49 protein-coding genes and 1 pseudogene (1 of these 50 running past the window's edge) are annotated in these 57,671 nt (G+C 54.4%); 11 read left to right on the forward strand and 39 right to left on the reverse strand.

The annotated features are described in order from the left end of the window. Window positions 1-231: pseudogene (locus ACE6ED_RS17765) on the reverse strand (hypothetical protein); the annotation flags it as partial. A 226-nt stretch (window positions 232-457) separates the two neighbouring features. On the opposite strand from ACE6ED_RS17765, the gene ACE6ED_RS17770 reads away from it, so the two are divergent. Next, the gene (locus ACE6ED_RS17770) at window positions 458-619 is read left to right on the forward strand and encodes a YqzM family protein (RefSeq protein ID WP_410828557.1); all 162 of its coding nucleotides are present in this window, start codon (window positions 458-460) and stop codon (window positions 617-619) included. A 79-nt stretch (window positions 620-698) separates the two neighbouring features. On the opposite strand, the gene dnaI is transcribed toward ACE6ED_RS17770, so the two are convergent. From dnaI to ACE6ED_RS17785, 3 genes are all read right to left on the reverse strand, one after another. Continuing rightward, window positions 699-1,655: a primosomal protein DnaI gene (gene dnaI / locus ACE6ED_RS17775; protein WP_410828558.1), complete on the reverse strand. Its 957-nt coding sequence runs from the start codon at window positions 1,653-1,655 to the stop codon at window positions 699-701. A gap of 18 nt (window positions 1,656-1,673) precedes the next feature. Then, entirely contained in the window at window positions 1,674-3,194 is a 1,521-nt protein-coding gene (locus ACE6ED_RS17780) for a DnaD domain protein (protein WP_410828559.1), read from the reverse strand. A gap of 359 nt (window positions 3,195-3,553) precedes the next feature. After that, window positions 3,554-3,850 (reverse strand): YuiB family protein, encoded by a 297-nt coding sequence (locus ACE6ED_RS17785; protein ID WP_410828560.1) that lies wholly within the window; start codon window positions 3,848-3,850, stop codon window positions 3,554-3,556. Window positions 3,851-4,027: 177 nt separating this feature from the next. On the opposite strand from ACE6ED_RS17785, the gene hemQ reads away from it, so the two are divergent. After that, window positions 4,028-4,777, forward strand: a complete 750-nt coding sequence (gene hemQ, locus ACE6ED_RS17790; protein ID WP_410828561.1) for a hydrogen peroxide-dependent heme synthase — start codon at window positions 4,028-4,030, stop codon at window positions 4,775-4,777. 170 nt (window positions 4,778-4,947) lie between these two features. On the opposite strand, the gene ACE6ED_RS17795 is transcribed toward hemQ, so the two are convergent. Together ACE6ED_RS17795 and ACE6ED_RS17800 are read right to left on the reverse strand one after the other, a co-directional pair. Further along, window positions 4,948-5,076, reverse strand: a complete 129-nt coding sequence (locus ACE6ED_RS17795) for a hypothetical protein (protein ID WP_410828562.1) — start codon at window positions 5,074-5,076, stop codon at window positions 4,948-4,950. A gap of 248 nt (window positions 5,077-5,324) precedes the next feature. Further along, entirely contained in the window at window positions 5,325-6,431 is a 1,107-nt protein-coding gene (locus ACE6ED_RS17800) for an LCP family protein (RefSeq protein ID WP_410828563.1), read from the reverse strand. Window positions 6,432-6,803: 372 nt separating this feature from the next. Between ACE6ED_RS17800 and ACE6ED_RS17805 the strand changes: the two genes are divergently transcribed. After that, the gene (locus ACE6ED_RS17805) at window positions 6,804-8,057 is read left to right on the forward strand and encodes an MFS transporter (protein WP_410828663.1); all 1,254 of its coding nucleotides are present in this window, start codon (window positions 6,804-6,806) and stop codon (window positions 8,055-8,057) included. A gap of 228 nt (window positions 8,058-8,285) precedes the next feature. On the opposite strand, the gene ACE6ED_RS17810 is transcribed toward ACE6ED_RS17805, so the two are convergent. Beyond that, window positions 8,286-8,540, reverse strand: a complete 255-nt coding sequence (locus ACE6ED_RS17810) for a hypothetical protein (protein ID WP_410828564.1) — start codon at window positions 8,538-8,540, stop codon at window positions 8,286-8,288. Window position 8,541: 1 nt separating this feature from the next. Next, entirely contained in the window at window positions 8,542-9,735 is a 1,194-nt protein-coding gene (locus tag ACE6ED_RS17815) for an NAD(P)/FAD-dependent oxidoreductase (RefSeq protein WP_410828565.1), read from the reverse strand. Between the two features lie 320 nt (window positions 9,736-10,055). Between ACE6ED_RS17815 and ACE6ED_RS17820 the strand changes: the two genes are divergently transcribed. Continuing rightward, window positions 10,056-11,030, forward strand: coding sequence for an NAD(P)/FAD-dependent oxidoreductase (locus ACE6ED_RS17820; RefSeq protein WP_410828664.1), 975 nt, complete (start codon window positions 10,056-10,058; stop codon window positions 11,028-11,030). A gap of 130 nt (window positions 11,031-11,160) precedes the next feature. On the opposite strand, the gene sda is transcribed toward ACE6ED_RS17820, so the two are convergent. Next, a complete protein-coding gene (gene sda, locus ACE6ED_RS17825) occupies window positions 11,161-11,304 on the reverse strand; it encodes a sporulation histidine kinase inhibitor Sda (protein ID WP_410828566.1) in 144 nt (47 codons plus the stop codon). Between the two features lie 382 nt (window positions 11,305-11,686). After that, window positions 11,687-12,349 (reverse strand): YheC/YheD family protein, encoded by a 663-nt coding sequence (locus tag ACE6ED_RS17830; protein ID WP_410828567.1) that lies wholly within the window; start codon window positions 12,347-12,349, stop codon window positions 11,687-11,689. 467 nt (window positions 12,350-12,816) lie between these two features. Here ACE6ED_RS17830 and ACE6ED_RS17835 point away from each other — a divergent pair, with 467 nt between their 5' ends. Next, window positions 12,817-13,026 (forward strand): hypothetical protein, encoded by a 210-nt coding sequence (locus ACE6ED_RS17835; RefSeq protein WP_410828568.1) that lies wholly within the window; start codon window positions 12,817-12,819, stop codon window positions 13,024-13,026. Window positions 13,027-13,198: 172 nt separating this feature from the next. On the opposite strand, the gene ACE6ED_RS17840 is transcribed toward ACE6ED_RS17835, so the two are convergent. The 7 genes from ACE6ED_RS17840 to ACE6ED_RS17870 form a co-directional block, all read right to left on the reverse strand. After that, the gene (locus ACE6ED_RS17840; RefSeq protein WP_410828569.1) at window positions 13,199-14,245 is read right to left on the reverse strand and encodes a hypothetical protein; all 1,047 of its coding nucleotides are present in this window, start codon (window positions 14,243-14,245) and stop codon (window positions 13,199-13,201) included. A gap of 31 nt (window positions 14,246-14,276) precedes the next feature. Further along, window positions 14,277-14,711: a GNAT family N-acetyltransferase gene (locus tag ACE6ED_RS17845; RefSeq protein ID WP_410828570.1), complete on the reverse strand. Its 435-nt coding sequence runs from the start codon at window positions 14,709-14,711 to the stop codon at window positions 14,277-14,279. 106 nt (window positions 14,712-14,817) lie between these two features. Next, window positions 14,818-15,201: a hypothetical protein gene (locus ACE6ED_RS17850; protein ID WP_410828571.1), complete on the reverse strand. Its 384-nt coding sequence runs from the start codon at window positions 15,199-15,201 to the stop codon at window positions 14,818-14,820. Window positions 15,202-15,436: 235 nt separating this feature from the next. After that, window positions 15,437-17,533 carry an alpha-galactosidase gene (locus tag ACE6ED_RS17855; protein WP_410828572.1) on the reverse strand — a complete coding sequence of 699 codons (2,097 nt, stop codon included), beginning with the start codon at window positions 17,531-17,533 and terminating at the stop codon, window positions 15,437-15,439. A gap of 202 nt (window positions 17,534-17,735) precedes the next feature. Further along, a complete protein-coding gene (locus ACE6ED_RS17860) occupies window positions 17,736-19,049 on the reverse strand; it encodes an extracellular solute-binding protein (RefSeq protein WP_410828573.1) in 1,314 nt (437 codons plus the stop codon). Between the two features lie 241 nt (window positions 19,050-19,290). After that, window positions 19,291-20,937 carry a response regulator transcription factor gene (locus ACE6ED_RS17865; RefSeq protein WP_410828574.1) on the reverse strand — a complete coding sequence of 549 codons (1,647 nt, stop codon included), beginning with the start codon at window positions 20,935-20,937 and terminating at the stop codon, window positions 19,291-19,293. Further along, complete coding sequence (locus tag ACE6ED_RS17870; RefSeq protein WP_410828575.1) at window positions 20,930-22,771, reverse strand: cache domain-containing sensor histidine kinase; 1,842 nt, start codon at window positions 22,769-22,771, stop codon at window positions 20,930-20,932. Before ACE6ED_RS17870 ends, ACE6ED_RS17865 begins: the two co-directional genes overlap by 8 nt. 215 nt (window positions 22,772-22,986) lie before the next feature. On the opposite strand from ACE6ED_RS17870, the gene ACE6ED_RS17875 reads away from it, so the two are divergent. Both ACE6ED_RS17875 and ACE6ED_RS17880 read left to right on the forward strand, forming a co-directional pair. Continuing rightward, window positions 22,987-23,874 (forward strand): carbohydrate ABC transporter permease, encoded by an 888-nt coding sequence (locus tag ACE6ED_RS17875; RefSeq protein WP_410828576.1) that lies wholly within the window; start codon window positions 22,987-22,989, stop codon window positions 23,872-23,874. A 41-nt stretch (window positions 23,875-23,915) separates the two neighbouring features. Next, window positions 23,916-24,767 carry a carbohydrate ABC transporter permease gene (locus ACE6ED_RS17880; protein WP_410828665.1) on the forward strand — a complete coding sequence of 284 codons (852 nt, stop codon included), beginning with the start codon at window positions 23,916-23,918 and terminating at the stop codon, window positions 24,765-24,767. Between the two features lie 1,023 nt (window positions 24,768-25,790). Here the strand turns inward: ACE6ED_RS17880 and ACE6ED_RS17885 are convergent. The 16 genes from ACE6ED_RS17885 to ACE6ED_RS17960 all read right to left on the reverse strand — a co-directional run bounded on the left by ACE6ED_RS17885 (window position 25,791) and on the right by ACE6ED_RS17960 (window position 39,017). Continuing rightward, the gene (locus tag ACE6ED_RS17885) at window positions 25,791-26,303 is read right to left on the reverse strand and encodes a hypothetical protein (protein ID WP_410828577.1); all 513 of its coding nucleotides are present in this window, start codon (window positions 26,301-26,303) and stop codon (window positions 25,791-25,793) included. A 35-nt stretch (window positions 26,304-26,338) separates the two neighbouring features. After that, window positions 26,339-26,779, reverse strand: a complete 441-nt coding sequence (locus ACE6ED_RS17890; RefSeq protein WP_410828578.1) for a VOC family protein — start codon at window positions 26,777-26,779, stop codon at window positions 26,339-26,341. A gap of 349 nt (window positions 26,780-27,128) precedes the next feature. After that, entirely contained in the window at window positions 27,129-27,587 is a 459-nt protein-coding gene (locus tag ACE6ED_RS17895; RefSeq protein WP_410828579.1) for a DIP1984 family protein, read from the reverse strand. Window positions 27,588-27,616: 29 nt separating this feature from the next. After that, entirely contained in the window at window positions 27,617-28,057 is a 441-nt protein-coding gene (locus ACE6ED_RS17900) for a GNAT family N-acetyltransferase (RefSeq protein ID WP_410828580.1), read from the reverse strand. A gap of 73 nt (window positions 28,058-28,130) precedes the next feature. Next, window positions 28,131-28,580, reverse strand: a complete 450-nt coding sequence (locus ACE6ED_RS17905) for a hypothetical protein (protein WP_410828581.1) — start codon at window positions 28,578-28,580, stop codon at window positions 28,131-28,133. A 222-nt stretch (window positions 28,581-28,802) separates the two neighbouring features. Next, entirely contained in the window at window positions 28,803-29,414 is a 612-nt protein-coding gene (locus ACE6ED_RS17910) for a hypothetical protein (protein ID WP_410828582.1), read from the reverse strand. Between the two features lie 37 nt (window positions 29,415-29,451). Further along, entirely contained in the window at window positions 29,452-29,988 is a 537-nt protein-coding gene (locus ACE6ED_RS17915) for a DNA topology modulation protein (RefSeq protein WP_410828583.1), read from the reverse strand. 6 nt (window positions 29,989-29,994) lie between these two features. Continuing rightward, complete coding sequence (locus ACE6ED_RS17920) at window positions 29,995-30,567, reverse strand: histidine phosphatase family protein (RefSeq protein ID WP_410828584.1); 573 nt, start codon at window positions 30,565-30,567, stop codon at window positions 29,995-29,997. Window positions 30,568-30,709: 142 nt separating this feature from the next. Continuing rightward, window positions 30,710-31,414, reverse strand: coding sequence for a metallophosphoesterase family protein (locus tag ACE6ED_RS17925; protein ID WP_410828585.1), 705 nt, complete (start codon window positions 31,412-31,414; stop codon window positions 30,710-30,712). A gap of 197 nt (window positions 31,415-31,611) precedes the next feature. Further along, window positions 31,612-32,082, reverse strand: a complete 471-nt coding sequence (locus ACE6ED_RS17930) for a DUF2262 domain-containing protein (RefSeq protein WP_410828586.1) — start codon at window positions 32,080-32,082, stop codon at window positions 31,612-31,614. A 267-nt stretch (window positions 32,083-32,349) separates the two neighbouring features. Then, window positions 32,350-33,309 (reverse strand): acetylxylan esterase, encoded by a 960-nt coding sequence (locus ACE6ED_RS17935; protein ID WP_410828587.1) that lies wholly within the window; start codon window positions 33,307-33,309, stop codon window positions 32,350-32,352. A 21-nt stretch (window positions 33,310-33,330) separates the two neighbouring features. Continuing rightward, window positions 33,331-34,353 (reverse strand): glycoside hydrolase family 130 protein, encoded by a 1,023-nt coding sequence (locus ACE6ED_RS17940; RefSeq protein WP_410828588.1) that lies wholly within the window; start codon window positions 34,351-34,353, stop codon window positions 33,331-33,333. Between the two features lie 62 nt (window positions 34,354-34,415). Beyond that, a complete protein-coding gene (locus ACE6ED_RS17945) occupies window positions 34,416-35,249 on the reverse strand; it encodes a carbohydrate ABC transporter permease (RefSeq protein ID WP_410828589.1) in 834 nt (277 codons plus the stop codon). Window position 35,250: 1 nt separating this feature from the next. Further along, window positions 35,251-36,132: a carbohydrate ABC transporter permease gene (locus ACE6ED_RS17950; protein ID WP_410828590.1), complete on the reverse strand. Its 882-nt coding sequence runs from the start codon at window positions 36,130-36,132 to the stop codon at window positions 35,251-35,253. 109 nt (window positions 36,133-36,241) lie between these two features. After that, the gene (locus ACE6ED_RS17955) at window positions 36,242-37,591 is read right to left on the reverse strand and encodes an ABC transporter substrate-binding protein (protein WP_410828591.1); all 1,350 of its coding nucleotides are present in this window, start codon (window positions 37,589-37,591) and stop codon (window positions 36,242-36,244) included. A gap of 652 nt (window positions 37,592-38,243) precedes the next feature. Further along, window positions 38,244-39,017, reverse strand: coding sequence for a response regulator transcription factor (locus ACE6ED_RS17960; RefSeq protein ID WP_410828592.1), 774 nt, complete (start codon window positions 39,015-39,017; stop codon window positions 38,244-38,246). A gap of 287 nt (window positions 39,018-39,304) precedes the next feature. Here ACE6ED_RS17960 and ACE6ED_RS17965 point away from each other — a divergent pair, with 287 nt between their 5' ends. From ACE6ED_RS17965 to ACE6ED_RS17975, 3 genes are read left to right on the forward strand one after another with little or no spacing between them, the layout of a single operon-like run. Continuing rightward, window positions 39,305-40,267 (forward strand): glycoside hydrolase family 113, encoded by a 963-nt coding sequence (locus ACE6ED_RS17965; RefSeq protein WP_410828593.1) that lies wholly within the window; start codon window positions 39,305-39,307, stop codon window positions 40,265-40,267. 6 nt (window positions 40,268-40,273) lie between these two features. Continuing rightward, window positions 40,274-41,488, forward strand: coding sequence for an AGE family epimerase/isomerase (locus tag ACE6ED_RS17970; protein WP_410828594.1), 1,215 nt, complete (start codon window positions 40,274-40,276; stop codon window positions 41,486-41,488). Between the two features lie 2 nt (window positions 41,489-41,490). Further along, window positions 41,491-42,663 (forward strand): glycoside hydrolase family 130 protein, encoded by a 1,173-nt coding sequence (locus tag ACE6ED_RS17975; RefSeq protein ID WP_410828595.1) that lies wholly within the window; start codon window positions 41,491-41,493, stop codon window positions 42,661-42,663. A 224-nt stretch (window positions 42,664-42,887) separates the two neighbouring features. Here ACE6ED_RS17975 and ACE6ED_RS17980 read toward each other — a convergent pair whose 3' ends face one another. The 6 genes from ACE6ED_RS17980 to ACE6ED_RS18005 all read right to left on the reverse strand — a co-directional run bounded on the left by ACE6ED_RS17980 (window position 42,888) and on the right by ACE6ED_RS18005 (window position 57,234). After that, the gene (locus ACE6ED_RS17980) at window positions 42,888-43,973 is read right to left on the reverse strand and encodes a LacI family DNA-binding transcriptional regulator (RefSeq protein ID WP_410828596.1); all 1,086 of its coding nucleotides are present in this window, start codon (window positions 43,971-43,973) and stop codon (window positions 42,888-42,890) included. A 44-nt stretch (window positions 43,974-44,017) separates the two neighbouring features. Next, on the reverse strand, window positions 44,018-45,325 hold the full coding sequence (locus ACE6ED_RS17985) for an ABC transporter substrate-binding protein (protein WP_410828597.1): 1,308 nt from the start codon (window positions 45,323-45,325) through the stop codon (window positions 44,018-44,020). Beyond that, window positions 45,309-47,219, reverse strand: coding sequence for a cache domain-containing sensor histidine kinase (locus tag ACE6ED_RS17990; RefSeq protein WP_410828598.1), 1,911 nt, complete (start codon window positions 47,217-47,219; stop codon window positions 45,309-45,311). The genes ACE6ED_RS17985 and ACE6ED_RS17990 overlap by 17 nt, the downstream gene beginning before the upstream one ends. A 415-nt stretch (window positions 47,220-47,634) precedes the next feature. Beyond that, window positions 47,635-52,035, reverse strand: coding sequence for a glycosyl hydrolase (locus tag ACE6ED_RS17995; RefSeq protein ID WP_410828599.1), 4,401 nt, complete (start codon window positions 52,033-52,035; stop codon window positions 47,635-47,637). A gap of 446 nt (window positions 52,036-52,481) precedes the next feature. After that, window positions 52,482-54,650, reverse strand: coding sequence for an alpha-galactosidase (locus tag ACE6ED_RS18000; protein ID WP_410828600.1), 2,169 nt, complete (start codon window positions 54,648-54,650; stop codon window positions 52,482-52,484). A gap of 55 nt (window positions 54,651-54,705) precedes the next feature. Then, window positions 54,706-57,234 carry a beta-mannosidase gene (locus ACE6ED_RS18005; protein WP_410828601.1) on the reverse strand — a complete coding sequence of 843 codons (2,529 nt, stop codon included), beginning with the start codon at window positions 57,232-57,234 and terminating at the stop codon, window positions 54,706-54,708. Window positions 57,235-57,502: 268 nt separating this feature from the next. Here ACE6ED_RS18005 and ACE6ED_RS18010 point away from each other — a divergent pair, with 268 nt between their 5' ends. Further along, window positions 57,503-57,671: the beginning of an ABC transporter substrate-binding protein gene (locus ACE6ED_RS18010; protein WP_410828666.1), read on the forward strand. It continues 1,163 nt past the right edge of the window; the window shows 169 of its 1,332 coding nt (coding positions 1-169); the start codon lies at window positions 57,503-57,505; the stop codon falls past the right edge of the window.

Raw genomic sequence — 57,671 nt, forward strand, 5'->3', positions numbered from 1 at the left:
TTCTTGGGCTTCTTGGGCTTCTTGGGCTTCTTGGGCTTCTTGGGCTTCTTGGGCTTCTTGGGCCTCACGGGTCCCTTCTTCCCCTCTTGCCTCTTGAGCTCCCCGAGCTTCCCGGCCCTCTTGCCCCTCCCGGATTTCTCGGGCTTCCCGGGCCTCTTGCCCCTCCCGCCCCTGCTGCCGTTCCCCCCGTTCTTCTTCTCCTCCAGCCTGCCGGCCGTGTTCCTCCGTCATCCTCTATGCGCCTCCCCATGTCCCTTGTTTCCAAGTCTTTCCTACAATTCTAGCGAATCCGGACACCGGGTGCAAAAAGCTCCTTCCCCCTCCCCTTCTCTGCAAAACAGAATGAAGTTGCGGGCTGCCGTATATTCCTTCCTTTACAAGGTGATCTAGGATTCGGTATACTGAAAAGAAAGCGCATCATTTGTCAATGACATTTGTTATACGGGAGGCGGCAGGCATGGATTCCAATGTATCCGCAGCACGCGATCCGCGGGAGCATGTGAACGAGGAGCCCCGCAACGATTTTTTTGATCTGATGAACGGCTTTTTCGGAATGACGACATTTATGGCGGTTGTTTTTTTCGGAATGGTTATCGTCAAGTTTGTGTTTTTGGATTAAGCGTTGCACAGTAAAGCGCCCCGGACCAATAGACGGTCCGGGGCGCTTTACTTGTTAAAAACCGATGATGTAGTGCAGGTTAATAATTCGTCTTACGCTGGTTCTCTCCAAACAGCGGGATCACATCAACATACGGTGTAATGCGGTCCATCAGCCGCTGTCCCTTATAAACTTCTTCGCCGTCTTTGCTGGTGAAGCTTAAGTGCTTCTCCAGTCCTTCAAGCGGATAATTGGACGTGTAGAACGTGGGCTTACGGTTCATCCGATAGTTCAAAATCGCCCCAAGCACATGATCGCGTGCCCAGGGGTTCAGGTTCTCGGCTCCGATATCGTCGAAGATCAGCAGGTCGCAGGTCTTTAGCGTATCTACCATTTCCTTCAGCCGCTGCCCGTCCGTCATCATGGACTTCAAATCCTCCATAAAATCAGGCATATACACGATAACGCCGGTATGACCAGCAATCGCCAATTCGTGAAGCAGGTAGCACATCAAAAAGGTTTTGCCCGTTCCAAACGAACCGTACAAATACAGCCCTTTGGTCGGCAGCCCCTCCCGTTTCACCTGATCTATATAATGAAACAATCGTTTTACCGCGAGCGCCCGTCTCGGGTCCTTGCCCATGATATCGATTTCGTCATATCCTTCATTCAGCAGCCGCTCGTCCACATAAAAACTGCGGATGCGCCGCCGGATCCGCTCTTGATTGTCGCGGGCAATCTGCAGCGGGCAGGCCGTCTTGCGTTCATACAGGTCCGGTTGTCCGCCGGCGGTCTCCACGGTTAGCTTGCTGTAATGGCCCGGAAAATCGTTGGGGCACCGGTCGAGACCGGGACAGTTGTCGCAGTGGCGGCGTTCCTCGACCATCTGATACAGACGCGGCAGATGCAGCCGCAGCCTGCTCTCGCCGAGCTCGGGATGCTCTTCTCTGAGCCGCAGCACCAGCGGATGGTTCAGCAGCTCCTGCTCCAGATCGCGCGAACGGCGGCGCAGTGCCGGACTGCTCATGGACCGCAGCACATCGCTCATCGACTCCATTGCTTCTTCCTCTCTTTCTTATGGCGCCTCGGAAGCGCCCTTTCGTTTGCCGGCTTTGATCTCGGCGGCCAGCTTCATCATCTCGGCGAACTCCTGATCCGACACTGCCGCGCCGTTGCCGTCGTCCACGGCAATCGGGATCTCCGGCTTGCCGGAACGTCCGGCGGCTTTGCGGGTGCGCTGTCCTGCGGCGGGTCCGCCGGCAGCGTTTTTCCCTTTTACCTTGGACTGCTCGCGGATATACCGGACCGCCTTCTCGTAAGTATTAACCTGCTTCATCAGCATGTTGGAGGCAATGGCTTCAACGAAATTGCGGTTCAGCCGCTGCTCTTCCCCGGAAGCAACCATGGTCATCAAATAATGAATCAGCACATTGATGACTTCCTCCGACAGCTTATAATTCAGGTCGATGTTGAGAAACATATCCATAACCGGAGCGGGTACCGTCCCCGGGAAAAATTTTTGCAGCATTTCGCGGTAAGGCTTGTTGCGCAGCATCATATTGTATTGATGAATATCGCATTGGTTAATAAACTGCGGAGGCACTTCCACGTAAAATTCCATTTCTACGGACTGCTCGGGAGGCGCCGTTTCTTCTCCGGCCGACAGGCCGGCCCGCAGCGATACCACCTTGGCAGCCGCGATTTCCCGCTTCTCCTGGCGCTTGATGTCCTGCCGGAAATGCTCGCTGGCTTTCTGCTGCAGCGTATCCAGCACAATTTCTCCGCTTGGAGTGAAGACATCGTCTTCATCCAGCAGCCGGGACAAGTCTTCGGGGCCGAGGTTATATTTGTTGGCCACATAGTTGATGACAGCCATCTGATTATGATCGAACCGCAGCTTCTCTACATGGGACCGGTTCTTCGATTCCCGCGGAAAACGGAGAATAATATCGCTGTAGCCGATTTGCTGCTCCCCGGCCTCCCGCAGTCCGGGCTGGCGTACCGTCGCCACTTCGGCGAGCGCCTGCTCCAGCTCGTAATCGATCACATGCGTATTCAGTTCAAAAATGTCATAGAACGGTACGGAGATATTTTCTTTGACCGGACTGCGTCCCCATTCTCCAGGTTCAGCGCCCCAGAACTGCTCCCGCAGCGCGAGCACGGCGAACTTCCCAAGCTTGTCCCGCAGCAGCAGCGTTAAATGCTGTGTAGCAAAAAATTCCGACGGTCCAAGCGGTGCCAGCAGCTCGTATTCGTACATATAATCATCGGTTTCCGGCACAAAAATCCGGCACGTCGACAGCAGTCCCACCGCTTCCAGCCGTGAGGTTTGGTCGATTAGGTATTTGCGGCCTTTCTCGTTCGGCTCGACGCCAAGCGTCAGGAACAATCTCCGCTGCTGGTCGGGAGCCGAATAACCGATGGCTTCGGACGGCACATGCTCGAACAGCAGGCGGTACAAGCCGATGGCGAACGCTCCCACCATCGGCTGATAGACGGAGGTGAGCATCCGCTGATCCAGCGCGCTGAGACCAAACTCCCGGTACACACAATACCGGTGATGTTCGGTGAAATAATGGATGTTGCTCATGCGCATAGGCGGAGGCCTCCTGTCCCTCGTTTGATGTAGATTTCTATTCTATCACAAAATCGGCAGCCGCAAATGTGGAAAAAAGCTCAATTCTCCCCCTTTTCTGCCTCCGTTCGCGCGCGTGTTGCGACATGCTTCGACTGCCTGCCTATTCGGCCGGTTTCCTTTTGCAGCCGGTCCGCACGGGAGACGCCAAAAAACCCCACAAACGTGGGGCCGGCGCTGTAATGATAACGTTTACGATTTCAAAAACGGGCGGGGGTTTATAGCATTTGGATGGGGCTTTGGAACATTTGGATGGAGCTTCGCAACATTGGATGGGGCTTCGCAACATTGGATGGGGCTTCCGAACATTGATTGAAGCTTTAAAACATCCGGTATCCGCCCAGACGCAGCTTGCGGATCGTCCAGCCGCTGAGCACTGCGCCGGCAAGTCCAGCCACACCGGTCAAATAGTCGACCGGACCGTAAGAAGAAATATGCTCCCACAGCGTGAAGGTGCTGCGGTTCCACATCGAGTATACGACCACCGGCAGAATGACAATGACAAACAAATAAGCCGGAAACCAGGTCGTCTTCATCAGCATATTGAGAATGAAACCGATGCCGAACATCATCACGAAGAACAACACCGTGAGCACAAAAACGGGGATAAACTGCATCGATCCTGCACTCCTCTCTATAAAGAACCGCACAGTCCACGGCTCTACAGGTAAGTTTACTCGAAAAAATGTAACGAAGCAATGAACATTCTCTACAAGAAAGCGCCTTCGTTTGCCCTGTGGAAGGGAATTGCGCTACAATGCTTGTAGATGGAAAACAACCGAGGAGCTGAGATAATGAGCGAAGCCGCTTTGACGCTGGAGGGCTGGTACGCCCTGCACGACTTCCGTTCGCTGAACTGGACGGCCTGGAATCAGGCCGATGACGAAGAACGCGCTGTGGCGCTGGATGAACTGAACGCATTTTTGGCGGAATGGGATGCTGTTGAAGAATCGAAGACGGGCAGCACCGCGCTGTATACGATCGTTGGGCAAAAAGCTGATTTTGTGATCATGTACCTGCGGGAGAGCCTCGAAGCGCTGAATGAGCTGGAGACGGCATTCAACAAGACCGCTTTTGCGCAATATACCACTAAAGCTTATTCCTATGTTAGCATCGTCGAGCTGAGTAATTACAACTCAGGCGAGGGCGGCGGCGATCCGATGCAGAATCCGCATGTTGTCGCACGCCTTAAGCCGGTGCTGCCCAAGGCTAAACATATCTGCTTTTACCCGATGAACAAGAAACGCGAGCTGGCCGACAACTGGTATATGCTTGATATGGAAGAACGCCGCAAGCTGATGTATTCTCACGGCATGATCGGCCGAGGTTATGCCGGCAAAGTTAAACAAGTGATCACCGGATCGGTTGGCCTGGACGATTGGGAGTGGGGTGTCACCCTGTTCTCCGACGACGCGGTTCAGTTTAAAAAACTGGTTTATGAGATGCGTTTTGACGAGGTGAGTGCGCGTTACGGGGAGTTCGGACCGTTTTATGTCGGCAACCTGCTGACAGCCGAAACCTTTGCCGAAATGCTAAAGCTGTAATAAACTTGCCGATTTAAGGCATAAATTTGCTGAAATTGTGTTATAATCAAGGTACATGAACCAAAAAGGCGCGATGCGGGAACATCGCGCCATGACAAAGGCCGGTGGGAGACCACGGCGAGTTCAGCTTACTGACTTAAGCAAGAGAAACCACCGGATTTGGCGCCAACCTAGTCCCGGTGGTTTTTCTTGTGTTGTGCCCGTTTCCAGGTGTTGCGCAAAGTTGTGATCCCCGAAGCGATACTGATCAACTTCACGACGGCATCCAGAATCTTAAGACACATTTCAAGAAGCAACATGGCGTCACCCCCTTTCGGGTTCCCGCCATGTCTCCCCCACCGGTTGACCTTGTCCTTACTATTATACCATGATTTAGGCCTTTTCCATACCTGTTCCACGCAAATTTAGGAACAAATGTTCGTAAATCTGTAAACTGACTGTCCTGGCCGGATCGGCTGAATCAAAACTGACAATGAGCCGAGCTAAAATGGTTATTGGGATACGGCCTCTGTGCTATTCCGGAGCTATTCCGGAGCTATTCCGGGAGCTACTCCTTGCTTGCCCCGATTGCGGCTGCCTTTAACTCTTCCTCCGAAGATCCGGAATCCAGCCACGTTGCAATAATGTCATGAGTATTGCGGACATCCGTTTCATCCAGCATGTAATACCACTGTCCGCGCTTTTTGCCTTCTCCTTTTAGCATGCGGCTGGTAATCTGCGGCGCTTCCCCTTTCAGAATCACTTTCTCCGCCAGTCCAAGAATCAAGTCCGCATTCATGTTGGTTTTGAGATTCGTGCCGGCCAGGTCCATGATGCTGCTGATGTTCTTAATATTATCGAAGGTTTGCATCCGTTTCAGGACTGCTTTCAGAAAAATCCGTTGTCTCTCGGTGCGGTTGAAATCCGAATCCTCACGGTAGCGTACATACATCAGCGCCTCTTCCCCGGAATAGATGGGTTTGTTAGGCTCCACCCGCAGCTTTTCGTGCAGCGGATTTTTGTTTTCAATCAGCTTGGTTACCGGAAGCTCCACGCCGCCGAGCGCATTCACAACCTCCACCAGCCCGTTAAAATTAATTGTTGCATAATAATGGATTGGCGCATCCAGCAGATGTTCGACTGTATCCACAGCCATCTGCGGCCCGCCATATGAATGTGCCGCGTTAATTTTCGTTTCTGTTCTGGCTCCTTTCACCTTCTCCGCTCCGATAATCTCCGTGTAGGAATCGCGGGGAATAGAAATGAACAAGGCTCTGTTTTCCTTTGGCCGGATAACCGTATAAATGATGGAATCGGACAGTCCGTTTTCATTGTTCCGTTGGTCCGTACCGAGCAGCAGCAGAGAAAATGGGGCGTTTAGCCGGTTCTCAACCGTCTGTTCACGTGGCGGGTCTTCCTTCAAAGGAACATAAGAACGCTGGATCGTCTTTTCCGCAGCGGGAGAGACGAAATAATGAAAGCCTAACCAAGCCAGCTGCTTCCAAAAAATGAAGCCTGCCGCTCCGAGACATACCACTGCAATCAGTAAAGGCAGCCAAATATTCTGTCTTCGTTTTTTGTTTTTCGTGCGTTTCTTGTTCTTTCTAGACTGCCCGTTTTTGCGATGCCTTGAGGATCTTTCCAATGTCGTTATGCCGGGAGGATCTTGTTTCATGATTATTGTTTGCCTTTCCGGAGCCTAAAAAATATCAGGCAGCCCTCTGGTGATTATAGGTCTTAATTTCCATTAAAACCCATCTTATCATCTTCCGGGGCATTGGTCGATAGGCATCAGGTACCGGAAAGTATCGTTTACGCTACGCAAAAGTAACAAAAAAAGACGCCTACGCAGGCGCCTTGTATACCATCATCTGGAACAAATGTTCGTTTAATGGGACATTTGAAACAAACGTTCCGCTATTCGATTTTCATATTATTAGTATAATTCAGGCCGCATTATAAGTCTATATTTTGGCGGAAAGTTCCTGTAACATGGGGATACCCAGCTGGGAAACGCTATTTAGTGACTAAGAAAGAGGAGAATAAAGTGCAGATCCGCTTATGGAATGCCAATTTAAAAGTTCGCCTGTTTGGCGAAGGCTTGTTTAATCTGCTGTTCTGGATGTATTTCCCGTTTATCACCGTGTATTTCGGCAATGTCCTTGGCCCGAAGGCCGCCGGTTTGCTTATGACAGTGCCCCCATTGTTTGCGCTTGCCGGAAGTCTGCTCGGCGGAGCACTGGCCGACCGCTTGGGGAGACGTGTTGTAATGCTGCTCGGTACGGCGCTTCAAGCCGTAATGTTCGCCTGCTTCGCGTTATCCCCGTCCCGCTGGCTGGACTATCTCGCCTTTATCGGGATCGGGCTGGGCGGAGCCGTCTACAAACCCGCGAGCTCGGCCATGGTTGCCGATCTTGTCCCCGCAGCGGAGCGCCGCGGAGTGTTCGCCACGTTTATGACTGCACACAATGTGGGGGCTGTGCTGGGACCGGCGCTGGGTGCCGTATTCTTTTTCCAGTACCGGGAGGAGTTGCTCTGGACCTGTGCCGCCGTAATGCTTGCTTATGGCCTCGCCTTGTATTTAATCGTCGAGGAGACGCTTCCCCCGCAGCGGGGTATGGCAGCAAAACCAGCAAAACGCCCCATCCTCCGGTCGTTTAAGGAACAGGTGAACGGCTATGCCGTGATATTCCGCGACCCCGTCTTCCGGATCTATACGCTGGCAGGAATTTGTGCGCTGATCCCGATCATGCAGCTTGACCTGTATGTTGCCGTCTATCTTACGGATGAGGTCCCGGCACAAAGGCTGTTTCACTGGCTGGCGGGCTCCCCTGTGCTGAGCGGAACAAAGCTTTACGGCTGGCTGCTGGGCTGGAACGGCCTGCTGTTTGTCCTGTTCATTCTCCCAATGTCGAAGTGGCTGGGGAAATGGAAGGAACGCGACGTCTTCGTGCTATCCTGCCTGCTGTCAGGGGTAGGAACCTTTGCACTTGGACTCGGCACTAACTTCTGGTTTCTGTTTCTGATGACAACGGTCTTCACCTTCGGCGAAATTGTCCGCTCGCCTGTGACCCAAAGCTTTATCAGCCGCTATGCGCCCGAGCAGTCCAGAGGGCAATATATGGGCGCCGACAGCCTGCAGGCAACCGCGGCCAAATTTGCCGCTCCGCTAACGGTTACCTTGTCCGGATGGCTGGAACCGCTGTGGATTTTTGGAATCATTTTGCTGCTTGCCGCGCTAGGAGCCGTGCTGTACCTCAGGTTGTTTCAGCTGTTTCCCGAGCCGCAGGCGAAGCAGTAGCGGAGCAGTAGCGGAGCAATAGGGTTAACCTGGGCGGCTGTCAGCTACGCCTTTTCACTCTTGACTTCATGTCACGCTAACGCTGCTGCTCTCCTTCTAACCAGATGGTGATGGCGGATAGCAAACCCAATTACACGCACTGTCTTCCGCTATCAACGTCAAAAAGGATTCTTCCGCTGCCTTGATGGCATGGGAAGAATCCTTGTGTTATTGCTTATGAGGTTAACGTTACTGTTCTTCTTCTCCCGCTTCCCGCTTCAGACTCTCCAGATACTCGGCCGTCGCCCGGTCCCGGGCACGGCTCTTGTCTTTCAGCCGTTCGATAGCGGGCTGAATCAAAAAATCAATCTCTTTTTGGACGAAATAAGCAAGGTCGTGGCGTCCCTGATCCTCCAGATAGGTGCCCGCTTCGATCAGTCCGTTGTACCGGTCCAGCTCGTCCCGCGTCAGCAGCCCGCGAACCTGTACGCTGCAGTGCCGCATGTTACAGGAATCTGCCTTTCTTCAATACAAGCGGAATGCCGCCGATAATAAAGAGGTAACGCATGTCGACAACCTTCTTAAGCTGCGCCGCTGTCCAGCCTTTGTATGTTTTGCTTCCGACTACGGCGATCCCTTGGCCTTTGCCGAGCGAAGCAACGGTGCCTTTGTTGCTGAACACGAACTTCTTAGGCTGCTGGTTACGGATCGCCGCCACCAGGTTGTGCGCACAGCATTCACCCTGCTGCATCGCGATTTGCGCCGTAGGCGGGTACGGACGGCCTTCCGGTCCAATCATCAGCGAGCCGTCGCCGATAATATAGATGTTTTCATGTCCCGGGGCGCGGAGGAATTCATCCACTTTGACCCGGCCGCGCATAGCTTCGAAGCCGGCGGCTTCGATCAGACGATTGCCGCGGATACCGCCTGTCCAGACGATAGTCGAAGCTTTGATCTCTTCGCCGTTGGCGAGAATGACCGATCCTGGCAGGCATTCCTTGATGGCAATGCCCATCTTGAAGGTAACGCCTTTCTTCGTCAGCACGTTCATGGCGTGCTCCACCAGCTCGGGCGCAAAACCCGGCAGTGCTGTAGGGGCTGCTTCCACATTATATATGTTCACCATGCTTGGATCGACATCAAATTCCTTGCACAGGGCAGGAATCCGGTCGGCCAGTTCAGCCACGAATTCAATACCGCTGAAGCCCGCTCCACCGACCACAAAATTGATGTGCTCCTGAGCGTTATTGTCATTTTTGTATTTCGCAAATTGATATTCGATATGCTCGCGGATCAGACGCACCGAATTGATGCTGCGGATCGTCAGCGCATATTTGTCGAGCCCCGGGATACCAAACGTCTCCGGCTCGCCGCCAAGCGCGATTACGAGGTAATCGTAGGACAATGTCCCGTCTTCGAGGATAACCTTCTTTTGCTGTGTGCGAATTTCCTGCACCGACGACTTGACAAGATCAATCTTGAATTCGTCGATCAGCTTGGAGATGGACACCCGAGTATGGTCAATGCTGTCCGTCCCTGCTGCAGGCATATGCAGATGGGTCGTGAAATAGTGATACTCATGTCGGTTCACGAGCGTCACGTCGGCCTCATTGTAATTCAAAGCCTTTTGTAAACGTTGGGCGGTCAAAATTCCTCCATATCCCGCTCCAAGAATAACGATTTTAGGTATGCTGCTCATGTTCCGGCTCCTTCCAACAGGTAAATCTGTCTATGTGTTTTTTTAAAAAACGATATTTTTGTGAAAATTACCACATTACACTGTAACAAATTCCAATAAAACTTAAAGGAATTCAAAAATAACCATATACATTGTAAACCTTCGCGTTCTATTAATCAAATGGTAAAGAACTTGAAACTCCGTTAACTTTCCCCATGTCCAAACCGTCTTTGCAGGGGGGCATGTCTGCGTATATAATGGGAAAGTGTGTAAGTATGGCAAAATGAATATATCAACCTGGAGGTGCAATACCAGTGACAGTCGAGCAATCCGGCGCTCCTATGAGCGACCTGTTAATCATAGGCGGAGGCCCAGCCGGCATGTTTGCCGCCTTCTACGGCGGGATGCGCCAGGCATCGGTGACCTTAATTGAAAGTATGCCCCAATTGGGCGGCCAGCTTGCGGCTTTGTATCCAGAGAAATATATCTATGACGTCGCAGGCTTCCCGAAAATTACCGCACAGGAGCTGGTGGACAATCTGTCCCGCCAGATGGATCTGTTCCAGGCCGATATCCGGCTGGAAGAGAAGGTGGCCTCCGTTGTGAAGCAGGATGAACGCCATTTCGTCGTAACAACCGACAAAGCGGAATACCACGCCCGGGCAATCATTATTACGGCTGGCGTCGGGGCTTTTGAACCCCGCCGGCTCGAGCTTCCCGAAGCGGCGCGTTTCGAGCGGGCCAACCTGCACTATTTTGTAAGCGATCTGAATGCATTCCAGGGTAAAAAAGTGCTGATCAGCGGCGGAGGCGACTCCGCGGTAGACTGGGCGCTGATGCTGGAGCCCATCGCCGAGAAGGTTACGCTGGTTCACCGCCGCGATAAATTCCGCGCCCATGAACACAGTGTCGAGAAGCTGATGGCCTCCAAGGTGGAAGTCGTTACGCCTACGGAAATTACGGCGCTTCACGGCGAAGAGTTCATCACCGGCGTTACGCTCTCCCACATCAAAACCAAAGAGACGCGCGAAATCGAAGTCGACAGCGTCATCGTCAACTTTGGCTTTGTCTCTTCGCTGGGGCCAATTTCCGAATGGGGCATTGCGATCGAGAGCAACTCCATTGTCGTCGATTCACGGATGGAGACCAGCATTCCCGGCATTTTTGCCGCCGGCGATATTACTACTTATCCCGGCAAGCTGAAGCTCATTGCTGTCGGATTCGGCGAAGCGCCAACTGCTGTCAACAATGCGAAAGTGTACATTGATCCCGAAGCGAAGCTCTCGCCTGGGCACAGCAGCAATATGAAGCTGTAAGCCGTATAACTCGGCAGTTAGTACCTAAACGTCATCCATGAAAAAGGGTATCCTCTTATTCGGAGGATACCCTATTTAGGTGTAGAGCGGTCTCTGGTAGACTGTGGAACAAATAAGCTGCATCGCGGGTTTAGTGCACTACCGCCTCACATGGAGAGTGTAAGTTCCGTTTGCGAATTTCAACGAGTAACAGAGCGATGAAATCATGCTCCAGCTGCAATTCCAATGCTCTGTAATAAGAGTCAAGCAGCAACTCATCCGATAATTCAACCATAACGTTCACCTACCTTTCCTTTATTTGGTTCCGTTCTCATCATAGCAAACTATCAGAAACAGAACAAGCGTTCTCAATATCCACAGTCCGTTGTGGAAATCCTGTGTATAAAATGTGAGTAAGCCCGATAACACCTGTTATTCTGTAGTGGACTATGGGGATAAAAGTTATACACAGGTCCGCTCGGCGCTGTTACTCTTAAAAAATATTTTTCAAAAAAGGGATGCCGACCCTAATTTGGTAGAAAGGAGCGTCGGCATCCCTATATATTACCTCCATTTATTTCTTTTCAAACGCCAAACATTCGGAGGCAGCCGTTGTCACACAATCTCCTTAAGGGTATGGGCTGCAAAACTAACCTACCAGCCACCTCCCCTCGGCATCATTGGGGCCGCGTGTTCACCTCCAAAATCCAAATTCGGCCTTGACGGTCCACCGCATAATCAAACCCAAGTTGACCGATCCCCGGAAAACGCCGCTCCAGCAGCCCGATGCAGTGAAGGGTGAGACTCCGCATTTCCGAACGTTTAGCTCTCGTCCGTACCTTCGGCAGCGAACGACGCAGCCCCTCGCTGCAGCTCAGCATCGTGCCTCCCTTGCACAAATTCGTAACGAACAGACCTGGACGGGCCAGCCGTCCGACCATGGAGCGAAACTCCCAATGATCTCCGTTTTTAACCACCTTCACGCGGTAATCGATGGGCCGCCCTCCGATCTGAGCCAGCGAAATGCCCTGCTGGATCAAATACTTCCGTTTGACTTTAACGCGGGTAAGTGCCCGGTACATGTCCGAAAATCCGGCATAGCTTCGCGTTGTGCTCATATAAGTAAAAGCGTATCCCTGCCAGTGCCGAAACACCCGGATTACGCCGTAGCCGCCGCCGCCCACAACCGGCTTGATAACCACATTCCCATACAGCCGCAGCATTTGCCGCAGCGCCGGCGCGCTGAATCTCACCGTCTTTGGAATGTATCCGGCAATGCGCGGATCGCTCAGCAGAGCTTCCGTCTTCAGCCATTTGCTTGCCAGCTGTCTTCCCGCCATGTTGCTTCCTCCCCTTTCTGTGCTGTGCCGCTATACCCTATACTTACGCTCGGGCAGCAAATGCCTCCTGTATGTTTGTCCCGTGAATCGGGCGGCCGGCAAAAAAAGGCGACAGGTTGTCACAAAAAGCATGCAGAGAACGTGAAGGGTAAACGCAGAGCATAGGGTTGGGTTGGGTTGGGTTGGGTTGGGTTGGGTTGGGTTGGGTTGGAGCTAGTGTAGAGCTAGAGTAGAGTCAGAGTAGAGCTAGAGTAGAGCTAGAGTAGAGTCAGAGTAGAGTCAGAGTAGAGTCAGAGTAGAGTCGAGTAGCCGGTTAGGCCAGGTCAGATTGCAATGGGCATTGCAAACGGCGAACAAGTACAAGAAAGCGCTTTTCAAACCGGCGGGAGTAACGTATAGTTAGTTCAGAACAAAAATCCAAAATGCAATGATCTATCGCACAAATTCAGACTGTATGGAGGGGAATTATGGCTGAGCTGTTTGAGGTGTTGTACTGGATCGCCATGGTCGGCATGTCCGTCGTCCTCGCCGGCATCACCTTGCTTGTCTGCGCCCTGGGCGTAAAATTCATCCGTGACCGGCGCAGAGCGCTTGGCGCCGGCTGCATTGCCTTCTCGCTGGGCGCAGCCGCGATGATCGCGCTGATGGTGAATCATACGTTTATCGTGCCTGCATAAACCCGTTATAGAGTTGTCCTCATTCAAACGGCCTCTCCTTTCGCAGTTGAATCCGCGAAAGAGGAGGCCGTTTTGTGTTTGTACGAAGGGGAGCGAACACGTTCAGTTGGTCCGATCAGCTTCGCTCCTAGCGGGCAGCAAGCGCCACAGCCTCTGATCTCTGCTGTTTTTTTCAGTCGGCTGTACGCTCTGTTCCCAAACGGCGTTCAATCTCGTGATTCAGCCTCCGGAGGAGCGAAGCCTCTCCACTAACCGCAATGCTCACCGTACCGGGAATCCGGCGGCAGCAGGCGGGGTCAAATTCCTCGAATGTCTGGGAAAGGTTCATGAGATAATAAGCGCCGTCTTGAATCTCTGCCAGACAGCGGACAGGAAGCTGTCCCCTCAAATTGGCAACATAGACCATACCGCCCCCGGTATGAAAATATAGACACTCCTTATGTATTCTCACAGAGCCAGCCCGGGCGCTTCCGCGTAAAATGGAGCGTTTTACCGCTGCTCCCGACAGAGCGATCACCAAAATTTCGCCCGTAGCACCGTTAGCCAGGAGCTGTATCTCCTTAGCAATCCCGGCCAAAAAACGCAACGCGGGCGATAAGCTGAGCGCTTCTTCCAACTGCCAGCCGGACGGCGTCAGCAGGCAGGTCTCTCCCGCATCGAAATACATCTCCTGCAGCAGCGTCCTCAATTCCGCTTGACCTTCCGCGGCGATAGGATCGAACTTTTCCATATCCAAAGTATAAGTTAGCAAAGAAGTGGCGGCAGGCTCCGTTTTGTTCTTGGAAGGCTGACGGTACAAGTCCTTAACTACCTCTAACAATCCGCTGCTCGAGCGTTCCAGCATTCCCGGAATCTCCGGATTTATCTTCTGGAGTAAAATTTGACCGGAACCAGGTCCCCCCAGCCGTCGCACGTTTCGGAAACACGGGGCAGCCTGTTCCATGATTAACCGGACCGCCGATTCGGAACTAGCCGGAAAAGCAAGAGAATCGGCCGCTCCCCACACCACCATTGCAGTAAACCAGATAGCGATTTCTGTCAGGCGCTCCTGAAGCTCAGGCGGCTCCTCAGTTTCCATAGAGTGTATCGTTTGCGGTCTAATTACGCCATTTGGGGCAGGTTTCTCCGTTGGTATGAACCGGTGCATCCGTTCTAATTCCAGCGGATTGGGGTGATCCAGGTATTCCACCTTGTTGTATCTTCTCATCCAATCGAACAAAAAGTACCACCCTCCTCTCCCGTTCCTCTGGCTATAAATACTTCCGGTATCCTTCCACCGGTTCGTCGCGATAACCTAAAGAAGCATACATCCGGTGCGCTTCCTTGCGGCGGGCGCCCGATACCAAAATAATATACGAGCATTCCCGCTCCCGGGCCGCTGCCTCGATGGAACTCATAAGAGTTTTGCCGATCCCCATCCGCTGATGGCGGCTTGAAACGATAACATTTTCAATCACCATGAATGGACGGCACTCCCCGACCAAATCCTGACAGACAATGCCCATGATGGAGCCGGCCAATTCTCCCGCCGCAAACGCTCCCAGCAAAATATACCGCGGATCGCGCTCTATTGCGTCAAACGCAGCCGTCAGCCGGTCCAGACGGGTTGGCTCCTCCATTAGTTCTTCGTACAGCCCGCCCAATGCAGGGAGATGTTCCGCGGCGATCGGCTTCATTTCAATCATATCGTATCCTTCTTTCCTCATCTTTGTCCCGGCTGTGCAAAAAGGCCACACATTGGCTTGGCGTACCGCACCGCATCCGAAAGCGAAAACGCAAGTTGGGAGCCCATCAGCCCAACGCTGTACCAAGCGCGCTCGCCAGCAGCAGCAGGGCCACAGGGGCCCACAGCCTTCGCTCCCCGGCACTTGGCGTCATGCAGTTCATTAAGGCGGAGAGGGCGGAAATTCCAACCGCAATCCAAATTCCGGTTCCGGCAAAAACTTCCCACTCCGGCAGCAGCAGCCCCGCCCGGCTTAGGACGACCAGCGCCAAAACCGTCAGTACGCCGCCCTGAACGAGGGCCGCAAGCCGCATCGCCGGCGGGAACTGCCCTGGGAACCTGCCGCCCATCGCAAGGCTTCCCCACGGCAATCCGGCCGCGAGTCCCAGCTGAAACAGGACGGCAAAGCCGGTTAATACAGCATACAAAATGGCGGAGCCTGTTACGAACATATCCGATTTCCCCCTGCATTTCTGACGTTCCGGTCATCCGGCGGCAGACGATTCCTTCCATAAGCAGCCGCAAGCCTTCCTCTTCAATATAACATGCTTTCTGAAACACATCGCTGTTCATTTTTATAAAAAACAGCCGCCCCGGATAGTATCCGGACCGGCTGTTCCGCTTGCGGACTTTCCAGCTCCGCAGGCGCTCACTTCGCTATAGATTTCTTTGGTCCCGTTAGCCAGCTCACTTCGCTGTAATTTCAAACACCCGCGCCGTGCGCGCCTCCGGCAGCGTCACCCGCAGCACGCCGGCTTCGGCGTCCCAGGCACATCCGCCGGCGGCACCGGCAGGATACGCAAGCCGCGCTTCGGCTGCAGCGCCCGCAAGCTGCGGGATCGGCAGCGTCTGCTCCGCCTCGCTTCCGCCGATCCGCCAGACGGCGACGTACTGCTTGCCGTCCCGGCGCAGCCCCAGGCTGATCCAGCCGGCGCCCTGCTCCGGCAGTCCCAGCGGCCAAAATGGTACGGCTTCCGGAATATCCGCGCGGATCGATTTGTAGTAATCGAGCGCTTCCTTCACCAGCTCGCGCCTCCGGGGCGTCAGCTCGGCGAGATGTCCGCTCTGGTGAACCCGCAGCAGCAGCGCGTTCACCATGTTGAATATCACCTCTTCGTCGTCGCCGTCCCGCAGCGGGTACGACCAAACAGCAGACTGCTCCGGCGTCAAGGCCGCCGGCGAAGCCGCAGCGATGGCGGCATAATTCATGTAATTCTCCTGGTCACTGGTCGACTGGATGCTGTGCCGGCTGAGCATCGCATAATCCATCCGCATGCCGCCGCTGGAGCAATTTTCGATAACAAGATCGGGATACTTCGCAAACACGCGGTCCAGCCACGCCAGATAAGCGCGGTTATGCTGCAGCAGCCCGTCGCCGACGCTGTCCGCGTCCTGTTCGGTGCCAACACCCGCATTGATGTTGTAGTCCATCTTGATGTAGCCGACCCCATAATCCTCAACCAGCCGCCGGATGACTTCATCCGCATGCTTGATGACGGCCGGGTTCCGGTAATCGAGCTGATACCGGCTGCGGTCTTTAACCCGCTTGCCGTGACGCATAAAGAACCAGGAGTCGTCCGTTTCCGCCAGTTTCGGACTGCGGATACCCATGACCTCCAGCTCCAGCCACAGACCCGGGATCATGCCTTTGCCGCGGATATAATCCAGCACCTCCTTGATTCCGCCGGGGAACCGCTCCGCCGAAGGCAGCCATTCACCGACCCCGTCCCACCATTCGCCGGGCGCATACCAGCCCGCATCTATACAGAAATATTCGCAGCCAACCTCGGCGGCCGCATCGATAAGCGGCAGCAGCTTTTCTGTTGTCGGACTGCCCCACAAGCAGTTCATATAGTCGTTAAAAATCACGCGCAGCAGCCGGTTGTCTTCATTCGGCCGGCGAATCCGTCTGCGGTAAGCCGTAAGCTCCCCAGCCGCGCGTTCAAACCCGCCTTCCGCCGCTCCCGCCGCAACGGGAACGGACTCGAACACCCCGCCAGGCTGCAGGTTCACCCACCAATGGTTGTCGTGCTCCGTCGGGCCGCTTACGAGCAGCGTCAAATGATCGTATTGGTCGATGATCTCCCAGTGCCAGGAGCCGTTGTGTTCGATCTGCCAAAACAGCACCGTATCTGTTTCCGTGTTCTCCAGCACCGCCATCGGAATATGCTCGGCGGCCGACCAGGAGCCGGTGTTGCTGGCGCCGACCCGTTTGGACGAGCGGTCGGTCAGATGCGACAGTCCCAGCTCCGGCAGCAAATAACTCCGCCACTGCAGCTCGCTCTGCCATCCGGTGTGCGGCAGGTACAGCTTCATTTTTTGATCCCGGCTAAGCTCGCCTTCCTTGGCCAAACCGGTCAGCGCAAAAGAGGACACATATTCAACGCCAAGCGCCTCTTTGCCCGCATTGCGCAGCGTAACCCAAGCCCGGGCGACCGCTGTGCCGTCATAGAACTGAAAATGCTGGACCGCCTGGAGTCCCGTTTCAGGATCAGCCAGCTCCACCTCCAGCTTCCGCCCCGGTCCATTCCGGTAGTCACGATGCTCCGTGTAGCGCATTCGCAAGCCCGGATACGTCGCCCGGTGCGTCCGCCCGTGGTATTCCGCCCGGTCTTCTCCGGTCAGCTGCAGCTCCAGCAGCCGGAAGCCGGGCTTCTGCGCCTCCTGCACCGTCTGCGGATCAAAGGGACGGGGGCCAAAGTGCAGCAGCCGCACATCCCCGTCTTCCTGAACCTCCAGCAGCAAATATAAACCGTTTTCCACGATATCAATGGCTTGTTTCACTATGTTTTCCGCTCCTCTCCCAGGCTGCTGCCCGGCGGCTTTCCTTCATTTCCCCTGCTTTTTCTCCTGCTTACTTTCTTCTCTTTCTCTTCTTTTCCTTCCCTTATCTTACCATAGAAAAGAAACGGCCCCACCCACCGCTCGGGTGAAGTGGGGCCTTGCCTGTTTCGTTATGCTGATGTGCGGCTAGTTCAATTCGAGATTACGAACGGCCAAGCTGCTGCCAAGCCTGCTCGATTTCCTTGATAGCCTCGTCTTTGGATTTGCTTTTGCCGATGTAAGCCTGCATGATTTCACCAAACTTCTGATGGAACGTATCCAGCGAGTAGTTGACGGACAGATCGCCCGACGGACCGGCTTTCAGCAGCTCATCCATTTCTTTTGGCATTTGCAGATCCGGCAGCGGAGCGTCTTTGATCGGCGGGATCACCTTCGCTACCTGCGAGAACCAGTTTTTGCCGTACTCGGAAGTGTACAGCCAGTTGAAGAATTCAATCGTCTCTTTAGCAACGGCGGAATCTTTGTTAATCCGCAGCGCTTGGTCGGCGCCAGTGATGATTACCGATTGCTCGGCTTTGTCGCCGATCGGGTAACCCATGAGTCCAATCTTCATGTCCGGGTTGATTTTCAGAATCGCTTCTTCGTCCCAAGCGCCTTTACCCGTCATGATCGCTGCTTTGCCTGCGGCGAAGTCGCCAACTTCAGCATTGCTGTCGCGCTCCAGCGGCTTGTCCGTACCGTGCGCAATCGTGGTGTCGATAAACTCGAAGAAGTTGTTGGCCAGTACCGGATGATCCTTGAATGTTGTTTTGCCGTCGATAAACTGGTCAACCAGTTCTTTTGCGCTGATGCCTGCGTCCTGGGCGGCCGCATCTACGTAGTGCTGGAAGACGTGTTTCCATACCCACCACTCTTTATAAGCGTTGGCAAAAGGTTTGATGCCTGCCGCTTCAAGCTTGGTGATGGCGTCGTTCATTTCAGCCGTTGTTTTCGGCGGAGTGGTGATGCCTGCTTTTGCAAACAGATCCTTGTTGTAGATCAAAGCGAACAGGTTGCCTTTAACCGGGAGGCCCAGCACTTTGCCGTCGGAGGACGACATGTTGGCGCGCACGGCGTCGGTCATTGCAGCCGCAAGCGGCTCGTTTGTCAGATCAGCGCTGTATTCGGCGTAAGTATCGATGTCCCCGCCAGCAGTTGTCTGGAATACGTCGGGAGTACTGCCTGCCGCGATTCTGGATTTCAGCACCGTATTGTAGTCGGCCTGCATAATCTCCAGGTTGATTTTAACGTTTGGTTTAACTTTCTTGTACTCCTCAATATAGGCATTAAAAGCATCCGTATACTCGGGCGAGGCGGTAAACATGTTGATGGTAACTTCTTTGTCCGATCCGCCGGCCGCATTGCCTGCCGCCGCATCGGCGCCGGAGGTGTTGTTCGCGTTGTTGCCTCCGCAGGCCGTCAGCAGACCGGCCGCAAGAACCAGGGCAGCGGTGGTGCTCATTAACTTCTTAATCATGGTTATACCCCCATTTTCTTGAGTGGTGTAGTCTCTACGCTGTCTATCATAGTGAAAATGAAAGCGGATAAAAATGTGATTAAGTGACTAGTTGGGGGTAAAAAAGTGACATGCCGCACATTGTCCGTCTTTTTCCCCTTAAACCGGACCGAGCCACCAAGTCTGAATCCTTCAAGTCCTAACCCTTCAACCCCGGATTTCAGTACCGAACCCTGCAAGCCCAAGCCCTTAAGCGGATTGCTCAGGTCTGGACATCCAGCCCGCTCCGGTATTCGGACGGCGAAACGCTGTAGTAATTGCGGAACGCCTTGCTGAAATAGTTTTTGTCCTTATAACCAAGCATATCGGAAATATCCTGGATCTTCAGCGCGGGATCGCCAAGCAGCTCCTGGGCCTTCTCCATCCGCAGCTTCTGCACGTATTCATGGATACCATACCCGAACTGCTGCTTGAACAGCTTCATCAAGTATTCCCGGCTTAAGTAATATTTTTCGGTGAACATGGAAATTTTGATGTCTTCAAAATAGTGGTGGTCGATATAGTCCTTAATATCCCCGATCTGAAACGGGCGATTCGCCGATGCCGACTGCCGCACACGTTCGCTGTAATTTGTGATCAGCGCGTTCAGCACCGCCTCGAATCCGTCAAAATCCATATAATCGGCGGCTGTGCCCAGGGCCTTCAGCGCCTCCCTTCCGCCGCGCGGCAGACTTTGGCCGTCCGCGCCAAGCTCCAGCGCCGTATCGTTCAGCAGGCCGGCCAGCTCGCGGACTGCCCAGTCGGCGTCGCCGAGCCCAAAAGCCGGGGCCGTCCGCCAGCGCCGGGCGGCCTCCTCCACGGCGGCCCGCGCCTGGCCCAGGCTGCCGGTCTCCAGCGCGCTCCGGAGCAGCCCGATCCGGCCGCGCAGCGGACCGGGATCGCGGACGGCGGAGTCGAGCGCTCCCGCTTTTTCCGCCAGCAGCGGACCGCGCAGCTTCAGCAGATCTACGCCGGCCAGCACGTTTCTGGCCTGATCGTAGGATGCAGCCAGCTCCAGCACTTCCCCTTGGAGCGGCCCCATTCCCATAACCGCAACAATGCCGAATAAATCGTGCAGCGCATAGAGCGCTTTTTTGAGACGCTGAGAGCTGCGGAAGGCCTCGTCGACGGCATAACCTGCTTTGATCGTATACACGGCGATCATTTCGCGTTCTTCCTTTGGACTGGCAAAAGCGAAGCAGGCGAATCCATCCTCCGAAGCTTCCCCCAGCACATTGGCCAAGGAAAAATACATCAGCTCCGTCTCCTGGTGAAACCGCCGTTCCCGTACCGTTTCAAAATTAAGCAGCCGCAGGGCCACGGCGCCAAACCGGTTGCCCGGGTCGTCGGCACCGATCAGCGGCAGGAACGCTTCGTTCAGATGTTTTTTAAAGCTGCGTTCGATAATGGAACCGTACACCTTCTCCTTCAGCTTTGGCAGCGACATGTTCAAGGTGATGTTTTTGCGGATAAATTCGTTTTCGCTTTGCTTTTTAGCCTCAAGTACGCCGACAGCTTTGCGCAGCGCCTGGTTCAGGTCGTTCCGGTTCACCGGCTTCAGCAGGTAATCGACCACTTTGGAGCGGATCGCCTGGCGGGTGTATTCAAAATCATTGTAACCGCTGATAACGATCGTCAGCAGCTCGGGATATTCCCGCTCGATTTCCTGCAGCAGCTCCGTGCCGTTCATTTCCGGCATTTTCATGTCCACAATCGCCAGGTCGATCCGCTGCCGGGCGAGCTGCTCCAGCCCCTCCCGCCCGTTCGTTGCTTCATATACCTCCGCCACACCAAGCGACGCCCAATCGCCCAGAATCCGAATCGCTTCGCGCAGCGGCTCTTCGTCGTCGATAATCAGCACGTTATACATGGCTGCCGCCTCCTCTAGGGATAATCATCCGCATTTCCGTTCCGCCCGCTCCCGTCCGGATATCGAGTCCGGCCTGGTCGCCGTAAAGAATGTTCAAGCGGATGTCCAGATTCTTTAGTCCAATATTTTCGTGTTCCTTCCAATCCTCCCACTCCTGCCCGAGCAGGGCCAGCACCTGTCTCAGCCGCTCCGGCGGAATGCCAGGCCCGTTGTCCCGGACGAAAATGATGGCTTCTTCTCCGCTCAGCTCGGCGCCAATCACCACCGTAACGGGAACGGACATCCGCTCTACCGCATGCTTGATCGCATTTTCCACCAGCGTCTGAATCGACAGCTTCGGAATCATCAGCTCCCTGAGCGGCTCGTCCCATTCATATTCAACCTGCAGCCGGCTGCCGAAGCGGGCCTGTTGCAACGCCAAATACCGCTCGATATGCTTCAGCTCTTCCCCAGCCTGTACCACATCCTTACCCCCGATGCAGTAACGCAGCGTCATGGCCAGATTGTCGATCATATCGGCGATGTCGTAGGTGCCGTTTTTGAGGGCCATGGTCGAAATCGCCTGCAGCGCATTATACAAAAAATGCGGATTGATCTCCGCCTCCAGCGCCTTCAAAATCGCGTTTTGCTCCACCAGCTTCATCTTGTACCGCTCATTGATCAGCTCATTCGTCCGCTCCACCATTTCGTTAAAATGGCGGGACAGGTAGGCGATTTCGTCGCGTCCCCGCACCTCGGCGGCCGCCTCAAACGCGCCGGAGCTGAACCGGTTCATCTGGTGGGCCAGCCGCTGCAGCGGCCGGGTGATCGCCCGCGCGGTCAGTACAATGAGAATGACTGAAGCCGCCAGGAACCCGGCGCCGATCAGATAACTCAGGTTCCGCGTCGTCCGGGCCGCAGCGTAAATTTCGCTGTAACGGATCGGCTTGACCAGCTTCCAGCCGGACTGTTCGCCGATATTGTAGACAACCATATACCGGCTGTCCTGCTCCTGCCAGGTGAGCTTTCCTCCGCCCTCGGCAGACAGCTCGTCAAGCCGCCCTTTCGCTTGGATCCCTTGGAAATATTCCGGATCGTCCGTGTAAAAAGGAATATTGTCCGGATTCAGAAACAGCAAATGCTCCCCATTCCCAAACGGAATATCGCCCATGATTTCGTTGCGTTCTGACGGATTCACATAAAAAGACAGCACCGCCTGCGGTTCGCGGCTGGCGATCGTCCGCAGTACCCGGTGATAAGCCATAAAAGAAGCAGAGGTGTCGACGGCATAACCGGTCTCTTCCCCAGGCAGGGCAAACGACTGAAACGCATGGTTTCTCGGACTCTCCATCGCCTTACGGTACCACGCCTGATCGGGCAGATCCGGCATATAAGCCGAACGGACCGTCACGTTATAGTTCTCGCTGGTGACTGCGTAATATTTACCCTCCTTGACGATGTAGAGATAAATGGCATTTAAATCCTTGCGTGAATAATACAAATTCCGCAAATAATTCTCCAGATACATCCGCGAGGAATAGCTTTCGGATTCCGTTTCGATCGCCCTGGTAATTTCGTCGTACCTCAGCTGAGGCAGCGAAGACTGTTCGAGTCCTGCCAGATAATCCTCCAGATTCTGATTGACCAGCAGCAGATTGTTGGTCGTGCTGGCGATCCGGCTGTCTACGGATTCCCGCTGGATCATTTGGTAGGAGATGAACGTCAGCGACGTGACGACCAGCACAATGATCGAGGTGAACAGCAGCACCAGCTTGTTAACCAGCCTGCTGCGCACCCGGTAGAGCGGCAGCCGGTCCGCCCAGCGGGCGGCTTGTTCCTTCCATTTTGCAGCCATCCTCGTCCCCCCTTGGTGTGCAAATCGCAGCTTTCTTTTTGTACCCAGGCGAATGCGTATGCGCTTGCACAGTTCACCTTTTTACCCCTAACTGTACTCTTAAATCCATTTTGGGGGCAAATCCACTGCTCTATAATACAGGATACAAAGAGGAATCGCACTTGGCATTTCCTCTCACCACAGTTGTTTTAACCATATAGAAAAAGAGGTGCGCCATGCAAAAACTAGGGAGAAAATGGAATGATCGGCTGCAGTTCGGGATGTTTACCCTGCCGGTACTGCTCTGTATCGCCGTCGCATTTTACATTCCGTTTGCGATGACGATTCGTTACTCGCTGACAAAGTGGAACGGGATTTCGAAAAATCCGACATTTATCGGACTGGACAACTTTAAACAAATTTTCACTGGAGACGCCAACTTTACCAATGCCGCATGGTTCACAGTCAAATATATGGTGCTGTACATTGTCATTGTGAACGTGCTGGCGATTCTGCTGGCGCTTGTGCTCGATATGAAGCTGAAGTCAACGAACTGGCTTCGCGCCGCGTTTTTTATTCCTTACATCCTCAGCCTTGTTATCGTAGGTTTCATCTGGAAGTTCATTTTCATGCAGGGCTTTGAATCGCTGGGCGCCAGCACCGGCTGGGGCATCTTCCAGCTCAGCTGGCTCGGAGAGCCGGGACTCGCGTTTATCTCGATCCTGGGCGTATCAATCTGGCAGTCCGTCGGCTTTTACATGGTGCTGTACATTGCGGGCCTGCAGTCCATTCCGGACGATTTAAAAGAAGCCGCAACCGTGGACGGCGCCGGTCCGATCCGCAAATTCTTCAGCGTGACGCTGCCGCTGCTCGCGCCTTCCATCACCATTTCGGTGTTTATGGCGCTGACGAACTCGATTAAAGTATTTGACGTCATTCTGTCGCTGACGGCCGGCGGTCCTGGCGGCACCACTTACAGCGTCGCTTACGACATCTACCGCGACACATTCCAAAACAACCTGTACGGCTACGGTACAGCCAAAGCGCTGATCCTGTTTGTGGCGGTACTGTTGATTACCATCGTTCAGCTTACGATTTTCAAACGCAGGGAGGTTGAAGCTTAATGGCAGCACAAAATCGTTCATCCATCCGCCCCGCAGCGGCCATGCCTGCAGCCGGGACCCGCAGCCGCAGGCTGAAGCCCGGACGCCTTGTTCTTGAAATCGTTATGGTCCTGCTGTCGATCCTGTTCCTGTACCCGCTGGTGCTGGCCGTGATCAACTCTTTTAAAAGCTTCCAGGAAGTTATGACAAACGTAATTTCGCTGCCGACCAAGCTGGAATTCAGCAACTACTCTTACGTGTGGTCGTTTATCAACTATCCGAAGCTGTTCCTGAACAACACGATCATTACCGTATTGGGCCTTGCCGGCATTGTCCTGTTTTCGTCCATCGCGGCTTACAAGCTGTCGCGGACCAAAAGCCGGTGGAGCAGCGTCATTTATATGCTCTGCATTGTCCCGATGCTGATTCCGTTCCAGTCCATCATGCTGACCGTACTGCAGGTTGCCAAAGACTTGAACCTGTCGGACAGCACCTGGGGTCTGGGCATCCTGTACTGGGGCTTCGGCGCTCCGCTTGCCGTCTTTATCTACCATGGTTTTGTGAAGGGCATCCCGCTTGAAATCGACGAAAGTGCGCGCATCGACGGCGCTTCCGGTTTCCGGCTGTTCTTCTCGGTGATCTTCCCGCTGCTGAAATCCGTGACGACAACCATCATTATCATCGACGTAATGTGGATCTGGAACGACTTCCTGCTCCCGCTGCTGATGGTTAATGGCTCGCCGGATACGAAGACGCTGACGCTTGCTGCTTACACCTTCGTCGGCCAGTATACTTCGGACTGGCAGTATGCGATGACCGCCATGGTGATGGCCGTTCTGCCTTCAATCATCGTCTTTATCTTCCTGCAAAAATACATCGTCAAAGGCGTAGTCGCCGGCGCGGTTAAAGGCTGATCCTGCGGCTCCAGTCAACAATGCGAACACGAACAAGCCTCCCGGCGTTAATGCTGGGAGGCTTGTTTGCTGCTATGTATTGGGGTATAGACTGAACGTAAGGTATACAGGTGCGGCTAGGCTGGTGCTGCGGCCAATTTGGGACTTCCGGTTGCTGTTTATTTTCGGAGTTCAGCTCTGTCCAGTATAGACTGAACAAATGATATACAGGTGGGGTGGGGCGGGGCTGTCACTGCGGCGAATTTGGGATTTCGGCCCGCTGTTATTTTCGGAGTTCCTGATTGGATTCCTAAGTTAGCGGGAGAACTCCGAAAATAAAGGCAATCGCGTTCGCTCCTCCATCTCCAAATTCCCTCCGTGCCATCCCCGCCATCCTGTATTTCAACAGTTCAGTCTGAATAGAACGCAGAACTCCGAAAATAAAGGTGACCGCGTATGTTCCGCAGCTCAAATTCCCTCCGTGCCATCCCCGCCATCCTGTATTTCAACAGTTCAGTCTGAATAGAACGCAGAACTCCGAAATAAAGGTGACCGCGTAAGTTCCGCAGCTCAAATTCCCTCCGTGCCATCCCCGCCACTCTGTATTTCAACAGTTCAGTCTGCATAGAACGCAGAACTCCGAAAATAAAGGTGACCGCGTATGTTCCGCAGCTCAAATTGCCTCCGTGCCATCCCCGCCATCCTGTATTTCAATAGTTCAGTCTGAATAGAACGCAGAACTCCGAAAATAAAGGTGACCGCGTATGTTCCGCAGCTCAAATTGCCTCCGTGCCATCCCCGCCATCCTGTATTTCAATAGTTCAGTCTGCATAGAACGCAGAACTCCGAAAATAAAGGTGACCGCGTATGTTCCGCAGCTCAAATTCCCTCCGTGCCATCCCCGCCATCCTGTATTTCAACAGTTCAGTCTGCATAGAACGCAGAACTCCGAAAATAAAGGCGGCCGCGTATGTTCCGTGGCTTAATGGCCTACGCGCCATTCGCGCCAGCCGGAACCAGGACATGTCTGCGTGCAGCCGGCATCTATTCGCTCAGCAGATGCAATACCGGTCCCTCCGCCTTGAACTCGTCCCGTTCCGGCGTCACCGTTCCTTTTATGCCGGTGAAGTCAGCCTGATCCCGGTAAAGCGTCGTTTCAAGCACCACTTTTCCGCCGGAGATAAAAACAACTTTGTTCACCGATTCGTCGCTTAATATCAGGTCACCCATCAGATCCTTCAGCACATAACGTTCCAGCAGATAACCCGGATAAGTCCGGTTTGTCCAGCGGACGCCCGCCGCTGCCTCCAGTTCTTCCTTGGACATATAAGGGTAACCGATAATCATCCGGTCCCACGTGAAGTCCGTCACCTCTTGTATGTGAAAAGGCTCCTGACTCCGGACCGCTTCGGTCAAGGCCCGCTCAAACGCCGAAACGCCGCCGCTGCCCACGTAAATTCGCAGATAAGACGCGTAACTCACGATTAAAGACGTCAGCAGCACGGTGGCAACGGCGGGGAGAATCCATCTTTTTTTCTTGCTTGATCGAGTCCTCATGTTTCCCTCCCGCCAGCCGCTTCCTCAGTCAGCCGTTAACCGGCGGCCTCTTCTTTGAACTCATCCTCCGGGTCCCAAATCGACCAGGCGGCCTCAAGCAAATTGCCCTGATCATCGCGAAAATAAAAGTAACGCGCTTCCCCGGCGCCAAGCGTTTGAATCGGCTCGGCTTCTACGCCGTTATTCGTCAGTGTGCGGTAAGTCAACTCGATATCGGGGCATTGAACCGCCATAACAGGAAACGGCGAACCATTACGGTTAATCTGCAGTCTGTCCGGCTCCGCCGTTTCAATTAGCAGCAGAGCGATGGCGTGTTTATGCGGCTGGTGCAGGACGGCCATCATGGAACCGCGATCCTCAAACTTGTTGATAAGCTTGAAGCTCAGGTTCCGCGTGTACCAATCAATGGAACGGTCAATGTCCGACGTGGGGACATAGACATATCCTATGCGGGTGAACGTATAAGGCTCTGTCACGTTTTTTCCCTCCAAGTCCAAACTCAGGTTCCGTTGTTCCGGTATTTCTTTTCCTTGTTGGCATCGACTTCTTAACACTCTTTAAGCGGCTTCCCCATTCCCGCCCTCATCCGGACCATAAATCAGCATAGGGTAGTAACAGTAAACTCTGCCCGGTACTTCTGTGCTCATACGCACTCTTGTAACCTTGCTGGGCTGCAATATTAATGGGTGAGGATCTGGCCCCGCGTCCTCTCAGAGGTCCAACTTCCGTTGGACGGTTTATGCTCGCTTTTATGGCCGGACTACCTGCGCCGCTTGCCGTATACAGTTGTCCGTTTGCCGAAGGACCGGGTTCCCCCGTCCCCCGCTATTCAGTGAGTTCCGTCAGCCAGTTTTTCTCCTGAATTTTAAAATCCAGCTCGCGGTAAGCCTTGGACAGATCATCGATCTGCCGCTGAATGACTGCCACTTCAATCGTCCGGGTATACCTCACTTCCGAACGGGTATAACGGTCCTGTTTGATTGCAGCCTGATCCAGCAGGTCGGTCAGCATTTTCCGTTTCTGCATCAGTTTGTCCCGCTCGGCTAGCGCGTCGGACAAGCTCCACTCCGAATCGAAAGGCGTGGAGGCATTCGTCCGGTTAATCCGGCGAACCCATCCAGCCAACTCATCAAGCGCGGTTTCCAGCTCCGCCATCAGGCCCATCGGGTCTTCCGCCGGCTGTTCCCCTTCCTGGACCTTAACCACCCGACCCAGCCGCTGGCCGATCTGCGCCACCCGTTTCTGTGTATCCGCCCGCAGCACCAGTGCTTCCGCCAGTTTCATCGTTTGTCCCCTCCTTGAACTTATTAGAGTTACCCGATTTCTCCACCATGCACCACGCCAAACATCCCGGTCATTCCTTCATGCTGCTGCAAACCAAAACGTTCATAAAAAGCTTCCGCCCCTTTGGAGGCAAACAATCCGACAAACGCCTTATCGGGGGCGTGCTCCCGCAAATAACCGGCAATCGCTTCCATTACCAGTTGTCCGGCACCCTGCCCCTGATGCTCCGGCAGAACGGCGATGTCCTGAATGTAGAAGTAGAGATGGCCGTCGCCGACGACCCTCCCCATACCCACCGTCTCGCCCGAAGCGGAAGTGACAACGGCAGCAAACAAGGAATGTTCAAGTGAAGCTTCCGCCGCTTCAAAATTCATATACGGTTCCCAGCCAACCGACCGGCATAATGTTTGGTATTCCGCAATCGATGGCAGCCGAAGTTGGACGCTGTATCGTCTGTTTTGTGGATTCATGCTGGTCCTCCTGCCCTGTTATTGACAATGCGTTCTTCAACAACCCAACATCTGTCTCCGCCGCCGCGCAACCCTACCGCAGCACCTGATAGACTTCATCCTGCAGTTGTTCGGTCACTGCCGCATCCGATGGCTGGCGCTGCAGCTTGTTCACCAGAGCAGATAAGGACTCTCCGTGTGCGGCCAGTTTCTCCTGCTTCTCTTCGTTCAGCAGGATGCGGTGGAGGCTATCGAGCGTAAGATCGAGGGCGTCGTTTCTTTTCTCAAATGAAGTAAGCGCAGATAGTCCGGAGACGGCTGCCGCCGGTGCCGCACAAGAGGTAAAGCCGCCACCTTCGCCGCTGCTTTGAAAGCAGGAATCGAGCTGCCCCAGCTGATATTGAAAGGATTGATCCGCCACCCGCTGAAGGAAATCTCCCTGCTCTTCGGCTATATTTTTCTCCCTGATCGTATAGACCAGAGAACCTCCCATAATAAGAATAATAACAACAAGCACCCCAATTACGGTCTTGGGTCTATTCACGGTCATGTCCCTCCTGTTTATATGTGTGTCCTGATGGGACTGGGCCCTGTGACGTTACAGCTATTGATTGCCGGTAACGACTTTGTATAGCCTGCCTATCTGTATCGCCTGTGCTAAAAAACTTACTAGATTTCAGTATAAAGGAAGCCCCAAGAAATTGGAAATTACGAGATTTCCGGCTCAGGGGTATCCGCAACAAAATTGCCGCGTTATGACGCTAAGCTATTCGGGGGCTTTCAGCGGAATGGTCACCTCACAGGCATAATCGAGCGGCAGTGCTTCATCCGTCCCTCTCCGCGCCCAATAATCCTTCCAATACTCCCACCACTTAGAGACCGCCCGCTGGATATCATCCGCTCCAATCGCTCCGAACCGGTTCAGCAGTTGGAATTCCTTCGCCACAATGACCAGGCCCACCTCCCCGGCCGAAAAAGAAAGAGAAACATCCCCCTCTTCTTCCCGCAGAGCGGCGGAACGGTCGCCCACGATAAACTCCTGTCGATACCCGGCATCCAGCAGCTGCAGCACATGCTCCCTGCTGTTTAACCGGAGTTCGCCGTAATCAAGCGTAAACGGCTCCAGCTGGTCCTTGTGCAGCAGCTCCGCCCAGTTCTCCGGCAGAGCGGAAGACGGATCGCGCAGCAGGCAGATTGCCCGCGGTCCGTCAAACCGTATCGCCAGCCGTCCGGCAGGAGGCAGGCCTTCCTCGGGCGGAAACCAGAGCTGTGCTCCTCCAAATTCAACCTGATACGCGTCAGGCAGGCGCTCCGCCCACCAAGACCAATAGCCGATGTCGGATACGGCATCTTCCAGAACACTCCATTGTTTATCCATAAAAACCTCCTACGCTTATCTCATGCGAAACTAATAATTAAGGCGAATCGGCCAACCCTTCGGCTCCGCGTTGTCTGATCCTCTCCAGCAGTCTGCGCACTTCAGCCCGGCTGCGAAGAATAATTACCGTTTTATCAGATGGTAGCCGCCCAATCTTCTCCAAAATCGCCGGCCGCCGGTCTTGTCTGAACCTCCAACCGTATTTAACAAACGCCCAGTCGATCGACTCCGGGCAGCCTTCATTCAGATCGGGCCGGGTTTTGCCATGGTAACGAATTCTCCGTTTAATCACCCGGTAGGTAGTTACCCAGGGGGATAAGTCGAAATATACAATAACATCCGCAGCCTGCATCCGGAGCTCCAGTGTGCTTCCGTAATGGCCGTCTATAATCCAGCTGTCCTCCGAAACCAGTTGTTTCGTGAACTCCAGCCACTCTTCCTTTGGTGTTTCCACCCATCCCGGCTTCCAATAAAACGCATCCAGATGGTGCACCGGCAGATGGAGCAGCCCTCCAGCTGTCCCGGCAAACGTCGATTTGCCCGACCCCGGCGAGCCGATCACTACGATTTTCATTTACGCTCACCTGTCCCAGAGCCTTGTGAGATCAACCGGTTTTCCGCCGCTTAACGTCATCCGGTAGATGTCAGGCTTCGTAGTTTTCATAAGAAAATCCCAATCATAACGGCTGTCATAGTATTGAAAAATAAGCGTCATAATCAATCCATGCGTGCCAATCGCCAGGTTCTGCCCTTGGTATTCAACGAAAAGCAGCTCCAGAGCCGCAACCGCCCGTTTCTGGGCGGCCGAAGCCGATTCACCGCCTGGCAGGGAATATTCGCGGTCCGACAGCATCCGCCGTACAGCCGACAGAAGCTCCGTGTCATTCAGCGTCCGGTCTTCCCCGGCAAATACGGTTTCTCGCAGCCCTTCATGGCAAAAAATTTCCTTGCCCGCGCGCCTGGCCAACGGCTCCATCGTCTGTACCGCACGGCGGTAAGGGCTGGACAGCAATACATCCACCGGCAGCCCGGACAGCAGTTCGGCCACTCGCTCCGCGTCGGTATGCCCTTTTGCGGTCAGTTCGCGTGTCCGTTCATTTCCCTCCAGCTTGGAAGATTCCCCGTGTCTTACAAAATACACTTCCGTGATCATTGCAGCATCCTCTCTCTCCCTTATGTACCCTTTTTCGTCCGCTGCGGCCGGGTCCGCGAAAAAAACAGCCTGTTAACTCCGAGATTCGTGCAGCCACCTGGATTTCTTTGCGGTTTCTCCCTCCCCGTTTCCGCATCTCATCTTAACGCTCCCCAAGCTCCGTCAGCCGCTTCACATCGTGATAGAGAAGCCGGAATCCGCCCGGCAGCGGCAGGTCCCGGTGAAAATGCCCGAATCCCCACGCTTTGTATGCGGTACTCCGTTTGACCGATTCCAGGTATTCCGTCAGTTCGTCTTTCTCTATCCCTGTCGGTTCCTGGTCATTCAACCGCTCTAAGATGGAGGTTGGGCAGGTGTGCGTCAAGATGTAATCCACTTTCCCGTTATGCCGGGCCAGGTTTGCCAGCCCCTCCGCATATTCCTCCGCCGACGGCATCTCCCTTGGCCACCAGCTGACATGCTCTTTCCGGTAAGCTTTGTCATGAGAAGCCGCGCCGCCGAACGTAAACAGCTTAAGATCCTGTATCGTAAATACCTGGCCCCTCATCAGATGGAGGATATCGTCCGCAATCCGGTGAACTTTGCCGCCGTTCCAGTACTCTACCGGATACGCATCCAGCAGGTCAAAATTTTCATGGTTCCCGTCGATGAACAACGTCGTAAAGTTTTTGCGGGACAACCATTTGCGCCAGTACGTTTCGTCCTTGCCGTTTCCCCAGACCAGCCCGAAATCACCTGCGACAATGACCAGGTCATCTTTGGTCAAGCTCCGGTTGTGCGGAAAGCGCCTGGAATTCAGCTTGCCAATGTCCAATTCTCCATGCAAATCGCCGGTTACATAGATCATCTCATTCCCTCCCTTTATCACGGGACTGAATAGGCCATCCCCTATTTCCCTTCGTGACGGGACAAAATAGCCAATCCCTGCTCTCCTCCACTACGGGACTAACAGCCATCCCCTACCTCCTTATTCCGGAACAAGCGGCATCGGAGGGTTCACCGTAAGACATCGGTGGCAAGATATCGGCCGCAAGGCACCAGCGGCTAGACATCCGCACTAACCAGCTTGTAATTCTCGTCAAAATAGGCATGAATCCGGTGCCCGCCGAACAGCTCCCCGTCTTCGTATTCGCAGTAGAGCCGGCCTGATCTCAGTTCGATATCCAGCAGCCGGATGGCTTCGGCAAACCGGGCTTCCGATACAGCGTACACTCCCGCGTCAACCGCATCCCAGTCAAGGTTTTCGTCATCTTCATCATATTCCGGCCAGAAGTCGTTTTTGTATTCCGTAAGTTCGGCGGCAATCGCCGCTCTGGCCATCGCATCAAACCGGGACAGCTCTTCATACAGCCGGTCCGCCCGCTCCAGCAGCACGGCAGCATCCGCACCGTCTTCACTCAGCTTCAGCGACCAATAGACCGTGCCCCTTTCCCCTGGAGTCTCCGCCGTATAATCGTTGGTCAGCTTATCATAAGTAAACGTGCCGATCACACGGCTCCTGAGCGTCTGTTCCATCCGTTCTCCGCCTTTCTTCCAAATGGATTGTGGTCATCTTTGGAAAAAAAATCAGTGCTCTCATTTTAGCATACCCTTCCGTTTTTGGGCCGGTTTCCTTCCATTTTTGAGGCGTCGGGAGCAGAACTCCGCCTCTATGCAAAAAGGCCGCACCCCCGGGAATCCAAAGGGTGCGGCCTAAAACTTGTACCGTTATGCTGATCTTCTCATGTCGGGGATATGCCCCTGCTCATGGCTGGGCTGGTGAGCTCAACTGCCCAGTCCCCGTTACAACCCCCGAAACGCCTGCAGCGCCTTATCTGCCAAATAAGGGAGATATTCATGGCCGTATTCGTGGTAGACCAGCAGTTCTTTTTCCGACCGGATTTTGTTGTACACCGCAAACTGCGTGGACGGCGGACACACGGTATCGGCCAGCCCCGTAACAAACAGGACTTTGCCCTCAATCCGGGGGGCCAGGTTCTGAATATCGATGTACCCGAGCCGGCCGAAAATCTCCTCTTCGCGCAGATGGTGCGGATCAAAAAACCGGAAATAATAATGCAGCTCTTCATAAGCCGAGTTTACGGCATCCAGCTCCATGGCCCGTTTGTAGTCCGCCAAAAAAGGGTACACCGGCACAGCGAGCTTAATTCGCGGCTCCAGCGCAGCGCAGGCAATGGTGAGCGCTCCGCCTTGGGACAGGCCAAACGCGCCGACCCGCGCCGGGTCCACCTCCTCCATGTTCATCAGAATCCGCGCCGTCTGCACGGTATCCAGGAAAACATGGCGGAAATACAGCGCATCCGGGTCCGGGTCGTCAACTCCCCGGATAATGTGGCCGCGGACGGTTGTGCCCTTGACGGTCAGGTTGTCTTCCGACAAACCGCCTTGTCCCCGGCAGTCCATCGCAAGCACGCTGATGCCGTGCGCCGCGTAGTTCACCTTTTCCATCCAGTCGCCGCTGTCGCAGGCGTAGCCGTGAAACATGACGACTCCCGCTCCTGTCCCGGACGCGCGTTTCGGTTTTACGTATTTGCAGTGAATCCGGGCGCCGCCCACTCCGGTAAAATACAGATGATAGCATTCCGCCAGCGGCGACTCAAATTCCGCCGGAACCAGCTCATAGTCCAGCGGCTGGTCGGCCAGCTGACGTAGCGCCCGTTCCCAGTAGCCGTCCAGATCCGCCGGCCGCGGGCTGCTTCCCTGATAGGTCATCAGCTCCGCAAGTTTCCTATCGTATCCCATGGCCTGATCCTCCCCGGTGAATTAGATTCTGCCGATCGAGGCGTCGTCCGCTACATCCTCATGGGTTTCGATTACGTAATCAACGATCTCCTGCACCGTCGTATAAGCAACACCTACATAGGTGTCGGCCGCTCCGTAATAAATCGCGATTCTTCCGGTTTCGGCATCATGCAGCGTCGCGCAAGGGAACACGACATTGGGCACAAATCCCCGCTCTTCATACCACTCTTCGGGTGTCAGCACAAAATTCCGGGACCGGTATTTGACCCTCGACGGTTCGTCTTTGTCGAGAATGACGGCGCCCATGCTGTAAACCAGGCCGTTGCACGTGCCGGTGACGCCGTGATAGAACATAAGCCAGCCTTCGGTCGTTTCGATCGGAGCGGGTCCGCCGCCGATTTTAACGCTTTGCCACCAGCCTTGGCCGCCTTTGGTCATTACATGGCGGTGTTTGCCCCAGTAGACAAAATCCGGGCTTTCGCTCAGGAACACGTCGCCAAACGGCGTGTGGCCGCTGTCGCTTGGACGGGACAGCATCACGAAATTCCCGTTGATTTTTCTGGGGAACAGAACGCCATTGCGGTTAAACGGCAGGAACGGATTTTCCATCGCAACAAAGGTTTTGAAGTCTTGGGTTGTAGCGACACCAATCGCGGCGCCGTAGAAATCGGTACACCAGATGATGTAGTAGGTGTCTTCCACCTTAACGAGCCGGGGATCGTATGCGTAACGCGGCTGATAAGGATTGCCCGCTTCGTCCACAAATTGAATCGGCTCATCTTCAATGTTCCAGTTCAGCGCGTCCTCGCTGCGGCCAAGACGGAGGTGCGGGCGGGTCGTGTCGGTTTCGGCGCGGAACACGCCGATAAAGCCGCCTTCGTAAGCAGCCACGGCGCTGTTGAAAATGCGGGCCACGTCTTTTGCCGGATTTCTTTTGATCACAGGGTTTTGGCTGTGTCTCCACAGCGGTTTCACATGGCCTTCCGGTTTTTCTTCCCAAGGCATGTTCGGGATGTTTTCTCCAATAATTTTAACTTCTGTCATAATCGTTAATCTCCCTTCAAAATGGTTTGATTTCGTTTTACCGGGTTGATCGGTTCTATGTTTTATTTCACTGAACCTTGAGCAAAACCGTTATAAATGTATTTTTGCAGGGCAGTAAACACGATCAGCGTTGGAATAATCGCAATCATGATGCCTGCGCAGATCACTTCCCACTGGGAGCCGTATGGACCCTTAAACTTGAACAGCGCGGTTGAAATGACCTGCAGGTCGCTTTTGGGCATATACAGGAACGGCACATAAAAATCGTTGTAAATATTGACGCCCTTCACGATGATGACCGTTGCAATCGCCGGCTTCAGCAGCGGTAAAATAATCCGCCAATAAATGGTCCAATACGACGCCCCGTCCAGCATCGCCGATTCATCCAGCGATTCGGAAATGGAGTCCAGAAACTGCATAAAAATATACACCGCAATGATGTCGGTACCCAGGTAAAGCACAATCGGCGCAAGCCGGGTGTTAAACAGATCCAGTGCATTGATGATCTGAAAAGTTGCTACTTGGGTTGTGACGCCCGGAATCAGCGTTGCCAGCAGGAAGGCGCCAATCAACAGCTTGCTGCCGCGGAACTTGAAGCGAGCCAGGATGTAGGCCATCATCGAACCGGTCAGCGTCGCCCCGGCAATCGAAACCGTCACGATAATCAGGGTGTTCGTGAACCCGAGCAGCATTTTTCCATCTACAAAAGCCTTCGTATAATTCGCAAAGTTCAGCCAGTTCTCCGGCGGGGTCAGCGGGCTGGTGTTCCCATACTCCGTCCCGGTCTTGAGGGAAGCGAAGAGCACCACGACAATCGGAATCAGCGCTGCCAGCGCGCCAAGGATCAAGGTCAGATATTTTAAGATGCTGGCGAGCGAATATTTTACAGTGTGCACCCTACTTTCCCTCCTTGATGAGCAAACGCTGCAGCAGCGTAACCAAAATTACGATAACGAGCAGAACGACGGCCATGGCTGAAGCCAAACCTAGTTTGCTGTATTTAAACGCCACATCCACCGTCTGAATGACAAAGGTGCCGCTGCCGTTGGAGCCGCCCGTCATGATATAAGGAACATCGAAGACGCCGATGGCGCCGCTGATGGCCAGGATCAGGTTCAGCTGCAAAATACGTTTGATGCTCGGCAGGATGATGTGGATAAATTGATGCCAGCGGTTAGCCCCATCGATATCGGCCGCCTCATAGACATCTTTCTGAATAGACGAGATTGCTCCAAGAAAAATAATGAAGTTAAAGCCCATGTATCTCCAGACCGATGCCCCGGCCAGCGACACGTTGATGATGTTTGGATTCAGCAGCCATTTCTGCTGCAGCGCCTCCAGACCCAGCAGGTTCAGCAGCGTATCGAGCGTGCCGTCCGGCCGGAAAAAAAACAGAAAAATAAAACCGATTGCGACACCGTTCAGCAGGGAAGGAAAAAACAGAATCCCTTTGAACAGATTTTTTGCCCGGACGTTAAAACTGAGGATCGTCGCAAAATAAAGAGCCAGCCCCATCTGGATGAATGTCGCGACAAAATAATACAGACTGACCTTAAATACGGAAAAATAATCCGGATTCGTGAAGATCGTTTTGTAATTATCAAGGCCGACAAAATTCATGTCCTTGCTGAGCCCGTTCCAGTCCGTAAAGCTGTATTTGATCATATTAACTACTGGCAGATAGGCAAACGTAAGCAGCAGCACCACCGGAATCAGGGAAAAACCAAAAATAATCAGAATCCGCTGAGCTTTGTAGCTTAAATTCGAAAAACTTGGCAACGTCTTCACCTCCATAAAAGCCCAAACTTTCTCTTCTGTGTTGTGATTTTATGCACGAAGGAAAAGAGAGGGGAAACGGCGCGTCTCCCTCCCGCTTGTCTTCTCCGCTTTATTTGCCCGAAGCGATTTTGGCCCGCGACTGAACCCAGGCATCGTTCAATTCCTTCATAATATCGTCGTAGGATTCATCACGGTTTCCAATTGCCGCTTCAATAATGCGCTTCTTGAAGTCCGGCTGCCACAGACCGATTTCCGCGTCTTTGTCGATTGCATCCACAAGACCTTCTTGTCCGGCCTCGGCGGGTGCCAGCGCTTCAAACTTGATGTCCGTGCCTTCATATGCTTTCAGAATCTCCGGCAGCTCCGCACCCTTGACCGGACTCATGCCGCCGCCTTCGGTGGTCGGATAACCGGATTCGTTGATGAACCAGTCCACCCACGCCCGCGACGCTGCTTTGTTTTGGCTGTGAATGCTTACGCCAATCAGATAATCGTCAGCCAGCGGAACCACCACTTTATCCGCATTGGTAGGGAACGGCATAAAACCTACATCGTCCGGGTTTGCCGCTACGCCCTTGATTTGTCCGATTGCCCAGGAGCCAAGCACCATGGCGCCGATTTTTCCGCTGCCCAAATCCACTTTGGAGGACTCCCAGTCGGTTGTGGTCGGATCTTCTTCGATCAGGCCTTTTTGCGCAGCGTCGTACAAAATTTTGTACAGCTCATAATGCGGCTGGCCCGGTACAAAATTGTCGTCCGTCGCCGGCTGCTTGTTGTTCACATAACTCACATCGCCAGCCACCGTAGGCAGATCGGCTTCCCACTGCGTCAGCGGCCAACCCGCCGCATAGTTCGTGTACAGCGGAATCGCATCCGTCTTGTCTTTGATCGCCTGCAGGGCGGCCATAAACTCGTCAATCGTTTTTGGCGGGGTAGCGAATCCTGCCTGCTCAAACACTTTTTTGTTATAAATCACACCGTTAAAATTAATGGTGACCGGAATGCCGTAGGATTGGCCGTTTACGGCGCGTTCCTCCAGACCGGTATATTTGCTGCTTAAATCCGCAACTGAACCCATGGGTTCGAAATAATCCGGAAGGTCTTTCATTGGCACACTGGTGGGAATCAGCAGCACATCACCGTAGTCCCGGGTGCTCATGCGGATTTTGATCTGATCCTCGTAATTGGCCAGCGCTTCAAAATTCACCTTAACATCAGGGTATTTCTCATTGAATTTGGCCGCGTATTCCTGAAATACCGTGTCCACGATATCCGTCCGCTGGGTGATGACCGTAATTTCGCCTTTAACCGCCTGGGCACCGCCGTCTCCAGCCGCCGCATTCGAAGCGTCTCCGCTATTGCCGGCATTTCCGCCGTTGTTGCCTGAAGAACATCCGGCGAACAGCCCCATTGTCAACGTCAGGGCCATCAACCCTGCCATCCATTTGCTGCGTTTCATGTAACTACGTCCCCTCTCCTGGTTGCAATCCGTTTCTCTAATCGATAACAAATAAATAACTTGTTATATACAAAAAAAACTTCTCTTCGTATGATAACCAGCTCTTTATTTGTCTCGAAATTATGTGAAAGCGCATGCACAAACGCTTACGAACCCATTATAGGCCGAAAGGCAGGCTTAAACGATGGTTTGAATTGCGTTTTCTGGTCCTTGATTTGTTATTTTTGTTTTTGTAATTTTATATTTGTTATTTCAAATTACTGGCATTCATCTTTGCTTCGTTTGTTATACAAGCCCGCCGCACTCCCTGTTTTTTTCAACTTTATCTAAAAGACCGCCATGGTTTGGCCTATGGCCGCGTTATATGCTTGGCTGAGACGGCTCGGTTTATAAAAAAAGAGCCAACCGGCTCTGCTTGCCGGTTGGCTCTCTATTTTGGACGGCCGAGTAAGGCCGCGTTATAACGATGCGCGGTGCGGAACGCAAATCCGCTGTTACGATTACGTGGCCAGCGCGCGGCTTCGCTGTTACTACCGGGCTCGGACACACAAGGTTGCCGCTATTTGCGGGCATGCATGACACCCCGCTGCCATGACGGCGTTGGACGCACAAGACTCCCGCCGCGGTAACGGCGCGGACGCGCAGATTCCCGTCACTTGGGGGCTTTGGGTTCTCCGCGGGCGCCCGACTTGTAATCTTTTGGCGTCACGCCGCACACTTTTTTGAACAGTTTATTAAAGTACACCGGATCATTGTACCCGACCTTTTCGGCAATTTCATAGTTTTTGAGATCCGGATGGTCTTTCAGCAGTTCTTTGGCCTTCGAGATGCGAATACCGATCAAATAATCGGTGATCGTTTTTCCTGTTTTGAACTTAAACAGACGGCTGAGATAACTTGCATTCATGCCTACCGTATCCGACAACCGCTCCAGCTCAAAATTTTGCCGGTATTCCTTCTCCAGGATGAGCTTGATCTGCTCCACGACATAATGCTCTCCGCCCTCCTGGGGCTGAACCGGTTCCTCTTCAAGCTCGGCCCGGTGCCTTTTTTGGGTTTCGACTTTCGTGTAGAGCTCGTGCAGCTGCGCCTTGTCGATCGGCTTCAATAGGTAATCCATAATCCCGAACCGGATGGCCCGGCGGGCATACTCAAATTCGCTAAATCCGCTGAGTACGGCGATGTTAAGGGTCCGCAGGCGGTTTCTGGCCTGTTCAATCAGTTGAAAACCGTCCATTTTCGGCATTTTGATATCCGTAATGAGCAAATCGATATCCCGGCCGGAGAGCAGCTCCAGGTGGCGCCAGGCTTCCGCTCCGTTTCCGTAGGAACCAATGACGTTTACATCCAGGTCCATTTTCGACGAGATTTTCTCCAAGCCTCTGCGGATAACCTCCTCATCGTCTGCAATCATGATATTAATCATTGGAGACCTCCCAGTGATAACCGCAAAGTTTTGGTTGCGCTATCAATTAATTATAAGCCTGCCCGGCAGCCGCGAAAATAGTCTTGTTTTACTTTCTGGTTCTATATTTACTTTCTGCTGCCAAGACGGAGTCAAGTCTAAAAAAGTTCGGTGTTCCCCTCTTGAAATGTGCGTGCAAAACGTTTATAACTGAATTGTATTGTTATCATAAACTAACATTTATATAATAACAATATAACAAAATTGAATATCGTTTTTATTATCCTTCCGATAAAGCGAGGTTAACGATGGATATACTCAACGAATTTGTAGGCGGCGTTACCTGGGGGTTCATGGGCCAGAGAGGAACATGGAATAACGAGGAAGCGCATTCCTCCATGAAACGGATGGCGGAGGACACCGGTGCGAATTGGACCGCAATCGCTTTCAGTGCGCTTCAGGCCACACCGCAGTCGACGGAAATCCCGTATTGGGAGGAACCGACCGTTACCGACGCAGAGGTCCGGTGGGCGATCGAAACCGCCAAGTCGCTTGGACTGAAGGTGTGCCTGAAGCCGATCGTAAACTGCGCGGACGGTACGTGGCGTGCGCACATCAACTTTTTTGACAAGGATGTCCCTTGTGAACCGAAGTGGAGCGAGTGGTTCGCGTCTTATACCGCTTTTATTCTGCACTACGCGAGAATTGCCGAAGAAACGGGCTGCGAGCTGTTCTGTATCGGCTGCGAGACCGTTCAGGCAGACCGGCGGGCCGCAGAATGGAGGACGCTGATCTCCGAAGTCCGCAAAGTGTACACCGGCCCGATCACGTACAACTGGGACAAGTACCAGGAAGACAATGTAACCTGGTGGGATGCTGTCGACATTATCTCCTCCAGCGGATATTACCCGGAGCTGGATTGGGAGGCACAGCTTGACCGGATTGAAGGCGTGGTGCGGACCCACGGCAAACCCTTTTTCTTTATGGAAGCCGGCTGCCCGAGCCGGACCGGCAGCGCGGCCATCCCGAATGACTGGACGCTGAAAGGCGGGCCGGACGAAGCGGAACAGGCGCGGTATTACGAGGCGATGTTCTCCGCCTGCCGCTCGAGGCCCTGGGTACGGGGCTTCATGCTGTGGGACTGGCCGGCGCAGCTGTACGATAAGGCAGAGGCCCGAAGCAATGACGACTACTGCATGTACGGCAAGGAAGCGGCCGGTATCATCAAAACCTTTTACACCTCCCAAACCACCAATGAAGAAAGGAAGTGACCTTGAATGACGCTGCACTCCTCCGAATTATGGTTATCCCGTCTTCAGAACGAAGTGAAAAACAACATTCTCGGTTTCTGGCTCCGGCATACGCCGGACGAAGTTCACGGCGGCTTTGTCGGTGAGATCGACAGTCAAATGAATGTGCGGCCCGAGGCGGATAAAAGCCTTGTGCTGAATGCGCGCATTTTATGGACCTTCTCCAGCGCCTACCGGCTGTTCGGCGATCCCGCGTATTTGCAGGCTGCGGAGCGGGCGCTTGATGTGCTGGAACGGGATTTCGCCGACCGCGAACACGGCGGGTTTTTCTGGATGGTTCATGCCGGCGGCAGCCCGTCCCAGACTAAAAAGCAGGTATACGGCCAGGCCTTCGTGATCTATGCGCTGGCTGAATATTACCGGGCGGTCCAGAAGCCGGAAGCCCTAGACCGGGCTACCCAACTATTCCGCCTGCTGGAGAAGTACGGATACGATCCGGTTCACTCGGGTTACATCGAGGCCTTGTCGCGTGAATGGCAGATGACGGATGATTTGTCGCTGAGCGGCAAAGATCTGAACGAAAAAAAATCGATGAACACGCATCTGCATGTTCTGGAAGCTTATACAGGGCTGTACCGGGTCTGGAAATCCGAAGAGCTTCGCGTGAAGCTCGCTGAATTGATCGGCACCATGCTGGATCATATCGTCGATACGGAAGGGCGGCATTTCCTGCTCTTTTTTGATGAAGAATGGAACGTAAAATCCGATCATGTGTCTTATGGCCATGATATCGAAGGCAGCTGGCTGCTGTTCGAAGCGGCGGAAGTGCTGGGTGACGAAGAAGTGCTGAAGCGTGTAACCGATATTGCTATCCGGATGGCTGAAGCCGCACTCGCCGAAGGCGTCGACACAGACGGCGGCATTTGGAATGAAGCCGGACCGGAAGGGCTGCTCAGCCGCGACAAGGACTGGTGGCCGCAGGCGGAAGCCATGGTCGGCTTCTACAACGCCTACCAATTGACCGGGGACGCCAAGTTCCGGGAGGCGGCTTACCGCTCCTGGCAGTTTATCGACGAGTATATCGTGGATCACAAGCTGGGCGAATGGCATTGGGGTGTAAGCGGGGATCTCCGTCCGCTGGATCACGAACCGAAGGTCAGCGCCTGGAAATGCCCGTATCATAACGGCAGAGCCTGCTTTGAAATGATTGAACGCATTCCATTATCCGTAAAGGAGCACTAATCATGACAACTTTATTTGAGCAACGCAAACAGCAGTTAACCGAGCGCTACGAGGCGCTGATCGGCCGCAAAAACGAAAAAGTCCCTTTCGGCAACGGCATTTTTGACCGCTACCGCTACCCGCTGATTACGGCGGAACACGCCCCGCTGATTTGGCGTTACGATTTTAACCCGGAGACAAATCCGTATTTTGCTGAACGTTTGGGCGTTAACGGTATTTTTAATCCCGGGGCGATTGAGCTTAACGGCAAGTTTTATATTGTGGCCCGGGTGGAGGGCGTGGACCGTAAATCGTTTTTTGCCGTTGCTGAAAGCGACAGCGGCGTCGACGGCTTCCGGTTTTGGGACCGCCCTGTGGTGCTGCCGGAAACCGAAGATCCGGACATCAATGTGTACGATATGCGGCTGGTTCAGCATGAGGACGGCTGGATTTACGGCTTATTCTGCACCGAGCGCAAGGATCCGGACGCCGCGCCGGGCGATCTGTCCAGCGCCGTGGCCCAATGCGGCATCGCCCGCACGCGTGATCTGAAGACCTGGGAACGGCTGGCCGATCTGAAGACCGGCTCCGCCCAGCAGCGCAACGTGGTGCTGCATCCCGAATTCGTGGACGGCAAATATGCGTTCTACACCCGGCCGCAGGACGGCTTTATTGATACCGGTTCAGGCGGCGGCATCGGCTGGGGTCTTTCCGACACCATCGAAAACGCAGTAATTACGCAAGAAATCATCATCGACGAACGCCATTACCATACGATCAAGGAAGTCAAAAACGGCCAGGGCCCCGCGCCGGTAAAAACACCGCACGGATGGCTGCATATCGCGCATGGCGTGCGGAATACCGCGGCCGGCCTCCGCTATGTCCTGTACGCTTTTTTGTCCGATCTGAACGAGCCTTATAAAGTTACGCACCGGCCAGGCGGACATTTTATCGCGCCGGAAGGCGAAGAACGCGTAGGCGACGTATCCAATGTGGTCTTCTGCAACGGCATGATTGCCAGAGACAATGGCGAATTGTATATTTACTACGCTTCTTCCGATACGCGTATCCACGTCGCGACCACCACCGTGGACCAGATGCTGGATTACGTCATGAACACGCCGGAAGATCCGCTGCGTTCCTACGCCAGCGTGCAGCAGCGGCTGGAACTGATCGAACGCAATTTGACGGTATAACCCTGGGCGCTGAACGCGCGCAGGCGAGGAGTTAAACCAAAGAGGCTTTTCATCCGGCCAAGCGCCGGGTGAAAAGCCTCTTTGGTCTGTTTGCGGTTCGCAGCTTTGCAGGTGCCCGGTCCGCTCTGAGGGCCCGGTTCGCCCGGCCGAACGCCTAGCTTCGCCTGGAGCCAAATTCCACACCAGGACGTTTGGCTTGCTCTGCCGGCACCGGGCGCTCGCACTTAGGCCTCCTGCTTGGCGGGGGCCGACGGCGGTTCCGCCGCGGAATCGCGGTGCACCACATCGGCGGCAATGAGCATTTTGGCCAGCGGCGATGCGGGCGATTGAAGTCTTCCCAGCAGCATATCAACGGCCGCCCGTCCCATCGCCTCTTTGGGCACATGAACCGTCGTAAGCGGCGGAACTGCCCGGGAGGCATCGTCGATATTGTCAAAACCCGTTACACTGACGTCTTCGGGAATCCGCAGCCCCTGCTCCTTCAGCTCTTCACTGACGATAATTGCAGTCGAATCGTTCGCACAGACAAGCGCTGTCGGCAGCGTTCCCGTCTGGCTCCGTTTTTTCAGCCAGCTGCGAAATTCGTCACGGAACGAGTCGTCGTCCATGCCTTCCATCAGCAGCATCGGATCATCCGGTCCCTGCGGTCTCCGGCCGCTCTCCTCCAGCGCGCCGCGGAACCCGGTCCAGCGGTCCCGGAAGCTGCGGGAGTAGCCGATCCCGCCGATAAAATGCAGCGATTCATGGCCAACCGCCATCAAATGATTGGTGACCCTCGCCATGGAATCAACGTTTGACACAAATACCGTGTCGGTAGGGATAAGCGGGTCTTCGTGGTCGATCAGCACCATCGGCAGCCCGATCCGGTGCACCTCCATCAGCAGCGAGGTAGAAATCTGGCCGACTCCGATCAGCCCCAGCAGCCCCGCCGGATTCAAAATATTGACGAAGTTGTCCGCCCGGTGCTCCGATACGATGACCATGCCGAGCCGCCTGTCGTCAAGCGCCAGCGCAATTCCGTCAATAATCTTTCCCCAATACGCCGAATCCTGGGTTTGGGAACGGATGCCGGGCATCAATACAAGCACGGACTGCTTGGTCCGCTCGCCTTGTCCGGCCGGAATCGGCTGCTTGACGTGCTGGGCGTAGGCATTTTTTTGCGTGTAATATCCCAGCTGTGAAGCGGCCTGGATCACCCGCTCCCGTGTGGTTTCGTTTACGCCGTCTTTGCCGGACAGCGCTTTGGAGACCACAAATTTGGACACGCCGAGATGATCGGCGATTTTTTGCATCGTTACTTTTTTGGCCATTGTCGGTTCCTCCGCTAGTCGATATGCATGGGGCGCTGCCGCCCTTACTCGGCGCCGGAACGGAGCTCCGCGCGAGCTTCTTTCCATTTGGCGTTCAGCTCGCCAAACGCTTTATTCAAATCCTTTGCCGCTATAAGCTCCTGCAGGTATTCACCGGACCCGAAAGACAACTCCGCTTTATTGGCCAGTTCGATGAACGCATCGCTCTGCACGGTGGCTTCGAGCAGCTTCGGTTTGTAAGACAGGAATTCGCTGTACTGCGGCATGCCCGTTTCGGGACTATCCGGCAGCAGGCCCCATTCCGCCTGGTATGAGGATTCGTTCACAAAAAAATCCAGCCAGGCCTTGGCCAATTCCTTATTGCTGCTGTATTTGCTCACCCCGGCCTGCCAATCGGGGTTAAGCGGCGCGTTATGGACAGGGCTGTTATCGTAAGGGAACGGGAAAAAACCGATATCCTCCGCCGACGCGCCCGCCCCGATAATCTGCGGGATCGCCCAGCTGCCCATCAGATACATGCCGGCTTCCCCGCGGGCCAGCTTCGTCTTGGAGACCTCCCAGCTGTTCGTGAACAGCTTCTCCTCCACATATCCCCGTGCAACCAGCGTGCGGGCGATCGTAAGGGAACGTCCCCATTCATTGTCCATACGCCACGGCTCATCCATATGCACCATGTCGTTCACATAATCGGGATTGCCCGACATATCAATGACCAGGCTGTTCCCCCACTCCCGGAGCGGCCACACCGCGCCGTAATTCAGATACACCGGCGTAATTCCCGCCGCCTTCAGCTTCGCGCAGGCCGCGTAAAATTCATCAAGCGTTGTCGGCACCTTGGTGATGCCGGCGGTCTGAAACGCTTTTTTGTTATAAATGATCCCCACGGTCGCCGTTCCAGTGGTCAACCCGTATCTTCGCCCTTGATAGGATGCAAATTCGGAAAACCGCTCACCGGCAGTGACCGACTCGTCCAGCGGTTCAAAAAATTGCTCCAGCTCCCTGCCGGATAAATTAATCGGAATCAGCAGCACGTCTCCCGCATCCCTGGTGGACAAACGCACCAAAATATCGCTGGCGTAATTCGGCAGTCCTTCAAATTCCACATTTGCATCCGGATAACGCTGCTTAAACTCCTGCGCGTAACGGTCGAAGGTGCCGTTTTCGATTAAGTCGATCCGGTTGGTCATCATTTTGATGGTTCCGGACAGCGCCGGCGTATGGCCGCCGGAGGAAGACCCGTCCTGCGGTCCGGTCGCCGCCGTCCCCCCTCCGCTGCAGCCGGACAGCATCGACCAGATGAAAATGGCCAGCAGCGCTCCGGGCGCCCATTTGTTGCTATGCATGCCTTTCATCCTGAGGCCCCCCCTCTATCTCTACTCCAGCCTCCCGCTCTCTTTCGGGTCTGGGAAGCGTCAGACACACATCCGTCCCTTCCCCCAGCGTGCTGCGGACTTCCAGTCCATAGGCGCCGCCATAATGCACCCTTACGCGCTGCTGCACGTTTTTGAGCCCGATGCCGCCGTCGAGCCCTTTTTTCGGCGGACTTTCATTCCGCAGGGCTTCGTTCAGCCGGTCAAGCGTCTCCTTATCCATGCCGCAGCCGTCGTCGGTGATATGAAACACCAGCGCCTGCTCCTTCATCTCGCAGGAGATGCCGAGATGCATCTGCGGCTTGCCGTCATCCAGGCCATGGTACGCCGCATTTTCGATAATGGGCTGGAACAGCAGCTTGATCAGCCGGTAATTGTCCAATTCGGGCGGCACATCAACCGTCAGCGTAAACCGGCCCGGATACCGGCAGTTCAGCAGCTCCACATAGTGGCCGACGTAAGTCAGCTCCTGCCGGAGCGTCGCTCCGCCGCTGACGTCGCCTGTGCTGTAGCGCAGCATTTTTCCCAGGATGGAAATCATATCGGCAGCTTCGACATCGTCGTTCAGCTCGGCCGTCATCCGGATCGATTCCAGCGTGTTATAGATAAAATGCGGGTTGATCTGGCTCTGCAGCGCCTGCAGCTCGGCTTCTTTTTTTTGCTCCCCGATCCGGTAAATATCATCGATTAACTGGCGGATCCGGGCCAGCATCCGGTTGAACTGGTGGCCGAGCAGGCCAATTTCATCCCTCCGCTGTACAGTAAACTCCACGTCCAGATCGCCGCCCTGCACTTTTTTCATAAGCCGGATCATCCGGGTAAGCGGCTTCGTCAGGGCAAACGACAGGAATAACGAGACCGCCAGCGCCAGCACAATAATAAAGAAGGTTGCCGCCAAAGTGGCATTGCGCGTGACTTTTACACTTCGTGTCAGCTCATCGACCGGGATGGATATAATGACTTTCCAGTTCGTTTTGTTTGATGCGGAAAAAATATTCAGCCTTTCTCTGCCGTTTACGGTATCGTAAAAGCTGCCGCTCCGGCCTTGGGCCTCCTGGAATAGCGGCGAATCCGAGATGTTTGCGGCAAGCTGCCGCTGCGCGCTGTCGTAAATGACCTTCCCCTGCTCGTCGACGATAAGGGACTGCCCGTGCGTAACCTTGTCCAGTTCATCCACCTGGCTTTTCAGCATGCTGACATTGGCTTCGACCGCAATCAGCCCGATCGGGTTCCACGACTCATCCATAATCCGGCGGACCACCGCAAAGGCATAACGGGTGCTCTGCAGATTGCTTGTATAAGCCTGCGTGCCGAACAAAAGCGCCTCGCCGCCCGAATCCCCGGAATGCCCGTTCCAGTACTTGTAGCTCTCCTCCAGGTTCAGCCTTACGCCGCCGTTCCTGGCCGAATAATACCCGTTGCCGTATTTGTCAAAAATATAAACCGAGTTGGCCCCGCTTTTGATGTTGTTGATAAACGAAATGTTGCTTTCTATCCCCCGCTGGATCGACAGCAGCAAGTTCAGATCGCCCGGTGCGACCGATACATTCCCGTCTCCCTCCATCTGCTGCTTTTGTTCGTAATAGCGGTTGGAGCTGATCAGATTCTGCCGGATATCCTGAACGTAAGCGGGCATGGAGGAAATCCGTTTCATGTCTTCGATATAGCCGTCTATCCCGTCCATCATCTGGTCAATCAGCTTTTCGGAGTAGGCAATCGTGTTGGATTGAATCGAATCCGAGTAGCTTTTGAAAGAGATAAGGCCGATGAAGGACAGCGGCAGCGTGATGATGACCAAAAAAACAAGAAACAATTTTCTTTCCATGCTCAGATCGGCAAAAAAAGACCACCAGGGGGGCTTGCATTGTGCTTTCATCGGCCTTCTCCGTCCTGCTAATTTTCGCTGTCAAATAACAGCAGTTGCTAACAAATAACCTAACAAAATCATTATAAAGTTCCCGGTGCGTTTACACAACAGCGATTGTTCCGCCCGTTCGCGGCGGTTGTTCCGAAGGAGGCTGGTCCGGCATCCTTTCCTAAAAAAAGAACCCCCGGCGCCGAAAAACCGGTACCGGGAGTCAACGATTGTACGGATAGTCTGGATTGCCTGGATTGCCTGGATTGCCTGGATTGCCTAGAGTTTCTGGATTGCCTAGAGTTTCTGGATTGCCTAGAGTTTCTGGATTGCCTAGAGTTTCTGGATTGCCTAGAGTGTCAAATTTGCCTAGATTGCCTGGATTGTACGCGTTGCCTGGTTTGTCCAAGATTATCCGGATAGACCGGATGTTAGGTTATTTCGTTATCGCCACATCGTCCAGATAAAGCGTGGCGCTGCCGCTGCCGGAAACGGGCTCTACCTTAATGCCCAGCCCTTTGACATCGCCAAGATGGCTCACGGACGATAAAGGCAGGCTGACCGGAACAAAACCCGACGAATGGGCCTCAACCGTGCCGCCTTCCGTCCAGGTCCAGCCTGAGCCGGTCTGAATGTACAAACTGACCTTGGCGGTGCCGGAGGACAGCTTCACCTGAGCCGTGACCGACGCTGCACCCGCCAAGTTGAGTCCGCCTGTGCCAAGCAGGAAGTTGGTGCCTACTGGCTCCAGACGAAACACGGTTTGCAGCGAATGGCTTCCTTCGGCGGCTGCATCGGCGGTTACCGCGGGAGCGGCCGCTCCGGCTGTATTTTCACCGATCGTCCAGTTCTGCGTGCCGGTTTCAAATCCAAACAAGGTTCCCTCCTGAATTCCGCCGCCCGGCTGTTCTCCTCCGCCCATTCCGTCTGGGATGTCTCCCGGCTCTCCGGGGATTACATGAATTTGGTCAAAATACAGCGTTCCTTTAAACGGATCGTTTTTCGTATACGATTCCCCGTCCGGAGCGTTTACATAAATCGAAAATGCCTGGATGTTCGCCGCATTGACCGTATCCAGCTTTTTGCCGGTATGGGAGGTGTCCCAGGCCGCCGTCGTAAAGTCTTTGAACGGAACCTCCACCCACCGCGGCTGCGTATCCGCCAAAGAAGGGTAGTACTCAAAGGAAATGTCGTTAGCTTTGACCTGGATCACCAGCTTTTTATTTTGCCCGTCGGGAACAAGCCAAAACTTCAGCCTGCCTGTCTTGGACCAATCCAGTCCGTTTAAGCTTTTGGTAATACCCGTGTATCCCTGCCCTGCCAGCGTGTAATCCAGCTTCAGCGCATAGTCCCCGTTTGCGGCATGAGCCGGATCCAAGGAAATCTCGTTATGATCTCCGTTCGGGCTGTAGCCGGTGCGCAGCAGCTCGCTGCTGCCTTTATAGCCCTCAAAATCGTCGACCAGCGCCGGATCGGTATTGCCGCCGATATAGGCGTTGATGAGCCGAAGGTTATCCAGATAAATCGGCCCCGCATATTCCAGCCCGCTGCCGATCACGGCGATGGACAGCCCGCTGGCCGCCTGAATCTGTTCTTTGTCCGTCAAATCGATGGATGCCGTAAATTTGCCGTATACAGCGCCGCTTACGGTGACCCGCTCCAGCTCTGTGAGTTTCACGGCCTTATCCGCACCAAATTTGTCAGAGCTCGGCGGAAGTTCAACCGCGGCGCGCAGCGTGGCGTTTTCATCCTTCGCGCCTGCGGACAGCGGCACAAGCACATCGTAAGCCACCCGGTTCACCTGTTTGAGGTTAGCCTGTGCCCCGATGCCCGGAAGGCCGATTTTGAGCTCCTGCCAGGTGTCCGTATAGGTCAGTCCGGTGACGCCAACCGCCAGCTTGCCGTCACCTTCCGCCGTAGTGTGGCTGAAGGAAGACTTAATCGTGTCAGGGTAAGCTCCATTGTTCTGCACACCCTCGATATCCTGGTCAAACGTCAGCTCTTTCAGCACAATCTCGGGGATTTCCATATACACGGAAATCGTCTGCTGCAGGACCGTGCCGTCCGGCGCATACGCTTTGACCGTCAGCTCCGTTCCTTTGCCGTTTTGTTCAGCCTCCGGCGCCCACTGCGCCGAGTAGAATCCTTGGCTGTCCAAGGTCATCGGATGCTCTTCGGCCGACCCTTGAACGGAATACACGACTTTGGCCGGCTGCTCGTTCAGCACTCTGGCCCGTATCGTCGTACCCGCAGTCCGGACGGTTTCTTGCCCGGTAGGCGAAACGATGTGCATAAACGGGCGTTCTTCCGCCGTGGTTACCTTTTTGTCGTAGACGCCTTCCAGTTCGCCGCTGAATGAGGTGTATGGATCGTTGTAATAATCGGCAAAGTCCGGAAGCAGCTCATGATCCTTCGGATTGCCGTTACGCTCCTGCTCCAGCGAATTTCGGTACGGAACAAAAATGGAGTTGTAATTAAAGTTCGCCCAAGTCAGCATGTACGCCATCCGTTTGGCGTCGGGGTCCGACTGCATCGCTTGAATCAGCTTCGTGTAGAACTTCAGGTCCGCCGTCCCGGTCGGCTTCACGTTGGAGTAGCCAAATTCGGTAAAGGCGGCGACTTTGCCTTTGCGGTCGGCGAGCTTGGAGATCAGCCGCGCATCGTCCACCACAGTCTCAAACCAGCCCTGGTTGCTGCCGTCGTAATACGTGTCGAATCCGAGGATATCGACGTAATCGTCACCGGGGTAGGTTTTGAGGAAGGTCTCCTCGGTGCCGTTGAACGGGCTGCCCGGCGAGAAGGCATACAGGAAATTATGGACGTCTTTGGTATCGCGCAGATACTCCACTGTGTAGCGGTAAATTTCCGCGTATTGTTCTTTGGTGGTGTATGGAGCGCCCCACCAGAACCAGCCGCCGTTTTGTTCATGGAACGGCCGGAAGATGACCGGAATGGGCCGGCCCTCGTCATCCTTCAAATGCAGCGCGAAGTCGGCGATCCGGTCAAGAAAAGCATTATATTCGGCGTGTTTATCGCCGCCCGGAAGAATATGGCTGACGACGTTGCCTTTTGTATCGTAAAAATCGTTACCTGTCACGAAATTGGGCATATGCGCGCTTAGTGCGAGCACTCCGCCCTCTTCATACGCCGCTTTCATGGAGGCGGCCAGGTTATCGCGGTTCTGCTCCGGCGTGTTTTCGGTCGAGCCCGGCTTCTCGAAGCCCTCCAGGCTTAACGTATCCCATCCGAACATGGCCGGCAGGTCGCCGACCGCCGCATAGGTGTCGGATTTGATCCCGTTTACGGGCTCGGACAACGCTTCATCCGTGGCATGCTGATGGCCGAACAACGTGTGCTTGCCGCGGATGTCCTGCAGATAAGCGAACAGGGACCGCGTCTCCGCGGTGGCATCGGCGTCGGCAAGATCAATGGTGCGCGGCTCGCCCGTGCCCGGCTGCTCTGTACCCGGGTTGCCCGTACCAGGGTTGCCTGTACCGGGGTTGCCAGTGCCTGGCTGCTCCGTGCCTGGATTGCCGGTACCCGGATTTCCGGTGCCTGGCTGCTCCGTGCCCGGATTGCCTGTTCCCGGGCTGCCGGTGTCGGGGCTGCTTGTTCCCGGGTTACCCGCGCCTTGTCCGGCAGCCGTGCCCGGAGCTGCTGCCACCCCGCCGGCAATGGCAAAGAGGCCCAGCGCAAGCGACGTCCCGTTCAGCGTGACGCCGGTCCCTTTGTTGGTAACGCTGTCAATTTTGCCTTTGCCAGTCATAACCGATCCGGCGGCCGCCTCATGGATCGTCAGGCTGCGGATTGCGGTCCCTTCCGCCAAATCGACCGCCGTCTGGCGGTTCAGCCGGACGGCGTCGATCACCGCTGTTCCGGACAGCTCCAGCCGGGCTTCGCTGTTCACAGTAAGGCCGGCGACCCTGGCCGTTCCTTCAGCTGTCATGTTCACACGGCCGTTTTTCCGCTGAATGACTGTCTCGCCTAAAGTGGAATTTTTCAGCCTGACGGCTGTGCCGCCGCCTTCAATAAAGGTTTTGCCCTTCACTGTAACGCCGTCCAGCACGGCTTCTCCGTCGCCGATCCCTGCGGACAGATAAAGATTACCGTTAATGACTGTATCCTTCAGCACAACGCCCGGACGGGCGATCATAGCGTTCCCGTTAACCGTTCCACCTGCCGTTTCACCGGCTTTGGCATAATAGCCGCCGACCAGCCGATCGATCAAAGCAACCGACTCCGCCCGGGTAATTGCTCCCTTCGGGACAAACTCCCCTTTTTCGTAACCGTTTACAATACCGGACAGCGCGTAAACCGCGTCTGTTGCATAGCTGCTGATATCGGCCGAATCGGAGAAACGGGCTGCCGGGCGATCAGCGGGTGCATCCATTTGAAACAGCCGCGCCAAAAGGGTAACCGCATCCTGGCGGGTAATTTCGCTTTCCGCTTTGGCCTGGTTGTTCGGGTACCCTTCATAATATCCGGCGGTGCGTGCAATCTCCAATTGGCTGGCATACCAGGCCTTGGCCGGAACATCGGAGAAACCGCCGCTGCCTGTGGCTGTAAAACCAAACAGCCGGTTGAGGACCGTCACGAACTCGGCGCGGGTGATGCTCCGGTTCGGTTTGAAATCGCCGCCTTCGTAGCCTTGAATGACACCGTTGCCCACCCATTTTTTAATGCTCGCAGTTGCCCAGTGGCCGTTTGTTCCCGCAGCCGCCGAAGTGGTGCGTGCGGTTTCAGCCGCGCCTGCGGGAAGAGCAAACGCTTGGCCCGCGGACGAGAGAAGCAGCAGTGCCGTCAGAGAGACTTTTATCACTTTTCGCAATTTTTTCATTATACTCCCCCATGTGCAAGGTTATTTGGCCTTACCGATCCCGAGTTTGTTAGCATCACCTCGCAGTCTGCAGATAGCTTGAGAAGCTAAATTGTAAGCGGTTTAATAGGCATTCTATCAGGCCTGCGGCTGTAAATATAGGGGGCTGAATTTGCTTTTGTATAATTATTTTATGTTGTTTTGATAATATTTAGCTAAAAGTTATTAGAAAACCAGTATTTGTTAGCGCAATACTAAGCTTCACCGGTTGGATTAACCTCTGAGCTGTCAGCAGGAGTGTTCTGCAAAATATGGAATACCATGTAATAACTATAGGTCTGTTATAGGAGCTGATATGGGAATGATTCGTGAGACTGAACGATCTGATAGAGATCAACTACGGGAACTACATAGAAAAAAGCCCGGAACGTCTTCACGAAAGACGTCCGGGCTCCCGGTATTCCAATCTAAATCCGCGCCTTCAATTTAAAGCAGCCGCTCTCAAAGTCCTGCTGCCGGTAAGGGAGCGCAAGCCCGGCGTTCATCAGCCGGTCGCCGCCGTAGACGGTGCCCTCCGCTTCCGCGCCCCCTTCTACGATATAATCGTACTCCGGATTCAGCCCTTGCAGCCGCAGGCTCCGGCGGGGCGGATGCGGCTCGGCCATTACCCGGAAATAGTAGACCAGCGCTTCGCTTTTGTCCTCCGAGACAAACATCCAGGCGGTTTCATTCCCCTCAAACGGGCTTTTCAGCCGATAGAGCTCTCCCTGCTGCACCAGTCCGCGCACCTGCTTGTAGTTCGCAACCTGGCGTTTGACCGCTTCCTTCTCCTCGTCGGTGAACCGGGTCAAGTCCAGCTCATAGCCAAAATTACCTGACATGGCGACATCCGCCCGGAAGTCCAGCGGCGTTATCCGGCCAACCTGGTGGTTCGGGACGGCCGATACGTGCGCGCCAATCGCGCTGACGGGATAAACAAGGCTGGTGCCGTATTGAATTTTCAGGCGTTCAACGGCATCGGTGTTATCGCTGGTCCAGGTTTGAGGCATATAGTAGAGCATGCCTGGGTCGAAACGTCCGCCCCCGCTGGAGCAGCTCTCGAACAAAATATCAGGAAAACCGGAAGTAATCCGCTCCAGCAGCTCATACAAACCAAGCACGTAACGGTGGGCGGTTTCGCCCTGCTGCTGCGCCGGCAGCTCCGCGGAGCCGATTTCCGTCAAACACCGGTTCATGTCCCATTTTACGTAGCTGACCGGCACCGTCGCAAAAATCGCCGCAAGCGAGTCATAAATATACTGCCGGACCTCCGCACGTGTCAGGTCAAGCACAAGCTGCCAGCGGGCTTCGGACCGCCTCCGTCCCGGCACATGCAGGCACCAGTCGGGGTGCTTGCGGTACAGCTCGCTGTCCGGCGAAATCATCTCGGGTTCGAACCATAAGCCGAATTTCACGCCAAGGTCATTAACACGGCCGGCCAGGTCGGCAAGTCCGCCCGGCAGCTTGCGCCGGTCTTCCACCCAATCGCCAAGCGACGAGTTGTCCGCATCCCTTTTTCCAAACCAGCCGTCGTCCAGAACAAACAGCTCGATGCCAAGACTTGCGGCTTCCTCCGCAATCGAAAGCAGCTTCTCGGTGTTGAAATTAAAGTAGGTCGCTTCCCAGTTGTTGACCAGAATTGGGCGTTCGCTGTCTCTGTACTTTCCCCGGCACAGACGTGTCCGGTACAGCTTGTGGTACGTTCTCGACATCCCGCCGAGCCCTTCCGGCGAATACACCATAACTGCTTCGGGTGTCGCAAACTGCTCACCAGGCTTCAGCTGCCAGTCAAAATCAAACGATTGGATGCCGATGCCAAACCGGATCGACCCGAAGGCGTCCCGCTCCGCTTCCGCTTCAAAGCTACCGCTGTACACCAGGCTGAAGCCGTAAACTTCCCCTTGATCCTCGGAAGCATCCGGCGCCGCAAGCGCGGCAAACGGGTTATGCTGGTGGCTGCTCATTCCCCGGAGGCTGTCAATCCGCGTTCCTCCCTGCAGAATCGGACGGCGGTTGATGTTGCCTTCACGCGCCCACGCCCCGGACAGATGCACCAAATCCATATCCCCGGTGTGAAAATCCACGCTTGCACTGAACGCTCTGCGCAGCGTCAATTCCCCGGCTCCAGTGTTTGTGAAGCTCACGGAACGTGCCAGAACGTTCAGCTCATTATAAACCGAATAACGAAGCGTAACCTCCAGCCCCGAATAAGCATCCTTGAGCGTTAGCTCCAGCGTATCGGCTTCTTCTTCCCGCTCGGTGTATACCGAAGGCAGTCCTTCCAGCGCCGGCTTGCCGGGAAAAATCCGGTAGCTCTGATAACGCAGCTCGGTAATCCGGGTGCCGTCTTCAAGCCGCACCTGATACGCCGGATTCCGGAAATCCCCCGAACCGTATTGCGGATATTCCTGCGGCAGGCGGTCAAGCCCCGCTCCTTCGGGAGTATGAATCAGCATGCCGGCCAGATTGCCGTCCTGCCGGAGTTTCCCGCCCCAATACACATGAACCGGAATTCCGTCCACAATTTGAATCACATAACTCATATTCCGGGCCTGCAGATGGAACAGCTTTTGATCCTCGAGCACATAAATAGACATGGATGAATACCTCTTCCCTATATAAAATTCTTTTCTATATAATAAAAATTCTTTTCTATATAAAATCCTTCATCGAACGGACGGCGAGACCTTCGGCCTCCGTTTGAACCCACGGCTCCGCCCCTTCATCTCTGCGGTAAAAGCACACCTGCTTCGGCTGGCCGGGCAGCAGATCAAAGAAATTATCCGAAAATATGCCTTCCTGCTCAGCGGTCAAATACACGCTTTTTGCCAGTACGTCTGTCTCCAGCAAATACACGCCGGCTGCTTCACTGACCGGGGTCACCGTAATTACCGGGGTCTCCAGCTCCAACTCCCGCATAGGGATGAACAAATGCGTTTTGTCGTCCAGCACCTGCCCTTCCGCCACAAGCGACGCCGTAAAAACAAGCTCCCGCTTCGGCTGCGTCCCGGTCAGCTCCTGAACCGGCAGGGTGCACAGCACCGCCGACGAGTCAGCGCCAACGTTCACCGGCAGTGTTCCCTTATTGCAGATCTGGCCGCGGAGATCGCAGACGGCCCAGTGCAGGACGGCTTCAAGCGGTGCACGGAGGTCGGATACCGCATGAATCTTCAACGTTTCCCCGTCCGTATCGTCAATGGACAGGATTACATCCTTGAAACTGCGGCGGACGATATACTGCAGCGCCTTCCAGCGGCCGTAATAATCAATTCCCGACCAGGAGGCGACCGGCCAGCAGTCGTTCAGCTGCCAGTACAGCGTCCCCATGCAATACGGCTTGTTCCGCCGGTGGCTTTCAATCGCGATCCGGATCGCTTCCGCCTGCAGAATCTGGCTCATATAGAGGAAGGAAGGAAAATCCTTCGGCTGAGGCAGATACTCCTCCATATATTCTTTAATCAGCTGGTTGCCTCTGCCGTTTTTTTGATGGGCCAGCATAACTTCGGATTCAAGCGCCATGTCCGCTTCGGCGGCATAAGTCTGCACCGTTTTGAGTTCGGGAAACGATTGAAACCCGTATTCGCTCATAAACCGTCCGACCCGGATGTTAAAATTCTCAAACGGCTCCTTGCCGTGCCATACGCCCCAATAGTGGACGTCGCCTTCTCCGCTGACCTTGACCGCATGCTGGTTCTCATCACCGGTCAAAGCGCGCAGCGGCGAAGAAGCCCAATAGGCGATGCCGGGATGCCCTTCGGCTACCGCTTCCGGCAAAATGCGGTGGAACAGCGCCTCATACGCGGCCCACAGGGTTTCGCGGACCTCCGGTCCGTACTCGCGTTTCCAGCCCCAGCCCATGTCCTCGCCATAATGCGCCCACGCCGAATCGATTTCATTATTGCCGCACCACAGCGCGACACAAGGATGGTTGCGCAGACGCTTCACATTGTATTCGGCCTCCCGCCGGACACTGTCCAGAAAACGTTCATCTCCCGGATACATGCTGCAGGCGAACATAAAATCCTGCCAGACCATAATGCCGTATTCATCGCAGAGCCGGTAAAACCTTTCATCTTCATACACCCCGCCGCCCCATACGCGCAGCATGTTGATATTTGAAGCGGCCGCCGAAGCTATTTCGTGCCGATAGCGTTCTTCCGTCATTTCGGTCAGGAAGCTGTCATTCGGAATATGGTTTGCCCCTTTGGCAAATACCGGTACACCATTAAGCAGAAAATAAAAGGAAGTCCCGTGTTCATCTTTTTCGCGCACAAGCCGGATATCCCGCAGCCCGGTAACGGTCTCCCGTTCCTCCACGCTGCCGTTTTCGCCGGTAAGCCTGGTCTTAAACGTATACAGGTGCGCTTCCCCAAGGCCTATGCACCACCAGAGCTTCGGCCGGCCGATTTCGAGATCCAGACAGACGGTCTGCAGACCCGCCTGCAGCTGGACATCCGTCTCCCAGCTCTGCTCTCCGGCTGAGACCAGCAGCTTCCCGCTCCAAGGCTGAGCGGCTTCCAGCTCCACGACTGCGGTAAGCCGGGCCTGCTCCGCGCTGACCGCATTTTGGCGGATATAAACATCCTGGATAACCGCGCCGTCGTACACTTCCAGCCTGGCCTCCCGCCAGATCCCGGCGTTCAGAAACCTCGGACCCCAATCCCAGCCGTAGTGATAAGGCGCCTTCCGCGCAAAAACGCTGATTCGCTGTTCGCCCAGACCGCCAAGCTCACTTTGGTCGTTGGTTGCGGGCAGCGGATAACCAAGCTCACGCAGCTTGGGAAGATCTACTTCTACTGGGGAGCGGAATCTTACAATAATAGAGTTGTCCCCCTGCCGGAGCATACCGGTCACATCCGCAGTCCATTCCAAAAACATGTTGTCCGCGGACAACACGTGTTGTCCGTTCACATAAACATCGGCGTAGGTGTCCAGGCCTTCAAATACCAGGCGGGCGTGTTGTCCCGCTTCTTTTTCCAGTCGAAGAACGGTCCGGTATTCCCAGTTGCGGCTGCCGATCCACTGCAGCTGTGCTTCATTTGTACCGTCAAACGGATCGGGGATTACGCCGTTTCGGCGCAGATCCATATGCACGTCTCCAGGCACTTCCGCCGGCCGCCACTCCATACCCTCCCAAGCTTTAAATTCCCACTGTTTCAGTTCGCACGTATACTCCCTCATTGTCCCTCCATACTTGTGGTGTACGCAGCCCTTCCTATTAAGAAAACGCTGCCTTACCAAAATAGCACTGCCTTTTTGCGATTGCATTGTACTGGCTTTGGATTCATTGTATTTTGTTATGGTTCTGTTATATATGTTATAATCTATATTCTCAAAAAACACAAATGAAGACAATAAATAATAATTGAGTACATTTAAAACGCCCTTTGATAGCGCTATAATAACCATTGTAAACGTTATCAAATAAACGAATGGGGGAAAACACGTGATTAAAAAGTTTCGTTCGTTATCATTAGTTGTTATTTTGTCCCTTACTTCCATCCTCGCCGCCTGCGGCAGCGGGAACAACAATGAGCCTGGAGGCGGGAACGCTTCGGCCACGGAAACAGCTAAGCCCTCCGCTCAAGCAACAAGCGGCTCCAATGCCGCCGGCGGAG

Source organism: Paenibacillus nanchangensis, from assembly GCF_046543445.1.
Lineage (GTDB): Bacteria > Bacillota > Bacilli > Paenibacillales > Paenibacillaceae > Paenibacillus_AQ > Paenibacillus_AQ nanchangensis.

Bases quoted from the DNA above. Each gene is read 5' to 3' on its own strand.
- ACE6ED_RS17975 (WP_410828595.1), top strand. From the start codon at position 41,491: ATGACAACTTTATTTGAGCAACGCAAACAGCAGTTAACCGAGCGCTAC.
- ACE6ED_RS17835 (WP_410828568.1), top strand. From the start codon at position 12,817: ATGGCTGAGCTGTTTGAGGTGTTGTACTGGATCGCCATGGTCGGCATG.
- ACE6ED_RS17990 (WP_410828598.1), bottom strand. From the start codon at position 47,219: ATGAAAGCACAATGCAAGCCCCCCTGGTGGTCTTTTTTTGCCGATCTG.
- ACE6ED_RS17810 (WP_410828564.1), bottom strand. From the start codon at position 8,540: ATGCGGCACTGCAGCGTACAGGTTCGCGGGCTGCTGACGCGGGACGAG.
- ACE6ED_RS17960 (WP_410828592.1), bottom strand. From the start codon at position 39,017: ATGATTAATATCATGATTGCAGACGATGAGGAGGTTATCCGCAGAGGC.
- ACE6ED_RS17785 (WP_410828560.1), bottom strand. From the start codon at position 3,850: ATGCAGTTTATCCCCGTTTTTGTGCTCACGGTGTTGTTCTTCGTGATG.
- ACE6ED_RS17965 (WP_410828593.1), top strand. From the start codon at position 39,305: ATGGATATACTCAACGAATTTGTAGGCGGCGTTACCTGGGGGTTCATG.
- ACE6ED_RS17925 (WP_410828585.1), bottom strand. From the start codon at position 31,414: ATGATCTATGTAACCGGCGATTTGCATGGAGAATTGGACATTGGCAAG.
- ACE6ED_RS17830 (WP_410828567.1), bottom strand. From the start codon at position 12,349: ATGGCGGGAAGACAGCTGGCAAGCAAATGGCTGAAGACGGAAGCTCTG.
- ACE6ED_RS17770 (WP_410828557.1), top strand. From the start codon at position 458: ATGGATTCCAATGTATCCGCAGCACGCGATCCGCGGGAGCATGTGAAC.
- ACE6ED_RS18000 (WP_410828600.1), bottom strand. From the start codon at position 54,650: ATGTCTATTTATGTGCTCGAGGATCAAAAGCTGTTCCATCTGCAGGCC.
- ACE6ED_RS17860 (WP_410828573.1), bottom strand. From the start codon at position 19,049: ATGATTAAGAAGTTAATGAGCACCACCGCTGCCCTGGTTCTTGCGGCC.
- ACE6ED_RS17780 (WP_410828559.1), bottom strand. From the start codon at position 3,194: ATGCGCATGAGCAACATCCATTATTTCACCGAACATCACCGGTATTGT.
- ACE6ED_RS17910 (WP_410828582.1), bottom strand. From the start codon at position 29,414: ATGGATAAACAATGGAGTGTTCTGGAAGATGCCGTATCCGACATCGGC.
- ACE6ED_RS17900 (WP_410828580.1), bottom strand. From the start codon at position 28,057: ATGAATCCACAAAACAGACGATACAGCGTCCAACTTCGGCTGCCATCG.
- ACE6ED_RS17930 (WP_410828586.1), bottom strand. From the start codon at position 32,082: ATGGAACAGACGCTCAGGAGCCGTGTGATCGGCACGTTTACTTATGAT.
- ACE6ED_RS17870 (WP_410828575.1), bottom strand. From the start codon at position 22,771: ATGGCTGCAAAATGGAAGGAACAAGCCGCCCGCTGGGCGGACCGGCTG.
- ACE6ED_RS17970 (WP_410828594.1), top strand. From the start codon at position 40,274: ATGACGCTGCACTCCTCCGAATTATGGTTATCCCGTCTTCAGAACGAA.
- ACE6ED_RS17980 (WP_410828596.1), bottom strand. From the start codon at position 43,973: ATGGCCAAAAAAGTAACGATGCAAAAAATCGCCGATCATCTCGGCGTG.
- ACE6ED_RS17880 (WP_410828665.1), top strand. From the start codon at position 23,916: ATGCCTGCAGCCGGGACCCGCAGCCGCAGGCTGAAGCCCGGACGCCTT.
- ACE6ED_RS17815 (WP_410828565.1), bottom strand. From the start codon at position 9,735: ATGAGCAGCATACCTAAAATCGTTATTCTTGGAGCGGGATATGGAGGA.
- ACE6ED_RS17800 (WP_410828563.1), bottom strand. From the start codon at position 6,431: ATGAAACAAGATCCTCCCGGCATAACGACATTGGAAAGATCCTCAAGG.
- ACE6ED_RS17955 (WP_410828591.1), bottom strand. From the start codon at position 37,591: ATGAAACGCAGCAAATGGATGGCAGGGTTGATGGCCCTGACGTTGACA.
- ACE6ED_RS17920 (WP_410828584.1), bottom strand. From the start codon at position 30,567: ATGATCACGGAAGTGTATTTTGTAAGACACGGGGAATCTTCCAAGCTG.
- ACE6ED_RS17985 (WP_410828597.1), bottom strand. From the start codon at position 45,325: ATGAAAGGCATGCATAGCAACAAATGGGCGCCCGGAGCGCTGCTGGCC.
- ACE6ED_RS17875 (WP_410828576.1), top strand. From the start codon at position 22,987: ATGCAAAAACTAGGGAGAAAATGGAATGATCGGCTGCAGTTCGGGATG.
- ACE6ED_RS17865 (WP_410828574.1), bottom strand. From the start codon at position 20,937: ATGTATAACGTGCTGATTATCGACGACGAAGAGCCGCTGCGCGAAGCG.
- ACE6ED_RS17915 (WP_410828583.1), bottom strand. From the start codon at position 29,988: ATGAAAATCGTAGTGATCGGCTCGCCGGGGTCGGGCAAATCGACGTTT.
- ACE6ED_RS17940 (WP_410828588.1), bottom strand. From the start codon at position 34,353: ATGACAGAAGTTAAAATTATTGGAGAAAACATCCCGAACATGCCTTGG.
- hemQ (WP_410828561.1), top strand. From the start codon at position 4,028: ATGAGCGAAGCCGCTTTGACGCTGGAGGGCTGGTACGCCCTGCACGAC.
- ACE6ED_RS17885 (WP_410828577.1), bottom strand. From the start codon at position 26,303: ATGAGGACTCGATCAAGCAAGAAAAAAAGATGGATTCTCCCCGCCGTT.
- ACE6ED_RS17935 (WP_410828587.1), bottom strand. From the start codon at position 33,309: ATGGGATACGATAGGAAACTTGCGGAGCTGATGACCTATCAGGGAAGC.
- ACE6ED_RS17820 (WP_410828664.1), top strand. From the start codon at position 10,056: ATGAGCGACCTGTTAATCATAGGCGGAGGCCCAGCCGGCATGTTTGCC.
- ACE6ED_RS17850 (WP_410828571.1), bottom strand. From the start codon at position 15,201: ATGTTCGTAACAGGCTCCGCCATTTTGTATGCTGTATTAACCGGCTTT.
- ACE6ED_RS17995 (WP_410828599.1), bottom strand. From the start codon at position 52,035: ATGAAAAAATTGCGAAAAGTGATAAAAGTCTCTCTGACGGCACTGCTG.
- sda (WP_410828566.1), bottom strand. From the start codon at position 11,304: ATGGTTGAATTATCGGATGAGTTGCTGCTTGACTCTTATTACAGAGCA.
- dnaI (WP_410828558.1), bottom strand. From the start codon at position 1,655: ATGGAGTCGATGAGCGATGTGCTGCGGTCCATGAGCAGTCCGGCACTG.
- ACE6ED_RS17845 (WP_410828570.1), bottom strand. From the start codon at position 14,711: ATGATTGAAATGAAGCCGATCGCCGCGGAACATCTCCCTGCATTGGGC.
- ACE6ED_RS17895 (WP_410828579.1), bottom strand. From the start codon at position 27,587: ATGAAACTGGCGGAAGCACTGGTGCTGCGGGCGGATACACAGAAACGG.
- ACE6ED_RS18005 (WP_410828601.1), bottom strand. From the start codon at position 57,234: ATGAGGGAGTATACGTGCGAACTGAAACAGTGGGAATTTAAAGCTTGG.
- ACE6ED_RS17795 (WP_410828562.1), bottom strand. From the start codon at position 5,076: ATGTTGCTTCTTGAAATGTGTCTTAAGATTCTGGATGCCGTCGTGAAG.